Annotated in this window: 58 protein-coding genes and 1 pseudogene (2 of these 59 only partly in view); 56 read left to right on the top strand and 3 right to left on the bottom strand. The window is 30.3% G+C overall.

Annotated features, from left to right (window positions below; translation table 11 throughout):
* The 3 genes from ACQ3F0_RS04855 to ACQ3F0_RS04845 all read left to right on the top strand — a co-directional run.
* Positions 1–507 carry the 3' portion of a corrinoid protein gene (locus ACQ3F0_RS04855; RefSeq protein ID WP_428863986.1) on the top strand. It extends 126 nt beyond the left edge of the window, so only the last 507 of its 633 coding nucleotides appear in the window; its start codon lies beyond the left edge, outside the window; its stop codon occupies positions 505–507.
* Between the two features lie 130 nt (positions 508–637).
* Positions 638–1651 (top strand): CobW family GTP-binding protein, encoded by a 1014-nt coding sequence (locus tag ACQ3F0_RS04850; RefSeq protein WP_428863985.1) that lies wholly within the window; start codon positions 638–640, stop codon positions 1649–1651.
* Between the two features lie 443 nt (positions 1652–2094).
* Complete coding sequence (locus ACQ3F0_RS04845) at positions 2095–3075, top strand: type I phosphomannose isomerase catalytic subunit (protein WP_428863984.1); 981 nt, start codon at positions 2095–2097, stop codon at positions 3073–3075.
* Positions 3076–3102: 27 nt separating this feature from the next.
* Here the strand turns inward: ACQ3F0_RS04845 and ACQ3F0_RS04840 are convergent, their stop codons facing one another.
* The gene (locus ACQ3F0_RS04840; protein ID WP_428863983.1) at positions 3103–4221 is read right to left on the bottom strand and encodes a glycosyltransferase family 4 protein; all 1119 of its coding nucleotides are present in this window, start codon (positions 4219–4221) and stop codon (positions 3103–3105) included.
* 139 nt (positions 4222–4360) lie between these two features.
* Between ACQ3F0_RS04840 and ACQ3F0_RS04835 the strand changes: the two genes are divergently transcribed.
* The 3 genes from ACQ3F0_RS04835 (at position 4361) to yabG (ending at position 7184) form a co-directional block, all read left to right on the top strand.
* Positions 4361–5365 carry a CotS family spore coat protein gene (locus ACQ3F0_RS04835; protein ID WP_428863982.1) on the top strand — a complete coding sequence of 335 codons (1005 nt, stop codon included), beginning with the start codon at positions 4361–4363 and terminating at the stop codon, positions 5363–5365.
* Between the two features lie 148 nt (positions 5366–5513).
* A complete protein-coding gene (locus ACQ3F0_RS04830; protein ID WP_428863981.1) occupies positions 5514–6419 on the top strand; it encodes a DUF975 family protein in 906 nt (301 codons plus the stop codon).
* A gap of 54 nt (positions 6420–6473) precedes the next feature.
* Positions 6474–7184 carry a sporulation peptidase YabG gene (gene yabG / locus ACQ3F0_RS04825; protein WP_428863980.1) on the top strand — a complete coding sequence of 237 codons (711 nt, stop codon included), beginning with the start codon at positions 6474–6476 and terminating at the stop codon, positions 7182–7184.
* An 85-nt stretch (positions 7185–7269) separates the two neighbouring features.
* On the opposite strand, the gene ACQ3F0_RS04820 is transcribed toward yabG, so the two are convergent.
* The gene (locus tag ACQ3F0_RS04820; protein ID WP_428863979.1) at positions 7270–8871 is read right to left on the bottom strand and encodes a recombinase family protein; all 1602 of its coding nucleotides are present in this window, start codon (positions 8869–8871) and stop codon (positions 7270–7272) included.
* 153 nt (positions 8872–9024) lie between these two features.
* Here ACQ3F0_RS04820 and ACQ3F0_RS04815 point away from each other — a divergent pair, with 153 nt between their 5' ends.
* The 29 genes and pseudogenes from ACQ3F0_RS04815 to rho all read left to right on the top strand — a co-directional run bounded on the left by ACQ3F0_RS04815 (position 9025) and on the right by rho (position 40383).
* Positions 9025–9183 (top strand): hypothetical protein, encoded by a 159-nt coding sequence (locus tag ACQ3F0_RS04815; protein ID WP_428863978.1) that lies wholly within the window; start codon positions 9025–9027, stop codon positions 9181–9183.
* Between the two features lie 265 nt (positions 9184–9448).
* Positions 9449–10297 (top strand): 3-hydroxybutyryl-CoA dehydrogenase, encoded by an 849-nt coding sequence (locus tag ACQ3F0_RS04810; RefSeq protein ID WP_428863976.1) that lies wholly within the window; start codon positions 9449–9451, stop codon positions 10295–10297.
* Positions 10298–10442: 145 nt separating this feature from the next.
* Positions 10443–11384 (top strand): 3-hydroxyacyl-CoA dehydrogenase family protein, encoded by a 942-nt coding sequence (locus tag ACQ3F0_RS04805; protein WP_428863974.1) that lies wholly within the window; start codon positions 10443–10445, stop codon positions 11382–11384.
* 465 nt (positions 11385–11849) lie between these two features.
* Positions 11850–13559, top strand: a complete 1710-nt coding sequence (locus tag ACQ3F0_RS04800; protein ID WP_428863972.1) for a sigma 54-interacting transcriptional regulator — start codon at positions 11850–11852, stop codon at positions 13557–13559.
* A 264-nt stretch (positions 13560–13823) separates the two neighbouring features.
* On the top strand, positions 13824–15002 hold the full coding sequence (locus ACQ3F0_RS04795) for an acetyl-CoA C-acetyltransferase (protein ID WP_428863971.1): 1179 nt from the start codon (positions 13824–13826) through the stop codon (positions 15000–15002).
* A 14-nt stretch (positions 15003–15016) separates the two neighbouring features.
* On the top strand, positions 15017–16570 hold the full coding sequence (locus ACQ3F0_RS04790; RefSeq protein ID WP_428863970.1) for an acyl CoA:acetate/3-ketoacid CoA transferase: 1554 nt from the start codon (positions 15017–15019) through the stop codon (positions 16568–16570).
* A 70-nt stretch (positions 16571–16640) separates the two neighbouring features.
* Positions 16641–17420, top strand: a complete 780-nt coding sequence (locus ACQ3F0_RS04785) for an enoyl-CoA hydratase-related protein (protein ID WP_428863969.1) — start codon at positions 16641–16643, stop codon at positions 17418–17420.
* Positions 17421–17449: 29 nt separating this feature from the next.
* On the top strand, positions 17450–18589 hold the full coding sequence (locus tag ACQ3F0_RS04780) for an acyl-CoA dehydrogenase (protein ID WP_428863968.1): 1140 nt from the start codon (positions 17450–17452) through the stop codon (positions 18587–18589).
* A gap of 13 nt (positions 18590–18602) precedes the next feature.
* Entirely contained in the window at positions 18603–19391 is a 789-nt protein-coding gene (locus tag ACQ3F0_RS04775; protein ID WP_428863967.1) for an electron transfer flavoprotein subunit beta, read from the top strand.
* Positions 19392–19402: 11 nt separating this feature from the next.
* Positions 19403–20593, top strand: coding sequence for an FAD-binding protein (locus ACQ3F0_RS04770; protein ID WP_428863965.1), 1191 nt, complete (start codon positions 19403–19405; stop codon positions 20591–20593).
* A 364-nt stretch (positions 20594–20957) separates the two neighbouring features.
* The gene (locus ACQ3F0_RS04765; RefSeq protein ID WP_428864369.1) at positions 20958–22412 is read left to right on the top strand and encodes a 4-hydroxyphenylacetate 3-hydroxylase family protein; all 1455 of its coding nucleotides are present in this window, start codon (positions 20958–20960) and stop codon (positions 22410–22412) included.
* Between the two features lie 5 nt (positions 22413–22417).
* The gene (locus ACQ3F0_RS04760) at positions 22418–22702 is read left to right on the top strand and encodes a NifU family protein (RefSeq protein ID WP_428863963.1); all 285 of its coding nucleotides are present in this window, start codon (positions 22418–22420) and stop codon (positions 22700–22702) included.
* Positions 22703–22704: 2 nt separating this feature from the next.
* Entirely contained in the window at positions 22705–22965 is a 261-nt protein-coding gene (locus ACQ3F0_RS04755; protein WP_428863962.1) for a hypothetical protein, read from the top strand.
* A gap of 442 nt (positions 22966–23407) precedes the next feature.
* Positions 23408–23620, top strand: a pseudogene (locus tag ACQ3F0_RS04750) (sporulation peptidase YabG); the annotation flags it as partial.
* A 240-nt stretch (positions 23621–23860) separates the two neighbouring features.
* Positions 23861–24097 carry a Veg family protein gene (locus tag ACQ3F0_RS04745; RefSeq protein WP_428863960.1) on the top strand — a complete coding sequence of 79 codons (237 nt, stop codon included), beginning with the start codon at positions 23861–23863 and terminating at the stop codon, positions 24095–24097.
* Between the two features lie 297 nt (positions 24098–24394).
* The gene (locus ACQ3F0_RS04740) at positions 24395–25957 is read left to right on the top strand and encodes a DUF3794 and LysM peptidoglycan-binding domain-containing protein (RefSeq protein WP_428863958.1); all 1563 of its coding nucleotides are present in this window, start codon (positions 24395–24397) and stop codon (positions 25955–25957) included.
* Positions 25958–26146: 189 nt separating this feature from the next.
* Positions 26147–26989: a 4-(cytidine 5'-diphospho)-2-C-methyl-D-erythritol kinase gene (gene ispE / locus ACQ3F0_RS04735; RefSeq protein ID WP_428863956.1), complete on the top strand. Its 843-nt coding sequence runs from the start codon at positions 26147–26149 to the stop codon at positions 26987–26989.
* 389 nt (positions 26990–27378) lie between these two features.
* A complete protein-coding gene (locus ACQ3F0_RS04730; RefSeq protein WP_428863954.1) occupies positions 27379–27573 on the top strand; it encodes a CLC_0170 family protein in 195 nt (64 codons plus the stop codon).
* Positions 27574–27697: 124 nt separating this feature from the next.
* Positions 27698–29158: a spore germination protein gene (locus tag ACQ3F0_RS04725; RefSeq protein ID WP_428863952.1), complete on the top strand. Its 1461-nt coding sequence runs from the start codon at positions 27698–27700 to the stop codon at positions 29156–29158.
* 19 nt (positions 29159–29177) lie between these two features.
* Positions 29178–30278, top strand: a complete 1101-nt coding sequence (locus tag ACQ3F0_RS04720; RefSeq protein WP_428863950.1) for a GerAB/ArcD/ProY family transporter — start codon at positions 29178–29180, stop codon at positions 30276–30278.
* Complete coding sequence (locus ACQ3F0_RS04715) at positions 30268–31446, top strand: Ger(x)C family spore germination protein (protein ID WP_428863948.1); 1179 nt, start codon at positions 30268–30270, stop codon at positions 31444–31446. The genes ACQ3F0_RS04720 and ACQ3F0_RS04715 overlap by 11 nt, the downstream gene beginning before the upstream one ends.
* A gap of 158 nt (positions 31447–31604) precedes the next feature.
* Entirely contained in the window at positions 31605–32327 is a 723-nt protein-coding gene (spoIIR, locus tag ACQ3F0_RS04710; RefSeq protein WP_428863946.1) for a stage II sporulation protein R, read from the top strand.
* 53 nt (positions 32328–32380) lie between these two features.
* A complete protein-coding gene (ypeB, locus tag ACQ3F0_RS04705) occupies positions 32381–33748 on the top strand; it encodes a germination protein YpeB (protein ID WP_428863944.1) in 1368 nt (455 codons plus the stop codon).
* 286 nt (positions 33749–34034) lie between these two features.
* The gene (locus ACQ3F0_RS04700) at positions 34035–35066 is read left to right on the top strand and encodes a D-alanine--D-alanine ligase family protein (protein ID WP_428863942.1); all 1032 of its coding nucleotides are present in this window, start codon (positions 34035–34037) and stop codon (positions 35064–35066) included.
* A 36-nt stretch (positions 35067–35102) separates the two neighbouring features.
* Positions 35103–36086 (top strand): tRNA 4-thiouridine(8) synthase ThiI, encoded by a 984-nt coding sequence (locus ACQ3F0_RS04695; protein ID WP_428863940.1) that lies wholly within the window; start codon positions 35103–35105, stop codon positions 36084–36086.
* A 14-nt stretch (positions 36087–36100) separates the two neighbouring features.
* Positions 36101–36520 (top strand): YwiB family protein, encoded by a 420-nt coding sequence (locus tag ACQ3F0_RS04690; RefSeq protein ID WP_428863939.1) that lies wholly within the window; start codon positions 36101–36103, stop codon positions 36518–36520.
* A 113-nt stretch (positions 36521–36633) separates the two neighbouring features.
* Complete coding sequence (locus tag ACQ3F0_RS04685; RefSeq protein ID WP_428863938.1) at positions 36634–36927, top strand: ribose-5-phosphate isomerase; 294 nt, start codon at positions 36634–36636, stop codon at positions 36925–36927.
* Positions 36928–37109: 182 nt separating this feature from the next.
* Positions 37110–38714 (top strand): CTP synthase, encoded by a 1605-nt coding sequence (gene pyrG, locus ACQ3F0_RS04680; protein WP_428863936.1) that lies wholly within the window; start codon positions 37110–37112, stop codon positions 38712–38714.
* 214 nt (positions 38715–38928) lie between these two features.
* The gene (gene rho / locus ACQ3F0_RS04675) at positions 38929–40383 is read left to right on the top strand and encodes a transcription termination factor Rho (protein WP_428863934.1); all 1455 of its coding nucleotides are present in this window, start codon (positions 38929–38931) and stop codon (positions 40381–40383) included.
* A 24-nt stretch (positions 40384–40407) separates the two neighbouring features.
* Here the strand turns inward: rho and rpmE are convergent, their stop codons facing one another.
* Positions 40408–40623, bottom strand: a complete 216-nt coding sequence (rpmE, locus tag ACQ3F0_RS04670) for a 50S ribosomal protein L31 (protein ID WP_428863932.1) — start codon at positions 40621–40623, stop codon at positions 40408–40410.
* 198 nt (positions 40624–40821) lie between these two features.
* On the opposite strand from rpmE, the gene ACQ3F0_RS04665 reads away from it, so the two are divergent.
* The 21 genes from ACQ3F0_RS04665 to murA form a co-directional block, all read left to right on the top strand.
* Positions 40822–41406, top strand: coding sequence for a thymidine kinase (locus ACQ3F0_RS04665; RefSeq protein WP_428863930.1), 585 nt, complete (start codon positions 40822–40824; stop codon positions 41404–41406).
* 2 nt (positions 41407–41408) lie between these two features.
* On the top strand, positions 41409–42353 hold the full coding sequence (locus ACQ3F0_RS04660) for a DUF1385 domain-containing protein (RefSeq protein ID WP_428863928.1): 945 nt from the start codon (positions 41409–41411) through the stop codon (positions 42351–42353).
* Between the two features lie 66 nt (positions 42354–42419).
* A complete protein-coding gene (gene prmC, locus ACQ3F0_RS04655; RefSeq protein ID WP_428863926.1) occupies positions 42420–43277 on the top strand; it encodes a peptide chain release factor N(5)-glutamine methyltransferase in 858 nt (285 codons plus the stop codon).
* A 95-nt stretch (positions 43278–43372) separates the two neighbouring features.
* Entirely contained in the window at positions 43373–44446 is a 1074-nt protein-coding gene (gene prfA / locus ACQ3F0_RS04650) for a peptide chain release factor 1 (protein WP_428863923.1), read from the top strand.
* A gap of 103 nt (positions 44447–44549) precedes the next feature.
* On the top strand, positions 44550–45275 hold the full coding sequence (locus tag ACQ3F0_RS04645) for a ZIP family metal transporter (protein ID WP_428863922.1): 726 nt from the start codon (positions 44550–44552) through the stop codon (positions 45273–45275).
* 41 nt (positions 45276–45316) lie between these two features.
* Positions 45317–46366, top strand: a complete 1050-nt coding sequence (locus ACQ3F0_RS04640; RefSeq protein WP_428863920.1) for an L-threonylcarbamoyladenylate synthase — start codon at positions 45317–45319, stop codon at positions 46364–46366.
* A 37-nt stretch (positions 46367–46403) separates the two neighbouring features.
* A complete protein-coding gene (locus tag ACQ3F0_RS04635) occupies positions 46404–46865 on the top strand; it encodes a low molecular weight protein arginine phosphatase (protein WP_428863918.1) in 462 nt (153 codons plus the stop codon).
* A 20-nt stretch (positions 46866–46885) separates the two neighbouring features.
* Positions 46886–47335 carry a ribose 5-phosphate isomerase B gene (gene rpiB, locus ACQ3F0_RS04630; protein WP_428863916.1) on the top strand — a complete coding sequence of 150 codons (450 nt, stop codon included), beginning with the start codon at positions 46886–46888 and terminating at the stop codon, positions 47333–47335.
* A gap of 42 nt (positions 47336–47377) precedes the next feature.
* Complete coding sequence (upp, locus tag ACQ3F0_RS04625; RefSeq protein ID WP_428863914.1) at positions 47378–48007, top strand: uracil phosphoribosyltransferase; 630 nt, start codon at positions 47378–47380, stop codon at positions 48005–48007.
* Positions 48008–48179: 172 nt separating this feature from the next.
* Entirely contained in the window at positions 48180–48668 is a 489-nt protein-coding gene (locus ACQ3F0_RS04620) for a deoxycytidylate deaminase (protein WP_428863912.1), read from the top strand.
* A gap of 369 nt (positions 48669–49037) precedes the next feature.
* Positions 49038–49406, top strand: coding sequence for an ATP synthase subunit I (locus tag ACQ3F0_RS04615; protein WP_428863911.1), 369 nt, complete (start codon positions 49038–49040; stop codon positions 49404–49406).
* A 17-nt stretch (positions 49407–49423) separates the two neighbouring features.
* Positions 49424–50104: a F0F1 ATP synthase subunit A gene (locus ACQ3F0_RS04610; protein ID WP_428863909.1), complete on the top strand. Its 681-nt coding sequence runs from the start codon at positions 49424–49426 to the stop codon at positions 50102–50104.
* A 111-nt stretch (positions 50105–50215) separates the two neighbouring features.
* Complete coding sequence (atpE, locus tag ACQ3F0_RS04605; protein WP_428863907.1) at positions 50216–50452, top strand: ATP synthase F0 subunit C; 237 nt, start codon at positions 50216–50218, stop codon at positions 50450–50452.
* 41 nt (positions 50453–50493) lie between these two features.
* Positions 50494–50979: a F0F1 ATP synthase subunit B gene (locus tag ACQ3F0_RS04600; protein WP_428863905.1), complete on the top strand. Its 486-nt coding sequence runs from the start codon at positions 50494–50496 to the stop codon at positions 50977–50979.
* Between the two features lie 2 nt (positions 50980–50981).
* On the top strand, positions 50982–51521 hold the full coding sequence (locus tag ACQ3F0_RS04595) for a F0F1 ATP synthase subunit delta (protein ID WP_428863903.1): 540 nt from the start codon (positions 50982–50984) through the stop codon (positions 51519–51521).
* Between the two features lie 20 nt (positions 51522–51541).
* On the top strand, positions 51542–53056 hold the full coding sequence (gene atpA / locus ACQ3F0_RS04590; protein WP_428863902.1) for a F0F1 ATP synthase subunit alpha: 1515 nt from the start codon (positions 51542–51544) through the stop codon (positions 53054–53056).
* Between the two features lie 19 nt (positions 53057–53075).
* Positions 53076–53936 (top strand): ATP synthase F1 subunit gamma, encoded by an 861-nt coding sequence (gene atpG / locus ACQ3F0_RS04585; RefSeq protein ID WP_428863900.1) that lies wholly within the window; start codon positions 53076–53078, stop codon positions 53934–53936.
* Positions 53937–53947: 11 nt separating this feature from the next.
* Positions 53948–55336 carry a F0F1 ATP synthase subunit beta gene (gene atpD, locus ACQ3F0_RS04580; RefSeq protein WP_428863898.1) on the top strand — a complete coding sequence of 463 codons (1389 nt, stop codon included), beginning with the start codon at positions 53948–53950 and terminating at the stop codon, positions 55334–55336.
* A gap of 37 nt (positions 55337–55373) precedes the next feature.
* Entirely contained in the window at positions 55374–55787 is a 414-nt protein-coding gene (gene atpC, locus ACQ3F0_RS04575; RefSeq protein WP_428863896.1) for an ATP synthase F1 subunit epsilon, read from the top strand.
* Positions 55788–55928: 141 nt separating this feature from the next.
* The gene (locus ACQ3F0_RS04570) at positions 55929–56624 is read left to right on the top strand and encodes a YwmB family TATA-box binding protein (protein WP_428863894.1); all 696 of its coding nucleotides are present in this window, start codon (positions 55929–55931) and stop codon (positions 56622–56624) included.
* A gap of 25 nt (positions 56625–56649) precedes the next feature.
* Positions 56650–57671, top strand: the 5' portion of a protein-coding gene (gene murA / locus ACQ3F0_RS04565; protein ID WP_428863892.1) for a UDP-N-acetylglucosamine 1-carboxyvinyltransferase. It continues 226 nt past the right edge of the window; 1022 of the gene's 1248 nt are visible here — the first part of the coding sequence; its start codon is at positions 56650–56652; its stop codon lies beyond the right edge, outside the window.

The raw sequence follows: 57671 nt of genomic DNA, 5'->3' as shown, positions 1-57671 counted from the left end.
TCTGCAATGAGTATCGTTGGAGAAAAGTTTAAGAAAAATGAAGTATATGTACCAGAAGTTTTAATTGCTGCAAGAGCTATGAATGCTGGACTTAAAATTTTAGAACCAATTTTAGCCGAAGATGGTGTTGAGCCATTAGGGAAATTCGTAATTGGAACAGTAAAAGGTGATCTTCATGACATTGGTAAAAACTTAGTTGCTATGATGGTTAAAGGTGCTGGATTTGAGGTTATTGATTTAGGTGTTGATGTAGCGCCAGAAAAATTCGTAGATGCTGTAGTTGAAAGCGGAGCAGACATTGTTGGTTTATCAGCATTGTTAACTACTACAATGGGTAGAATGCCAGAAGTAATTGCTGAGTTAGAAAAAAGAGGAATAAGAGATAAGGTTAAAGTAATGGTTGGTGGAGCGCCAATTACAGATAACTTTGCTAAGGAAATTGGAGCAGATTATTATACTCCAGATGCTGCTACATGTGCAGATGTTGCTAAATCAATTGTAGCATAATTCAGAGAATTAAATTTTAATTTGTAATATATAGTGAGGCAATCCATAGTTTAATGGCATTGCTTCTCTTTTTATTAATATTTTTCTAATAATTATTTAAGTTAAATAAATTTTGTTTAAGGAGAAAGATATGGTGAAAAAAAGAATAAAACTATATTTTATAACAGGATTTTTAGGTGCAGGGAAAACTACCTTCTTAAATCTACTATTAAAGCAATTCCAAGATGACAAAATAGGAATAGTAATGAATGAGTTTGGAAGTGAAAGTGTAGACGGAGATAGAGTTGGTAGTGAAAGTGATGAATTAGTTGAAATTAACAATGGTGCAATATTTTGCTCTTGTCTTAAAGGAGCTTTTATTGATGCACTAGGTAAAATGGGAGAATATCCTTTAGATCATGTTTTTGTGGAATCTTCAGGTATTGGAGATCCTTCAAATACTAAAACAATTTTAGAACTTATTACAAAAAATTATGGTGACTTATATGAATATAAAGGTACTATAGCTCTTGTAGATAGCACTAATTTTTTAGAATTAGTTCAAGTTTTGCCTGCAGTTGAAAGACAAGTAAAGTATAGTGATTTTATTGTATTAAACAAGGTTGATTTAGTTGATGCTGATAGGCTTGAAAAAATTATAAATAAAATCAAGAATATAAATGCAAACGTAAGTATACACAAAACAAGTTTTTGTGAATTAACTGATGAATTTTGGAATAGCATAAAAGAAGCCGAAGAGAAAAAAGATGTAAAAATAAGCTTTGAGCATGAAGTCCAGAATAAAGGACTTGTGACATTGAGTTTGGCTCCTATGCCATCGACAAATACACCTTTGAATCAATTAAAGACATTTAAAGTAGAAACAAATATGGCAATAGATAAGTTACATCTTGAAAGATTTATTGAAGAATTAAAAGAAAAATTCTTTAGAATAAAAGGAGACATTTTTGATGGTAAAGCTTGGTATCAGGTGGATTTAGCATCTTCTTATATAACTATGAAGAAAACTGAAAGAAAGCACGAAAAATCAGAGCTTATTCTCATTGCAACTTATGAAACAACTGATTTAGATAGAGAAGAAATTGAACAATTGATAAAAGAAGCATGGGAAAAAAATGTTCAGGTAAATTTGGAAGTACAATAAGAAGTGCAAAAATTAGAATAAATCTAAAATGAATATTTAGTTTAATAGATTATAAGGATTTAGCAAAATATATATGCTAAATTCTTTTTATTGTTTAATAGTATATTGTTTTTGCTATTATATGGTTAAACCACAGAAAGTAAGTTGAACTAAAATCGACCACAATATTTACCACAGATTGATGCATTCTGACGCTATATATTGTGGTCGAAGTTCAACTAGATTACTTTTTGTGGAATAACCATTATATATGTTATAAAATATATATAGATGGTTAATTCACAAAATACTTAAATACATATTTATATAAGTGGTATTTTATTAGACTATATGGGAACAAATTAGACCCTAAGGGGTGAAAATGATTTACTATCAAGGAAAAAATATTTATATGTTTTTATTATTTAGCGATAGGACACGATTATATAATTAGGAGGTAAATTATGTATCCATTAAAATTTGATAATTATTATGTGGAAAAAGTTTGGGGAGGAAGGGATTTAGAAGCTTTTAGAAGCAATCTACCGGAAGGATATATTGGAGAAAGTTGGGATGTTGCTTGTCACAAAAATGGAATGAGTATAGTTGAGAATGGGTTTTTAAAAGGTAAATCTCTTAAAGAATTAATAGATGAATTTGGGAGTGATTTAGTTGGAATTAAAATTTCAAAAGAATGGTTTCCTTTATTGATAAAATTTTTAAACACAAGCGATAAGCTTTCTGTTCAAGTTCATCCAGATGATGAATATGGTAGAAGAGTAGAAAATGATATGGGAAAAACGGAAGTATGGCATGTTGTAGATGCAAAAGAAGGCGCAACATTAATCGTTGGATTGAAAGATAAATGCACTAAAGAAGAGCTAAGATCAGCAGTGAAATCAGGAAATTTGGAAGAGTATATGAATGTTGTTGAAGTAAGAAAAGGTGATACGTATTTTATAAAAAGTGGATTAATACATACCATTGGACCAGGAATAGTAATTGCAGAAATTCAACAAAATAGTGATACTACTTATAGATTTTACGATTATAACAGAGGTAGAGAAATTCATGTAGAGAAGGCTTTAGATGTTATAGATTTAAGTTTAAAAGGTCAGAAATCTGATGGATTAACAATTCAAAGAGAAGGGTATACAAAGACATTTATATCTTTATGCAAAGAATTTTCTTTAGAAAAGTATAATATTACTGATGCTTGTATTGAGTCTTCAGATTTAGAAAGGTTTTATATTTTTACTTGTGTTGAAGGTGAAGGTGATATTTCTTCTAAAGATGGAGTTGAAAAAATCAATATGGGAGATAGTATTTTAATTCCTGCTACTTTAGGTGAATATAAATTAAAGGGTAATATGAAATTACTTAAGAGCTATGTGCCTGATGTTGAGAAAGTTAAAAAAGAAATTTTAGATGAGATAGTAAAATAGGGCAACTCAATTTTGAGTTGCTCCTTTTTAGGTACATAAAGATTTATACGCATCTAAAGTTTTTTGAGCTGTTTTCTTCCAAGTATACTCCTTGCACTTCTCAAATCCTCTTTTAACCAATTTATTTCGGAGTTCATTATTATTTAAAACTTCTTTTATAGCAAGAAATAATTCATCGGTATTGTATGGATTAATATAGTGAGCAGCATCTCCAATGATTTCGGGTATAGAAGTGACATTGGAAGATACTATAGGGATTCCACATGACATAGCTTCTAACGGTGGGAGACCAAAACCTTCATAGAAGGAAGGGTAAACAAGAACTTTAGCTGCGTTGTAAAATATAGGCATATGTTTAACAGGGATATATCCTGTAAAAATAACTTTATCAGATAAATGAAGTTTTTCAACACGTTGCTTATATATACTATAGGACTTGCCTTTATGTCCTACAATTAAAAGTTTTGTATTAGAATTTGGACATTGAGCAATATACATGCTATATGCATTGATTAACCCTAATATGTTTTTTCTAGGACTAAAGCCTCCTACGTAAAGGATATAATTTCCTAATATAGAGTATTCATTTTTTAAGATGCTTTTGCATTTCTTTGTATCTAATCTTTTATATATATGTTCATTTGCTAAATGAGTTACAAATATTTTTTCCTTTGGAAAGTTGAATTCTTTTATAATGTCATTTTTTGAGAATTGGGACACTGTAATTATTCCATTGGTTTTTTCTAATATTCGAGGCATTTCTTTTCTATAAATATTCATATAGCAATCACTTACGGTTTCAGGCATTCTACTTGGGATAATATCATGAAGAGTTATTATATTTTTGCAATCTTCTTTAAATGGAGAACCGATGCCATTTTGAGGGGTATGAAAAATACTCACATCATTATTTATATATATAGGATTATTCACATCTTCCCAAAAAATATTTTTAGAGTATTGGTTAATGTACTTATATTTTAAATTACTATTTTTATAACACTTAGCAATGGTATCTTTGGGCGAATAGATTATAAATTCTTCTTTATTAAATTTTGATAGAGAATAAATAAGCTCATAAGTATAAGTTCCGATTCCAGTACCTCTATACCAATAAGCAGCACGGCCATCTATTCCAATTTTCATTTTTTTTCCCTTCGAATAATAAACTTTAATACAGTATATTACGTGAGTAAATAAAATGTGCTAAATCAGTTGATCGGATATATTTAGTTATTCTAAAAATCAAATTAGATACATATAGTTTTATAGGGAGGTGATAAAGATGATGAGAGAATTTGAAATAGAAAGACAATTTGATATCCATATCGAGAGTATTAAACCTAAAAAAGGAGTATATCTTTTAAAAACAAATAAAGGAAAGAAATGTTTAAAACGAATTAATTATGGAGTTCAAAAACTTTATTTTGTCTACGCAGCAAAAGAACATCTAATAAATAATGGTTTTAGAAATATTGATAGATATGAAGTGAATACTGAAGAGGAACCTTTTGCAGTTGTAAACGAGGATATTTACACGTTATCTGAATGGATAGAAGGGAGAGAGTGTGATTTTCATAATGATGAGGACTTAGTTATTGCTACTGAAAACTTAGCACTTATGCATATTGCCTCTAAAGGATATGATCCTCCTGAAAATAGTAAATTGAAAACAGATTTAGGTAGATGGCCACATCTTATGCAAAAGAGAGTTAGATCTTTAGATAAAATGAAAAATATGTGTAGGAAGAGGCATAGAAAAACGGACTTTGATTTTGAATACATGAAAAATATGGAATTTTACAAAGGGTATGGTATTAGAGCAATGAAGGTATTGGATAGTTCAAATTATATTGAACTATGTGATTTTACTGAAAAAGAAAAGAGTTTCTGTCATCATGATTACACTTATCATAATATAATAATAGGCGATGATAGTGATGTAAATGTAATTGATTTTGATTATTGTAAAAGAGAGTTAAGGATTTATGATATCTCTAATTATTTGATCAAAGTATTAAAAAGAAGAGATTGGGATATAAAATATTGTAATTTAATTATTGATACTTACAATAAAATTACTCCACTTAAACAGGAAGAGTATAGAGTTCTGTTTGCATTTTTATTATTCCCTCAAAGATTTTGGAGGTTGTCTAACCGATATTATTATAACGAAATTAATTGGGGAACAAAGACTTTATATAAGAAACTTAAGGCATTAGACGATGAAAAAGAAAAATATAGTAATTTCATTGAGGAATTTAAAAAAACTTATGAACAAAACGAATAGAAAAAAACCATGTAAGAAGAAAATTTCTTGCATGGTTTTATTGTGTAATAAACATTAAGGTTTAATAAAATCAATGTTGTTATATTTATTTAACTAATGTAGAATTATAATTAATTATCCCAAAATGTTGGAAGGGGGAAGGGTATAAGTGTTGGAAAATATGCAATTCGATAAATCAAAAATAATGAAAATCAAAGAGATTAAAAGACAGGCTTTGGATTCTCTTAGTGGTCGATGGGGAACTGCTATTTTAGTATGTTTTATATATTTTATACTTTTAAGCTCTATATCAATTACTATTGGAGGATTTACAAGTATCAATATTTTAAGAGATTTTACACTATTGAGTTCCTATAATGATATCAATCAATATGCAAATCAAACTAGTACATCACAATTAATTTTAAATCTCAATCAACTTATTAATTTGGTTATAGCTGGACCGTTGATATATGGTTTATCAGGATTTTTCTTGAACATAATTAGAAAGAATAATATTAGAATAGAAAATTTATTTAGTGGATTTAAAAGGTTTGGTAAATCATTTTTATTAAATTTAGTAATAAGTATTTTTACTGTATTATGGTGGCTTGCAATAATGTTACCTGTTATTATAATTTCCGTTATAATTATTACTATTATAATTATGACTACTGGTTTTAATGAGGGTATGAACTCAGTTGGAAATTTTGAATCATCTTTTGGAATATTTATTAGCTTTGGAATTATAATATTTTTAGTATCAATAATAGCTTTTATTATTTGTACTATTATAATTTTTAGATACAAATTAGCTTACTATATTTATGTTGATAACAATGATTACGATATAATGGATTGTATTAAACAAAGTAAAATAATGATGAAAGGTTTCAAAATAAAACTTTTTTTGTTATATTTAAGTTTTATAGGATGGTGGATATTATCGTGTATATCTTTAGGAATAGGTTTTTTATGGTTAACACCATATATACAAACATCCACTGCAATATTTTATGAAAATTTAAAAGATGCTTACTTTGGTGAAGAAGAAAAACTTAAAACTAATCAGTAACCTATCCCTACTATAAATCATAGTATATATTATGACTTTTTAGGAGAGGATTTATTGGATATTGGAGATATAGTTGTAAGACGATCTTATGGAAAAGATATAACCTTTAAAATTATAGATACAAAGGAAGATGGAAAAAAAACAATTTATATTTTAAAGGGAATAAATCTCAGGATAATAGCTGATTCCCCTGAAACTGATTTAGAACTTGCTACTAAAGAATGTATGAAAAATAATGATGAAGTGTTCGATAGCAAAATTAATAAAAACATAAAGAAAATATTGATGAATAGAAGTACAAGTGCATCTGCTCCAAAGCAAATGAGGAGTGCTAAAAGTATAAAGAATATAAAAACAGAAAATAATATGTTGTTTGGAAGACCAGGTAAAATACTTCATATAGATGGAGATGCTGAATACTTAGAAGTTTGTTTGAAAACTTATAGCCAGTTAAATATTGAAGCTGTTGGTAAAGTTATTTCTGAGAAAAAGCAACCAGAACAAGTATTAGAACTTGTAAAAGAATTTAGGCCTGATATTGTTGTTCTTACAGGGCATGATTCTATCGTAAAAAACGCAACAGATTATATGAATATTGATAATTACACTAACTCTAAGTTCTTTGTACAAGCTGTCTCTATTTTAAGAAGCTATGAAACAGGATATGATAATTTAGTTATTTTTGCTGGAGCATGTCAATCTTGTTATGAAGCTATATTAGATGCTGGTGCTAATATTTTGAAATTGCGATATTTTAATAAATGAAATTTCATAACATAAATTATAATGTGGTTAAACCACAAAAAGTAAGTTCAACTAAATTACTTTTTGTGGAATAACCATAATGTAATTAGCAAATAGGGAAAATAGTAACTTCTCCAGTTGTTCCGTTCCAAGTTATTTTGCTTATTAATGCTTCTATTAATTCTTTTTGCTCTGTAATTGTGAAAAAGTCAATTATGGAACAAAGGTTTGTTAGTGTTTCAGTAAATGATAAGCTAGGTTCATTATTATTTATTTGTAGGATTTCTTTTTTTAATTGAATAATTTCATCTTTTCTACTCTTAATTTTACTTGTAATCAATTGAGATAAATCATTTTCAATAGCTAGCGTATCTAATAAGTTTTGGATTTCTTTTTCTTTATTTTCAATATTTTTTTTTAATACTTCTACTTTGCTAAGATGAATATTTTTTCTTCTAAGTTTTATATTATCTGTTATTAAATTATTTAATAATTTCTTTTTATCAAAGGCGTTTTCTTGTAAAAAGATTTTAATCTTAGCGTCTAATTCATCTACTTTCACATTTTTATTATTACAAAGAAATCCTTTTGAAGATTTTCTTAAAGGACACACATAATAGTAATTTTTTCCCCCTGTCTTTTTGCTTATATGACCATGTGCTATTTGCATTGGACTTTTACATTCAGCACATTTAAGAATACCTGTTAGAAGTGCATTATGAGTTTTGCCTTGATTAGGGAATGCTTTCTTATTCTTTGCTAGTATATGCTGGACGTCTAGCCAGTCATCTGAATTAATAACACCTTTTTGGATACTTACTGCGGCAATCCATTTTGATATATCACGAGAAACTCTTACTATGTTACCAGAGTTATTTGTGATTGATTTTTGTTTATTGTAGGTTAATATTCCGCTGATACCGTCGGGAACACCACATGTAGTAATGCCTTTATTTTGAAGAAAATTCAATACATTGTTAGTTGATTTAACATAAACAGGATTTGAGAGGATTATTTTTAGATTTGTTTTTGAAAACTTAGAACCTCTTTTAGTCTTAACATTATTTTGGAGCATAAAAGTTTCTACTTTGGTAAGTGATTTTAGTTCTAGGTATTTTTCATATATTAGTTTTACGGTTTCTAATTCTTTTGGAACTTGTTTCAGCTTTGACATTTTTCTAATATTCATATTTTCATCATAAAATGTTATTGGTTTTGAGGTATAACCGAGAGGGGGAGTGCCCCCCAGCCACCTTCCTGTTTTCGATAGTTCTAACATGTTATCTTTAATTCTTTCTGCTATAGTTTCTCTTTCTAGTTGAGCAAATACTGATGCAATGTAAATCATTGCACGTCCCATAGGACAGCTTGTATCAAATTGTTCTTTTATACTTATAAAATCGATGTTATATTTTTGGAGCACTTCTAATGTGGATGAAAAATTTGCAACATTCCTACTTATTCTATCTAATCTATAGCATATAAGTATATTGAATTTTTTGGACTTCGCATCTTCTAGTAGTTTTTGAAATTGAGGTCTATTCATATTTCCGCCAGAAAAACCCTCATCTTCGTAAATAAAAAGTTCTGCTATATTCTTATCATTCAATCTGTTATTAATATAATTTTTGCATAATTGAATTTGATTATCTATAGATTCGCCTTTGCATGTAAATTTACTTTTCCTACTATAAATTGCTACATTCATTTTATTACCTCATTTGCAGTTTTGTTTTTGTTTATACATATAAAAATACAAATAATATGATTTTGATCTTAATATATTTATAATAGCTAAATGTAAAAATATAACATAAAATTTTAAGGAAAAAGCATAATTAATTTGTTGGGGGAAGGAAAGATGGATTTAAAAATTAAAGTTAATATGCCTGAGGACAAAGAAAGATTTAAAACATTAGCTAGTAAAACATTATCAAAAATTCTTGTTAAAAAACTAAAGCCTATAGAAGTTGAAAAATTTATCGAGGTGCTAAAGGAAGATATCTTTAAAGAAGATTGATTGTAAAAAAAATATACATGTTAAAGAATTAAACATTAATTTAGTATAGAAATGATATGGATAAAATATAACTCATTATAAATATATATAAGTTTGATAATTAATTAATTAACAAAAATGGTTTTAAGTTAAAATTGCACAAAACTAATGTTTTGGCATGATAGTTGCTTGAAATAGTTGTGTGTTGTTTGTGTTAAGAATTTATTAAAGACAATGTATAAATATATAAAATAATTTAATGTATTAAGTTTAAGGAGGATTTAAAATGAAAATATTTGTTTTAGGTGCAGGAACTATGGGTTCTGGAATTGCACAAGTAATGGCTCAAGCGGGGTTTGAAGTAATTTTAAGAGATATCAAACAAGATTTTGTTGATAAAGGATTATCAATGATTAACAAAAATTTGAGTAGAAGTGTTACAAAGGGTAGAATGACTGAAGAAGAAAAAGAAATGGTACTAACAAGATTGACTGGAACAACTGATATTCAAATGGCTGCTGATGTTGATGTAGTTGTTGAAGCAGCTGTAGAGAATATGGAAATAAAGAAAAAAATATTTGCTGAGTTAGATGAAGTATGTAATAAAGAAGTTATACTTGCTACTAATACATCTTCACTTTCAATAACAGAGGTTGCAAGTGCAACAATGAGACCGGATAAAGTTATTGGAATGCACTTTTTCAATCCAGTGCCTGCTATGAAATTAGTAGAAGTTATCAAAGGAATAGCGACTTCAGAAGAAACTAAAGAAGCGATATTTAGTATGGTAGAAAAATTAGGAAAAACTGCAGTTCAAGTAGAAGAAGCTCCAGGATTTGTAGTTAACAGAATACTTATTCCAATGATGAATGAAGCTATAGGTATATTGGCAGATGGTGTTGCAACAGCAGAAGATATTGATACAGCTATGAAATTAGGAGCTGGTCACGGTATGGGACCTTTAGCTACAGCTGATTTAGTTGGTAATGATGTAAATTTAGCAATTATGGAAACTTTATATAGAGAATTTGGTGATCCTAAATATAGACCTCATCCATTATTAAGAAAAATGGTTAGAGGAGGTCTTTTAGGCAGAAAAACTGGAAAAGGATTCTTTGATTATACAAAAAAGTAGATTTTAAAAAATAATTCTAAAGTATAATATTATAGAGCTGGCGACTATCTTGCGGTGGACTCAAAATACATAAGAATAATATAAATGAACTAAAAGATTAATAGGAGGTGAAATCTGATTTTATTTTATTAAAATCAGAGTGAATATGGAATTTAAAAAAATAATGGTACTTGGTGCTGGAACTATGGGACACGGAATAGCTCAACTTTCAGCAGAAGCTGGATTATACGTAAAAATGTATGATATATCTAGAGAAAACTTGGAAAAAGGATTAGCAAGTATTAAGAATAACTTAGCTTCAGTAGTAGCACAAGGTAAAAAGACTGAGAAAGAAGCTGAAGAAGTAATTTCAAGAATTAGTTTAGCAGATTCATTAGAAGATGGCGTTCAAGATATTCAATTAGTAATCGAATGTATTGCTGAAAATGTTGGAATTAAACAAAAGGTTTATAAGCAGTTAGATGAAATATGTGATCCAAGTATCATACTTGCTTCTAATACATCTGGAATTAGTCCTACTGCTATAGCTGAATTTGTTCAGCATCCTGAAAGAGTTGTTGTAGCTCATTTCTTCTACCCAGCAGAACTTCTTCCATTAGTAGAAGTTGTACCTGGTGAGAAAACTTCTGATCAAGTCGTGGATAATACTGTTGATTGGGTTAAAGCTATTAAAAAAGAGCCTGTTAGAATGAAAAAAGAATGTCTTGGTTTTATTGCTAACAGAATGCAATACGCTCTTTTAAGAGAAGCAGTTTATATTGTAGAACAAGGATGGGCTGAAATGGAGGAAGTTGATAAAGCTGTTGAATTTAGTTTTGGACGTAGACTGCCATATACTGGACCATTAAAGACTGCTGATGTTGGTGGCTTAGATATATTCTATAATATTTCTTCATACCTTTTCAAAGATCTTTGTACAGATCCAGTACCATCTCCTATTATGAGAGATATTGTAGAAGCTGGACATTATGGAACTAAAAATGGAGAAGGATTCTATAAGTGGGACGAGAAATCAACAAAAGAAATAGAAGCTAAAAGAAGAGAATTATTAGTTCATTTGATGGATGAAGATAAAAAAAATAAATAAAAAATTGCTTTGTAAAATAAAGAAAGAACGACTTTTAGCCGTTCTTTCTTTATTTTATTGGGAAAAATTAATTTTTGATTGAAATAAAATAAGAAGGGAATTTGTTGTAAGTTTTAAGTTGTAAGCTAAGGTTGATTTTCTTTCAGAAAATCTTTAACTAAGCCTTTGTTAGCCTCACTAACGGGACTAAGGATCTTTTGATAATGCAAAAGGAAGTCATTTAATCTTTTAACTCTTCACTCTTAACTACAAAATGCGAAGCGCTTTTCTTCGCAATTTATAAAAGTAGTGTACATAAAGTTTACAAATATCTGAATTTGTATTAGAATTACTCTATACAGTATAAATTATTTAAATTTTCACAATCTTTTAGTATATGTTTGAATTTGCTATGTCGTATAGCTTTTGAAATCTGATTTATTAAAAAAGTACAAAAGATGATTTGCAAAATAATGGAGGGTAAAAATGAGTTGTTTTGAAAATAATATCAAAGTTGTTATGGATGCTATTGAAGAAGCTGTTATAGAATTTGATGATAAATCTACTATTATTAATTTTAACAATAGAGCTAAAGAATTATTTGATATCTCTTTAAATGAAAAAGTAACAGATGATATTAAAAAATTAATTCACAGTTGTAAAATTTCAAAAGTTATAGCTTTAGGTGATGCAAGAAAAACAGATATAAAATATCATGAGATGAGATTAAGTACAAATATTGTACCAGTCATTAATAATAATAAAGTAACAGGTGTATATGCAATTTTTTTTGATAAAACTAAATATGATAATATGGCAGAAAAAATAGAACGTGAAAAAATATATATAGAAGTTTTAAATGCAATGATGAATGCAGTTAATGAATGGTTTGTTGTTGTAGATGCAAAAGCTAGGATAACAATGATGAGCAAGGCGTATAAAGAATTTCTGAATGTAAGTGAAGTAGAAGGAAAGCACGTAGCAGAAGTAATTGAAAATACAAAAATGCATAAAGTTTTGGAGACTGGAGAAGTTGAAGTAGGTGAAATTCATAGAGTTAAAGGAAATAAAATGGTTTCTATGAGAATTCCTATTAAAAAAAATGGAGAAATTGTTGGTGCTGTTGGAAAGGTAATGTTTAAAGATATCAGTAATTTTCATATTTTAAGTAAAAAGCTTGCAAACTTGGAGAGAGAAATAGAATTCTATAAGAATCAATTAGTAAATGAGAGAAGGGCAGAATATTCAGTAGATGATATAAAAGGAAGTTCGATGAAGCTCGAGAGAGTGAAAAATATGGTGAGTAAAGTTGCAAAAACAAATTCTAATATACTTATTTTTGGTGAAAGTGGGACGGGTAAAGAACTTTTTGCCCACTCTATTCATAATGCTAGTATTAGAGCTTCAGGACCCTTTATTAAGGTGAATTGTGCTGCTATTCCAGCTCAATTATTAGAATCAGAATTGTTTGGTTACGAAGAAGGTGCTTTCACTGGAGCAAAAAAAGGCGGAAAGAAAGGTAAATTTGAACTTGCAAATAAGGGGACTATTTTATTAGACGAAATAGGTGATATGCCCATGGAAATGCAAGTCAAGTTATTAAGAGTGATTCAGGAAAAAGAGATTGAACGAGTGGGTGGTAATACACCTAAAAATATTGATGTAAGGATAGTTTCATCAACTAATAAGAATTTGGAAGAAAGTATACAATTAGGTGAGTTCAGAGAAGATTTATATTATAGACTTAATGTCATGAATATAACAATTCCTCCATTAAGAGAACGGAGAGAGGATATTATCGATTTAACTGATTATTTGATAAAGAAGGTTTCAGATAAAATGGGAATATATGTGGAGGGTATTACCAACGAAGCATTAGAAAAATTGCAAAACTATAATTGGCCAGGAAACATAAGAGAATTGGAAAATGTGATTGAAAGAGCACTCAATTTATTAGATACAGAATTATCGATAACAACAAGACAATTACCTGAAAGAATTACAAAGGAAAAGAAAAAGTATTATAAAAAAGGAAATACAAATTTGAAAAGCATAATTGAATCAGTGGAAACAGAGTTAATTCAAGAGGTTTTAAACGAAAATGATGGGAATAAAAATAAAACAGCACTTCAATTAGGTATTAGTAGAGTTGGGTTGTATAAAAAAATTGAAAAATATAATTTGGAGTGTAAATAAAATATACATGTATAAAATATTTACTAATAAAAGACCTTTATAATGTCAAAATGTTATTTATTGATTAGCTTGCTGTGATATAAGATCATAGTAAGTTAATTTTTTTTAGTTAAAATCAATGGTTATTAAACTCATTAATTCTTTTAAATTTATATGATATAAAGATGGCATGATATTTGCTTAAGTATTAAAACAAGAGAAGAAAAGCAAATTCTAAAATCTTGTAGTTGGATGTTAGGATTAAAATAATAGGAGGTACTAATAATGAAAGAGGTTGTTATTGTAAGTGCAGTGAGAACAGCAATGGGTAGTTTTGGGGGGAGTTTAAAAAACACTTCAGCTGTTGAATTAGGAACTTTAGTTGTTAAGGAAGCAGTGAAGAGAGCGGATATAAATCCAGCAATAGTTGATGAGGTGGTTATGGGTCATGTTTTACAAGCAGGAACAGGTCAAAATACTGCTAGACAATGTGTTGTAAACGCTGGATTACCAATAGAAGTACCAGGCTTTACAATTAATAAAGTTTGTGGTTCAGGTTTAAGAGCAGTAAGTTTAGCTTTCCAAATGATTAGATCTGGAGAAATGGATGTAGTAGTTGCTGGTGGTATGGAAAATATGTCTCAAGCTCCATATTGTTTAAATAAAGCTAGATGGGGTCAAAGAATGGGCGACGGTCAATTATATGATAGCATGATTCATGAAGGATTATGGGATACATTCAATGATTACCACATGGGAGTTACTGCTGAAAACATTGCAGAACAATGGAATTTAACAAGAGAAATGCAAGATGAGTTTTCTCTTCAATCTCAATTAAAAGCAGAGGCAGCAATTAAAGGCGGAAGATTTAAAGATGAAATCGTTCCAGTTGTAATTCCACAAAGAAAAGGTGAGCCAAAAATATTTGATACAGATGAATTTCCAAAGTTTGGTTCAACTGCTGAAGGTTTAGCAAAATTAAGACCAGCTTTCAAAAAAGGTGGAACAGTAACAGCTGGTAATGCATCAGGAATAAATGATGGAGCTGCAGCATTTGTAGTTATGAGTGCAGAAAAAGCAGAAGCTTTAGGACTTAAGCCATTAGTTAAAATAGCTTCATTTGGTTCGAAAGGATTAGATCCATCAATTATGGGGTATGGACCAGTTGCTTCAACTAAAACAGCATTAGAAAGAGCGGGAATGACTGTTGAAGATTTAGATTTAATCGAAGCTAACGAAGCATTTGCTGCTCAAAGTTTAGCTGTAGCAAGAGATTTAGAGTTTGATATGGAGAAGGTTAATGTAAATGGTGGAGCAATTGCATTAGGACATCCAATTGGAGCATCAGGTGGTAGAATATTAGTTACATTAATACATGAAATGATTAAAAGAGATTCAAAAACTGGTCTTGCAACATTATGTATCGGTGGCGGTCAAGGTACTGCTATTGTTGTTACAAGATAGAAGGAGGATAACAAATGAGTTCAAAACTTAGAACAGTTGAAGAGGCTATATCTTTAATTAAAGATAAGGATACAGTAATTACTGGAGGATTTGTTGGTTGTGGTCATCCGGAAGAAATAACTTTAGGGATTGAAAAAAGTTATCTAGAAAAAGGTAAACCACAAGGATTGAACTTAGTATATGCGGCAGGTCAAGGTGACCATGATTATAGAGGGGTAAACCACTTTGGTGTTGAAGGCTTAGTTAGAAAAGTAGTAGGAGGACACTGGGCAGCTGCACCAAAGCTTCAGAAACTAGCTATGGACAATAAAATAGAAGCTTATAATCTTCCACAAGGAGTTCTTTCTCACTTGTTTAGAGATATAGCTGCAGGAAAGCCTGCTACAATAACTCATGTTGGCCTTAAAACCTTTGTAGATCCAAGACAATGTGGCGGAAAATTAAATGATATTACTAAAGAAGATTTAGTTGAATTGATAGAAATAAAGGGAAAAGAGTATCTTATGTACCCCACTTTCCCTATTGACGTAGCAATAATTAGAGGAACTTATGCTGATGAAGATGGCAATGTTACAATGAATAAAGAAGCTGTTACATTAGATGGACTTTCTATGGCTCAAGCAGCTAAAAATTCTGGTGGTATTGTAATAGTACAAGTTGAGAAAGTAGTTGCAAATGGAAGTTTGAGAATGAAAGATGTTAAAATACCTGGAGTTTTAGTGGATGCAGTAGTTGAATCAAATCCAGAAAATCATATGCAAACTTTTTGTGAACAGTATAATCCGTCATATACAGGCGAAACTAAAGTTCCATTAGGATCTATAGAAAAATTGCCTTTGAATGAAAGGAAGATTATTGCTAGAAGAGCTGCAATGGAGCTTACACCAAAGGCAGTAACTAACTTAGGAATTGGTATGCCGGAGGGAGTATCGATGGTAGCCAATGAAGAAGGTGTAGGAGATCAAATGATCCTTACTACAGAGGCTGGTCCAATTGGAGGGGTTCCTGCAGGTGGTTTAAGTTTTGGTGCATCTATTAATGCAGATTGTGTAGTAGATCAAAGTGCACAATTTGATTTCTATGATGGAGGCGGATTAGATATTACTTTCTTAGGACTTGCGCAATGCGATGCTAATGGAAATGTAAATGTAAGTAAATTTGGACCTAAAATACCTGGGTGTGGAGGTTTTATAAACATTAGTCAAAATACTAAGAAGGTTGTTTATTGCGGAACATTTACTGCAGGTGGTCTTAAAATTGATGTTGAAGATAAGAAACTTGTAATTAAGAATGAAGGTAGAGCAAAGAAATTTGTAAAGGATGTTGAGCAGATAACTTTCAGTGGTGAATATGCTATAGAAACTGGTCAAGATGTAACTTATGTTACAGAAAGAGCTGTGTTTAAATTAACAAATGATGGAATGGTATTAAAAGAAATTGCTCCAGGTGTAGATCTTGAAAAAGATGTATTAGCATACATGAACTTTAAACCAATAATTCCAGAAGATTTAAAGTTAATGGATGAAAGAATTTTTGACGAAGAACCAATGGGATTAGAAATAAAATAAAAAACACAATTAAAGTCGAATTGGCATAAAAATTGCTAAAATAATTTGTGATTGAATGGGGGTATAATCTGTGGAATTTAAAAATTTAATATTAGAAAAGCAAGGGAATATTTGTTTCCTAACAATCAATAGACCAAAATCTCTTAATTGTCTTAATACGGAGACTTATATAGAGATTGGTAAAGCTATTGAGGTAATAGAAAATGATGATGATATTTTTGTTACGATTTTAAAAGGAGAAGGTAAAGCTTTTGTTGCTGGGGCTGATATTACTGAAATGAAAGATAAAGACCCAATACAAGCTAGAAAATTCTCTAGACTAAGCCATGATGTAGAAAGAAAAATGGAAACTATGGAAAAGCCTTTGATTGCCGCTGTACATGGATATGTACTAGGTGGAGGTTGTGAGCTTGCATTAAGTTGTGATTTTATCATTTCAGCTGCAAAAACAAAATTTGGACAACCAGAAGTATCTCTAGGAATTACTCCAGGAGCAGGTGGAACTCAAAGACTTGCAAGAGTCGTAGGAAGAAATAGAGCTAAAGAAATATGTTTAGCAGGAGATTTATTTGGTTCAGATGAAGCATACAGAATAGGTCTTGTAAATAAAGTTGTTGAAGATGATAAGCTTATTGAAGAGGCAGTGAAAATTGCAGAGAAAATAGCATCTAGATCTCAGACTGCAGTAAGATACACTAAGAATGCAATAAACAGAGGAATTGAAACTGATATTGATACAGGTATTGCAATTGAAATTGACTTATTTGGACTTTGTTTTGCAACAAATGATCAAAAAGAAGGAATGACTGCTTTTGTAGAAAAAAGAAAACCAGATTTTAAAAATAAATAAAAAATTCAAAAATAAGGAGTGAAGAACTAATGAACTTTAATCTTACTAAAGAGCAAGAAATGGTAAGACAATTAATGAGGGAATTTGCAACAAATGAAGTTGAACCAATAGCTGCAGAGGTTGATGCAGAAGAAAGATTCCCAAGAGAAACAGTTGAAAAATTAGCTAAATTTGATATGATGGGTATACCTTATCCAAAAGAATATGGTGGAGCAGGTGGAGACCAAGTATCTTATGTTATAGCAATTGAAGAACTTTCAAAAGCTTGTGCAACTACTGGGTGTATACATGCTACACATACTTCACTTGGTACATTCCCAATATTTAATTATGGTACAGAAGAGCAAAAGGCAAAATATCTTCCAAAACTATGTTCTGGTGAATACTTAGGTGCTTTCTGTCTTACTGAACCAAATGCAGGGACTGATGCTGCAATGCAACAAACAACAGCAGTATTAGAAGGGGATCATTATGTTTTAAATGGTTCAAAAATGTTTATAACTAATGGTGGAGAAGCTGATACTTATATAGTTATGGCTATGACTGATACTTCAAAAGGAACAAGAGGTATTTCTGCATTCATCGTTGAAAAAACATTCCCAGGTTTCAGAGCTGGTAAACACGAAGAAAAACTTGGTATTAGAGGATCTGCTACTACTGAGATTATATTTGAAAACTGCATCGTTCCTAAAGAAAACATATTAGGAAAAGAAGGTCAAGGATTCAAAATAGCAATGAAAACTCTTGATGGTGGTAGAATTGGTATTGCAGCTCAAGCTCTTGGTATTGCTCAAGGTGCATTAGATAAAGCTGTTCAATACATCAAAGAAAGAAAACAATTTGGTAGACCAATAGCAAAGTTCCAAGGATTACAATGGATAGTTGCAGATATGGAATTAAAAATTCAAGCTGCTAGACACTTAGTTTATCATGCGGCATTTAATAAAGAAAATGATTTACCTTACAATAAAGAAGCTGCTATGGCGAAATTATATGCTTCAGAAGTTGCTATGGAAGTAACAACTAAAGCAGTACAATTACATGGTGGATATGGATACACTAGAGAATATCCTGTTGAAAGAATGATGAGAGATGCTAAGATAACTGAAATCTACGAAGGAACTTCTCAAGTTCAAAGAATGGTTATAGCAGGTCATGTACTAAAGTAATGGAGGGATGAAAATGAAAGTAGTAGTTTGTATTAAACAAGTACCAGATACTAATGAAGTAAAAATCGATCCAAAAACTGGAACTTTGATAAGAGAAGGAGTTCCAAGTATTATCAATCATGATGATAAAAATGCTCTTGAAGGAGCTTTACAATTAAAAGACCAACAAAAAGACGTTGAGGTTGTTGTAGTAACTATGGGACCCCCGCAAGCAAAAGTTGCTTTAATTGAAGCTTTGGCAATGGGTGCTGATAGAGGAATATTAGTTTCAGATAGAGCATTTGCTGGTGCTGACACTCTTGCTACATCAAGAGCATTAGCAGCTACAATCAAAAAGATTGGCGATGTTGATATAATCTTCTGTGGACGTCAAGCAATCGATGGAGATACTGCTCAAGTTGGACCACAAATAGCTGAACATTTAAATTATGTTCAAGTTACTTATGTTCAAGACTACGGAATTGATGGTGATACACTTACAGTAACAAAAGCTTTAGAAGATGGTTATTCAGTAGTAGAAGTTAAGACACCATGTGTATTAACAGCTATTAAAGAATTAAACCAACCTAGATACATGAGTGTTAAAGGTATATTCGAAGCATATAACGAAAAAACAATTGATGTTTGGAATGCTGCTCAAATCGAAGTTGATTTAGATAAAGTTGGATTAAAAGGTTCTCCTACTAGTGTTTTCAAAACATTCACACCAGCTCCAAAAGGAAAAGGAATTATGCTTGAAGGTTGCGATAGAAACACAGTATTAGATCTTATTAATAGACTAAAAGATAAAAAAGCACTATAAGGAGGTAAACCATGGGTGTAAATGTAATTTTAGATAAATGTATTGGTTGTGGACTATGTGTTAAAGCTTGTGCTTTTAATGCAATAGATATGATAGATAAAAAAGCTGTAATTAATGATAAATGTACTGTATGTGGAGCTTGTGAGCCTGCATGTAAGTTTAACGCTATTGAAGTAAAAAGAGAAGAAGTTAAAAAAATGGATTTATCAGCATACCGAGGTGTTTGGGTAGTTGCTGAGCAAAAAGATGGTGTATTAAATAGCACTGTTCTTGAATTAGTAAGCGAAGGAAGAAAACTTGCTGATACATTAGATGTAGAATTAAGTGCAGTAGTATTAGGTCATAATGTTGATCATGTTACTAAAGAACTTATTGGATATGGTGCAGACAAAGTAATCATTGCAGATAGTCCATTATTAAAAGATTATACAACTGATGGATATACAAAAGTATTATTTGATTTAGTAAATGAAAGAAAACCAGAAATAATCCTAGTAGGAGCTACTATTATCGGTAGAGATTTAGGTCCAAGAATTTCTTGTAGACTTGAAACTGGCTTAACAGCTGACTGTACTAAATTAGCTATAGATGTTGAAACAAGAAATATTCAACAAACAAGACCTGCTTTTGGTGGAAACATCATGGCGACAATCTTAACTAAAAATACTAGACCACAAATTTCTACTGTAAGACCTGGCGTTATGCAAAAAGGTGAATTTGATTCTACAAGAGAAGGCTCAGTTGAAAAAGTAGAAGTAGCTCTTGAGTCTACTGATATCAGAATAATAATCAAAGAAATCGTAAAATCTGCTAAGAAGGCTGTAAATCTTGGAGAAGCTGATATCATTGTTTCAGGTGGTAGAGGACTTGGAAACGCTGAAGGTTTCAAATTAGTTCAAGAACTTGCTGATGTAATGGGCGGAGTTGTAGGTGCTTCTCGTGCTGCTGTAGATTCAGGATGGATTGGACATGATCACCAAATAGGTCAAACAGGAACAACAGTAAGACCAACAATTTATATTGCTTGTGGTATTTCAGGGGCGATACAGCATTTAGCTGGTATGCAAACTAGTGATATCATTATAGCGATAAATAAGAATGCGGAAGCTCCAATATTTGATGTAGCTGACTACGGAATAGCTGGAGACGTATATCAAGTACTTCCTATGTTAATAGAAGAAGTTAAAAGAATTAAGGAATAAAAAAGTTTGTCCGCTGTCGATTTTCAAACAATTGACAGCGACTTTTTTCAAAACTTGTACTATAATGAAGTGGGATATGAAAATATAAAAAACTACAATAAGTACAAATAACTATAAAATAGTAATTTATTAGGAAGCACTAATGATGCAAAAGTGCAAAAAAAAATGCATTACCACATCAGTATTAGCCAAAGAAATAAAAGATATTAGAAAATAATGCTGAAGATTTTATTTTGATTGAAAATATTTTAAAGTCGAAAGTTGGAAATATATTAATTAAATAAATATATATCCCATTATCAAAACTATTGGGTTTTGTATGTTTAAAATGTATTTGAAATTAACTAATTTTGAAAGGATTGATATTATTATGATGACTAAAGAGCAATATATTGAAAGTCTTAGAAAACTTAATTTAAATGTATATATGTTTGGAGAAAAAGTTGAAAATCCAGTTGATCACCCTATCATTGCACCATCAATGAATTCAGTTGCAATGACATATGAGTGTGCAAGTAACCCAGAATACGAAGACTTAATGACAGCTACTTCATGTCTTACTGGTGAGAAAATCAACAGATTTACTCATTTCCACCAAGGAACTGAAGATCTAGTTAAAAAAGTGAAAATGCAAAGAATGCTTGGACAAAAAACAGCAGGATGTTTCCAAAGATGTGTTGGTATGGATGCTGCAAATGCTGTATTCAGTACAACTTATGATGTAGATCAAGCTCATGGTACAAACTATCACGAGAATTTCAGAAACTTCTGGAAATATATTGAGAAAAATGATTTAACTGTAGATGGAGCTATGACAGATCCGAAAGGTGATAGAAGTTTAGCGCCAAGTAAACAAGAAGATCCAGATTTATTTGTTCACGTAGTAGAAAGAAGAGAAGATGGTATTGTAGTAAGAGGAGCAAAAGCTCATCAAACAGGTATGGTAAACTCACACGAAGTACTTGTAATGCCTACAATAGCTATGAAACCAGATGATAAGGATTATGCAGTATCTTTTGCTGTTCCTACAGATGCAGAAGGTATAATCTTAATCTATGGTCGTCAATCATGTGATACAAGAAAGTTAGAAGAAGGAGCAGACATCGATTTAGGAAACAAGAAATTTGGTGGACAAGAAGTTCTAGTTGTGTTTGATGACGTATTTGTACCAAATGAAAGAATCTTCTTAAATGGAGAAACTGAATTTGCTGGAACATTAGTTGAAAGATTTGCTGGATACCATAGACAAAGTTATGGTGGATGTAAAGTAGGTGTTGGTGACGTTCTTATTGGAGCTACTGCTTTGTCAGCCGATTATAATGGAGTATCAAGAGCTTCTCACGTAAAAGACAAGCTTATCGAAATGGTGCATTTAAATGAAACTTTATATGCTTGTGGTATTGCATGTTCTGCAGAAGGAACTAAAATGCCAGCAGGTAACTATATGATTGATTTATTACTTGCTAATGTATGTAAACAAAACGTAACAAGATTCCCGTATGATATTGCACGTCTTGCAGAAGACGTAGCTGGTGGATTAATGGTTACAATGCCATCTGAAAAAGATCTTAAATCACCAGTAGTAGGAAAATATGTTGAAAAATATCTTGCAGGTGCTGGTAAAACACCTATTGAAAACAAGCTAAGAGTGTTAAGACTTATTGAAAACTTAACTTTAGGAACTGCTGCTGTAGGATATAAGACTGAGTCTATGCATGGTGCAGGTTCTCCACAAGCTCAAAGAATAGTAATTGGAAGACAAGGTAACTTTGCATATAAGAAAAATCTTGCTAAAGCTGTTGCAGGAATAAAAGAGTAAGATATATGGAAGAGAAAATTCTAAGAGTTATAGATGAGCAAATTCGTCCTATACTTGCAGGTCATGGTGGAGATATAAAATTAGTTTCTTTTACTGATAACAAAGTAGTTGTGAAGCTTTTGGGTAATTGTAGTAGTTGCTATGCGGCAGATGAGACTTTTAGAAATCATATTCAAAATGTTATTTTAGAAGAAGTTGAAGGAGTTAAAGAGGTAATCCTTGACAGAAGTATTGATGAAGAACTTCTAAATATAGCGCGAGATATTCTTCGAAAGAAGAAAGGTAAATAGTTATGAAAATAGGCATAAAATACTGCGGGGGTTGCAACAATCGATATGATAGGGCAGCGTTTGTTAACAAATTAAGGAATGTTGTTGAAGGAATGGAGTATGTTCAACCAGAAGAGGTTTATGATTATTTGCTGGTTGTATGTGGATGTCCTAGTTGCTGTGCTTCTATAGATAATATAGCTGTTAAAGGCAGTATAATCTATATTAAGAGTGCTGAAGACTTTGATGACGTATACAATAAATTAACAGGACTACAAGCCTGATTTGCTACAATATAAGACTATTATTATAAGAACTATTCGAATATTAAGTTATTCGGGTAGTTCTTTTTGATATGTTTTAAAACGATGTCGATTGAAGATGAGTAGTTTGCAGTTGAAAAAATGCGAACTAAAAAAGTGACAAGTGATAAGTTGCAAGTGACAAGTTAATGATGATTTTCTTGCAGAAAATCTTTAATTAAGCCTTTATAATCTTTGATGATTGAACAATGTGATTTTGTTGACGCAAAAGTAATCTTTTTATCTTTTGTTTAATTAAAAGCTTTCGCTTCCGAAAGGTATCCACAACTTGTCACTTATCACTTGTAATTTGTAACTATAAATTTCGAACTTGTTCACAATTTATAGTTATTGCGTTCACTAATTAAAATTAACAGTAGCTTAAAACAGAGCTTTACTTTTTTATCGTAATTTAGGAAGGTTAGCAGGTGCTAATTTTGCCAGTTCCCCAAATCGCATTCTAATTCATTGTCTTGATCCAGTGTTTTTGAGTGAAAAAATAGCGTATACAAACATTGAAAAGGTTGTTTCGGTGAAAGATGTTATTAAAGATACTGTAACAGGAATTGACGGTATAGGAGGTTTACAAACTAGAGGTAAATATAGAGAAGGATATCCGAAATCTAAATTTGCTTAAAAATTAGTAATATAAACTAAAGATTTATGAATAAAAGTTCCAATTATGAAAATAATAAAATATATAAGGAGTAAATTGGAGGAAATCATAAATAAAACTAGTATAAACAATTTATTTCTAGGGTTGTTAACAGAAAATTAACATTGACAAAGTGGATAAATTAATGATAAAATAATTAGTTTATTTGACATAAATATCTACTTGTAGTATAATAGTTGATGTAGAAAGAGGGTGTTTTATTTGAAAAGAGGCAATGTATTAGCTACTATTAAGAATGAGATCGACAATCATATTGGTGAGGAAGTTACTTTAAGAGCTAACAATGGTAGACGAAAGGTTATTGTTAGTAATGGAGTTATTGAAAAAACTTACCCAAGTATTTTTGTTGTAAGATTAGGCAGCGACACCCAAAGGACAGTGACATATAGTTATTCAGATGTATTAACAAAAACAGTTCAAATAGAATTTGCTGGTTAAAAGTAATGCTAACATAGTATTGCTTTTATTTTTTTAAAAAGAGACATAGGGGTAAACCTTATGTCTCTTTTGTTTTTTGAAATAATGATGATATTAAATATATGATTTCTAAGGTTTGGTTAAAGATTTTCTGGAAGAAAATCATCTTTTGCTGTCAACTATAAATATGGAAGCGCTTTTCTTCACAATTTATAATTATTGTTCCAAAATAAATCTACGAATTCTTAAAAAATAATCATAAATCGAAGTATCGATATATATATATTAGATAGTAGGTATAATAGGGAGGTCGAAGACATGACTATGGAATTAATTAAAGAGAATATACAATGTGAGCAAAAATTAGGTGAAGATATACAAAATACAGTAGTTAAAGAGGAATATGTAATTCCAGATACTGAACCTGATGTTAATAAAATATTATCTTTAGATGCCAAACCATATATTACAACTAAAGAAATTATGCAGAATAAAGTTTTTGTACAAGGCACGATAAAATATGATGTATTGTATATGGCAAAAGTTGACGATAGATTTCAGGTGTGTAGTGTATCTTATACTAATGAGTTTTCTAGTTATTTTGACATTAATGGAGCAGAAGGTAGCATGGAGTGTATCTGTGAATGTACAATAGAACATATGGAATGCAAAATTATCAATGAAAGAAAAATAGGAATTGATGGTATCTTGATGCTAAAATCTGTTGTAAATAACAGTTCAGAATTTGAAGTAGTTAAAGATATTGAAGATAATGAAGATATTCAATTGTTAAAAAAATCTGTATTAGTTGATAATATCGCTGCTAAAGTTGAAGGGGAACTAGTTGCTAAGTGTAGTTTGCAAATTCCGATGGATAAGCCTGAGATAGGAAGAGTTTTGAAATGTGAAGTAATAGTTCACAAAGAAGATATAAAAGTCTACGATGATAAAATTGAAGTTGAATGTTTCGCATTGTTTAAGGTTTTATATAGATCATCAGATGATACTGAGATATGTTATATTCAAGATGATATATTAGTTACAAAAGAATTGCTTTGTGAAGGGGTAGATTCATTTATGGAGCAAAGGACGGAATTGGAATTAGAAGGCGTTGAGTATGACATAAAAGAGGATGACTTAGGTGAGTATAGGATAATTGATATTGAAGCTTTAATAAAGTCGTTTAGTAAGGTTATGAGTAAAAAAGAAATTGATACAATAGAGGATGCATATTCACCAAGTTTAATACTTGAAATGCAAAAGGAAAATCATAATATAAATGTAATTCTTGGTAATAAGTTTATGGAGACTATTGTAAAAGAAAATATTGAAGTAGATTTATCTGGAGGAAGACCTTCTCAAATTTTAATGTCTGATGGAGATATTTGTATAACGGATAAAAAGATAGTTGAAGGAAAAGTAATTGTCGAAGGTTTGGTATCAGCTAAAGTATTGTATTGTAAAGAAACTGGGTCTAGTGATGTTGAATTTGCTTATGAAGAAATTCCATTTAATTGTGGTATTGATATGGTAGGTGCCAAAATTGACATGCAATGTAATGTAAAAGCATATATAGAGAATTTAGAGGCAGTTGTAGAAGCGAACACAATAGGAGTAAAGGCTTTAGTTAAAGTATATGCATCAGTTTATTATGAAGATTCAAAAGAATTTATAGTTGGGGTAAATCCTGTTGAAGGTGAACCTGTTAGTAAAAAAGCTAGTTTGACAATATATGTAGTTCAAGCAGGGGATTCTTTATGGAAGATTGCGAAAAGATATTTTACAACTATTGATGCTTTAGCAAAAGTTAATGAAATTAGTGAAGATGAGAAATTGTCAGCAGGTGAAAAATTAATTATTCCTGGTAGAGCGGTAATATAAAATAAAGCTTTTCGGCATATGTCGAAAAGCTTATTTTTCGTGTTATAATATATTTATGTAATGGATAATGCGTGATAAAATATAAATTATGAAAGTGATTATGTGATTTATATTTACAGAGTTAACATAATGAAAAATATCTTATAATTGAGCTTATAATATAAAATGGAATTGAAGTGAGGGTTACTTATGAAAATAAAAGCTTATGCTAAAATAAATCTATCTTTAGATGTGGTTGGCAAAAGAGAAGATGGATATCATTTACTGAGGATGATAATGCAAAGCATTGATTTACATGATGAGATAATAATAGAAGAAATAGACAGGGGCATAGTAATTGATTCAGACAAAGCATATATTCCAAAGGATAAGAGAAATTTAGCTTATAAAGCTGCAGAAATTTTTATAAATAAATATAACATAAAAAAAGGTGTTAAAATATTTATTAACAAAAACATACCTGTTGCAGCAGGCATGGCAGGAGGAAGTACAGACGCGGCTGCTGTTTTAAAAGCTATGGCTGAAATGTTTGAAGTGGATACTACTGAATCACAGTTAATGGAATTAGGCTTGCAAATAGGAGCAGACATCCCTTTTTGTATAAAAGGTGGAACAGCCTTATGTGAAGGCATTGGAGAGGTTATTACGCCTCTAAAGCCATTTAAAGACCATATTATTGTTGTAGTGAAGCCGAACTTTGGTCTTTCTACCAAGGAGGTTTACAAATCTCTAGATATAAATAAAATTCACAGACATCCAAAAACTGATGAGTTAATCCAAGCTATTGAGAAGAATGACTTACGTTTTATTAGCAATAATTTAAGAAATGTTATGGAAAATGTTTCATTTAGGAAATATAATCTTTTAAGAAATATAAAAAGCAAAATTGTTTCTATTGGTGCACTTGGCTCTCTTATGAGTGGTAGTGGGCCAACAATATTTGGGATATTTGATGATGAGAAAAAGGCTCAACAGTGTTTTGAGTATTTTAATAATAAGTATAGTCAGGTATATTTGAGTAAGACAATATAAATATTATGCACAATAATTATAAATTGCGAACAAGTTAGAAATTTATAGTGACAAGTTACAAGTGATAAGTGACAAGTTGTAGATACCTTTCGCAAGCGAAAGCTTTTAATTAAATAAAAAATAAAAAAAATCCTTTTGCGTAGCAAAAGCTCATTGCTCCATCATCGAAGATGATAAAAGCTTAGTTAAAGATTTTCTGCAAGAAAATCATCCTTAACTTGTCACTTGTAACTTATCACTGATCTGTTTCGCATTGTATTTCAAGTTCGTAATTTTAAGATTATAAAAAATATACATAAAAAAACCAAAAGCTTTCTAAGCCTTTGGTCTTTTTTATGTATATTTTATCTTTTTGAGCAAAAAATAAAGAAATGAAATGAGGTGAAAATATGAGGGTGTTAGATTTATTTGGTAAATATTTTGTGTTAATGATGGCAATTCAGGGAGCGATTGTGGGTTTTTATGATAGTGAGAAAATGAAAAAAATGAATTGGGATAAAGATTCTAAGTTAGCTAAAAAAATAGGAATTGGAGCAATTTTTATTTCTGTAATTTTATATGTTTTGAGAATTATAATTATTTAAGGGTCGGCTTAAGAAGTAATTTTATTTTTCATTAAAAAGTATGCAACTATTAAGTCTTTTTTAATGAAATATAGTAGAAGTTATTCTTAAATCACCCCTAAGTGTACATAAAGGATGTGATTTTTTGAAGGAATGGGTTAGAAAAGAGATTTCTACAAGTGTAGATAATAATATCAGTTATATGAAAGAAATATTAAAAGATAATTCAGATATAGTTTATAGAGAATTTATCGTTCAAAAATGGAAAGCTGCCTTTGTTTATATAGATGGTATGGGAGATAAGTTATTATTAGATGAATTTGTTCTATTTCCTTTAATGAAAAACAATATTATTTTTAATAGTCCTGAAGAAATCAAAGATAGAATCTTATCTGTATCAGACTTAAGAGAGGTTGATGATTTATCTAAAGGAATAGATGCAATGTTATCTGGTGATACACTAATGATAATTGAGGAATTGAATATTGCATATGTTATTGCTACGAGATTATGGCCAGCAAGAGGTGTAAGTGAGCCATCAGGGGAAACTGTAGTAAGAGGTTCTAGAGAAGGGTTCACAGAAACTGTTAGATTTAATACTGCTCTTGTAAGAAGAAGGATAAGAGATACTCGGCTTAGAATGATTCCTAGTTCTATAGGTGAAAGATCTAAGACAGATGTAGTAGTTACATATATATCAGACTTAGTTAATGAGGAAGTTCTTCAAGAATTGAATAAGAGAATGGAAAAGATAAATATAGATGCTGTTTTAGATAGCGGTTATATTGAACAGTTGATTGAAGATGATATTTATTCACCTTTTCCTCAAGTTCAAAGCACAGAGAGGCCTGATGTAGTAGCTGCTGCGTTGTTTGAAGGAAGAACTGCGATTTTAGTTGATAATTCACCTTTTGCTTTAATTATACCGGCTACACTTAACAACATCATTCAATCCCCTGATGATTATTATCAAAGATGGGTACATTCCACTTTTGTTCGTTTATTCAGGTATTTTGCTTTGTTTTTTTCTTTAATTTTACCTGCTTTGTACATAGCTGTTACATCTTATCATACAGGAATTATTCCTACAAAATTGGCATATTCTATTGCTGCCTCTAGAGAAGGGGTACCTTTTCCAGCTTTTGTAGAAGTGTTGATTATGGAAATAAGTTTGGGGTTGTTAATAGAAGCCATTGTAAGACTGCCTAGACCTATCGGTGCTACTATTGGTATTGTTGGAGGTCTTATTATAGGGCAAGCGGCGGTTTCGGCAGGAATTGTAAGTCCTATTATGATAATAATTGTGGCTATAACAACCATAACAGAATTTGTTGCATCTAATTATGCTGTTACATCAGCTTTGAGAATGGTTAGACTTGGATTGATAGCGGGTGCGGCGGTTATTGGATTATACGGGATAGTTATAGGGGTGATTTTATTAATGATACACCTAATTAGACTAAAAAGTTTTGGGGTTCCTTATCTTGCCCCAGGAGTTAAATCTCATTTCGATGATCAAAAGGATTTTATTTTAAGAGCACCGTTAAAATATTTGAAAAAGAGACCTATATATATGAATTCGCGAGATAGAATTAGACAGAAATAGTTTTTAAGGAGAATGGACTATGAGAGGAAGCAATAATGTTACTAAATTTGATTTATTTGCAACTATTGTTGTTACTGTTATTGGTACCGGTATTTTTTCATTACCATCCCAACTATCTGAAATAGTGGGTAGTGAAGGATGGATAGTGGTACTTTTAACAGGAATAATTATAGGTGTTATTGTTATAGTGCAATGTAAAGCATTGGAAGTTAATAAATATGATCGAATAGATTTATTGTTAGAAAATAATTTTGGTAAAGTAGTTGGAAAATTCATATCATTTTTTATTGTGGTTGCAGGATTAGTAATTGTGTCATTAGAATTAAGAGTATTTACTGAAGTTTTAAAAATGTATTTGTTAGAAAAAACTCCTGCAGAGTTAATAATAATTATAATGTTGTTAACTGGTACTTTTCTCATAAGAGGTGAGTTAGAAAGTGTGATAATGTTTAATGAAATTGCTTTTTATTTGATGTTTGTACCTATAATTTTAGCTATTCCTTTTATTATTAATGGGGCTGATTTCACAAATAATTTACCTATATTTGACCATAAGCCCATAGAATATTTCGAAGCATTTAAAACGCAGTTTTTCAGTTTTATTGGGTTCGGTATAATATTTATGGTGCACCCATTTTTAAAAGAAAAAAGAGAACTTCCTAAAGTAGCATTAAAGAGTGTGGGCTTTATAACAATTTTTTATGCTTTGATAGTTATGATATCTTTAGCTGTATTTCCTGAGGAATATAATAAAAATTTGTTATGGCCTACTATATCTATGGTTTCTATAGTGGATATACCAGGAGCATTTATTGAAAGATGGGAAGGAATTGCTATGATATTTTGGATATTCTTCTATTTCACTACTTTTATAAATATTTATTATTTCACTTCTGATATTGTGAAAAACACATTGAATTTAAGAACTGTGAAGATAACTTCGTTGATTATTATTCCGGTTATATATATTTTTTCTCTATATCCTAGTAATTTAACGGAGCTTTATTCAATTGAAAAGCTAGTGATGCCTTTTATAGATACAATAGTTATCGGGGTTATACCTATAACCGTATTGATGTTAAATTTTATAAAAAAAGGGAGTGGAAGCAATGAGAGTTAAGAAATTCATTCCTTTGATTCTATTGCCTTTAGTTTTTACAGGGTGTTGGGATAAAGTGGAAATAGATAGGAAGAGTTTTATATCTACTATTGCTATTGATGTATGTGAGAATATTGATAAAGAAGATGAGATGAAAAAAATTAAACCAGACGATGAATTCCAAGACAAAGGTATAGATAAATTAAGTATAACCTTTGGATTCCCAGATATAAGTGAATTAGGTATAGAAAAAGGAAGTTCTGCAAAAGAAAAGTTTATAACGACTAAAGCTTATTCCATTCAGGACGGTATAAGAGATATGGCTTCAAGAACTAGTAGAAGTATTTATACATCGCATACAAAACTATTAATTTTAAGTAAAGATATTTTAATGTATCCAGAAACGGTAAAAGAAGTTATGGATTATTTCGATAGAAACCCTAGGATTAATAAAAAGATGCAAGTAGTAGTTACTAATGGTAAAGCGGAAAGTTATGTATCTTATGAACCATTAATGGAAAAGAATATTGAAAGTTATATTAGTGGATTATCTGAAAATAGCAGTAGAAATTCAAGTATTTTACCTATGACTCTAAATGAACTGTTGATATTATTACATCAAAATGGTAATGCTATTATACCTAGTATAGATTACAATAAAAAAAGTGATGAAATATTTTTGTCGGGTGTTACATTAATAAAAGATTTTAAAGCTATTGGAAGCTTAGATCCTATTGAAACTTCAGGGTTAGAAATTCTTAGAGGAAAGATAAAGGGTGGTAATAGAGTTGTTTTTATGGAAGGACACCCAGTAGATTTTCAAATAGATGATATAGAACGAGAAGTTAAATTAATTGAAATTAATGAAGACGGATTACAAGTTAAAGTTAATATAAAATTAGAGGGGCAGGTAAAAAATTATCAACTTGATAAAAGTGCGTTTGATAAAGGATGTATCAAGAAGATAGAAGAAAGTTTTGATAAGTCAATTGAGAAAGAATGCGAGAAGGTGGCTAGAATCACTCAGGAAAAATATTCTATTGACCCTATTGGTATTAGAGAAATGGTTAAAAAGTATCATCCTAAAAAATGGGTAAATATAGAAGAAAAATGGGATGATGTATATAAAAATTCCATAATTGATGTTACTGTACAGACAAGTGTTAGAAGAATTGGAGTAACTAAATAATGTTTTGAAAAAATTATTTTGAGTTGTGAAGTGTAAGTGATAACTTATAACTTATACTTTACAACTAAATTTATAAACCAAATTTTTCAAATCTAGTATATTAATTTAAAAGTTTGTCCAAACTTTAGATAAGCAAATTTATTTAGGGGGTTGGAAATATGAAAAAATTACTAGTATTCTTTTTGTTGGTTGCAATTATGATGGGTTCATTTACATACATTAATAAACATGGAGAAAAATCTCAGGAAAGTATTGCGGACAAGCTAATAAGGTTTCATGTAATTGCTAATAGTGATACTACTTCAGATCAAGCAGTAAAGTTAAAAGTAAGAGATGAAGTGCTGAATTATATAGCTCCAAAGTTAAAGAATTCTAAAAGCATAGAAGAATCTAGGGAAATACTTAAAGATAATACTAAAGAGATTGAAAATATTAGTAAGCTAGTTATAAATGAAAATGGTTATAATTACGATATTAAAGTTTCTCTTAGTGAAGAAAATTTTCCTGTAAAAAGTTATGGGAATATAACACTACCTCAAGGCAAATATGAAGCCTATAGAATAATAATTGGTTCTGGAAAAGGTCACAATTGGTGGTGTGTTATGTTTCCTCCATTATGCTTCACAGATGTAACTAGGGGAGAAGTGGCTTATAAAGAAATGGAAACAAATATGAAGAGTGTTTTAACTAATGAAGAATACGCACTTATAAACAATTCTGCAAATAAAAGTGGTGAAGAAGAGGATGCCAGTAATATTGATACTAGTAAAATAAATGGAAAGAAAGTTGTTTTTAAATTCAAAGTATTTGATTTTATTGATAATGTGAAGAATAAAGTTGGTGGATTTTTTAAGAGTATATTTAATGATAATAATGAATAATATACTTCTCTTTGCAGATATTAATAGTATATGCACAAGGGGAGGAATTAATTATGAAAATGACTAAGAAAAGGATAATGTATACAATAGCTGTGGCCTTTATTGTTGTATTTTCAACAACATTTGCGATACTTATGACACTTGAAAGAATGGACTATAGAAATTATCTTCAAGCTCAATATAGTAAAAATATGTACCAGTTAATAGATTCTGTAAGTAACATTAAAGTTGATTTGAGTAAATCTGCTATAGTAGGGTCGCGAGAACAAAGTATAGTAGTTTTTCAAGACATATTTAGGTTTGCGACTATTGCCAATGATAAAATTCATTCCATACCAGTTCCGCAAGAGAACATAGATGCAACTAGTAAATTTTTATCTCAAGTAGGCGACTTTTCATATAGTCTATCAAAAATAGCATCTCAAGGGAATGATTTATCAGATGAAGATTATAAGAATATTGAAAAACTGCGGAATGAGGCGGATTATCTGTTGATTCAGTTGAATGAGGTGCAAGCGGATATTAACGAAGGAAAGGTTAAGTGGGGTGAAATAAGAAAGAAAGCAGGTCTAGCCTTTGCAAAAGACAATAAAACGTTAGTAACCGATAAATTTAAAGATATTCAAAAACAAGTTGCGCAATATCCTGCTCTAATTTATGATGGACCTTTTTCGGATAATGTTATGGAAATAGAACCAAAGATACTTGAAGTAGAGAAAATTGATATTAAGAAAGCAAAAGAGATAGTTACTGAATTTTATGGTAAGGATAAAGTTAGTAATATAGAAGAGGTGTCTGGAGAAGGAACTACTAGAGTACCTTCTTATAGATTTAGAGTCTTATTAAAAGATAGAGAAGATGATCAAAAAATAGCAATTGAAATTAGTAAAAATGGAGGAAATATAGTATATTTGTTAGACAACAGAACAGTAGAAAAGCCTAAAATAGATTTAGAAAAAGCTACTGAAGTTGGTAGTGAATTTCTTCAAAATATAGGTTTTGAAAATATGGAGTCAACTTATGCTTTAAATTATAAAAATATTGCAGTGATTAGTTATGTTTATAATCAAGAAGATATAGCTATTTATCCCGATCAAGTAAAATTAAAGATAGCATTAGATGATGGAAAGGTTATTGGAGTTGAATCAGAAAAATATTTAGTATCTCATGTGGATAATAGGGAACTTCCTCAAGTTAAAATAACTCAAGCGCAAGCTAGGGAACGAGTTGGTAAAAAACTAGAAGTGAATTCGGTAAAATTATCATTAATTCCTACAGAAATCAATAAAGAAGAATTATGTTACGAGTTTAGTGGTACATATGAGGAGGAAGAATTCATTGTATATATAAATGCTGAAACAGGATATGAACAAAGAATATTACAGATTCTTAATACACCAAATGGACAGTTAACTATTTAAAGATTTTAAATATTCCGAATGGAAATTCGGAATATTTTTGTAATGAGATTAATTATATGTTAGCATAAATAATTTCTTGTTCACATATTTATTTTCATAGTATATAATTCTAAGTGAACGCTTTTGTATAAAGTTATGTTTTAATGGATACAGATTAAAATTATTTAGCAAAAGAAATAAAAGATTGAAAAAATTAGTTGTAAGTTTTAAGTTGTAAATTACAACTTAAAACTATTATAAATTGCTTCGAGATTTATAATCATTGAGAATGAAAAGAGGTATAGGAATGAAGAAAAAGATAGCAATTTTATTTGGTGGGCAATCAACTGAACATGAAGTATCGAGAGTATCAGCTACATCAGTTTTAAGGAATATTGATTTAAAAAAATATGAAGTTTATCCCATAGGTATCACTAAAGATGGAAAATGGTTTGAATATAAAGGCAGTTATGATAATATTGAAAATGGGCAATGGGAAAAAGATGAATTTTATAAAGTTCCAGAGGGGCACAAAATTTTATTCAACAAAGAAGTAGATGTTGTTTTGCCTATTTTGCATGGATTATATGGAGAAGATGGGACTATTCAAGGTTTATGTAAGTTGCTTGATATTCCGTGCGGAGGCCCAGGGGTATTATCTTCAGCATTGTGCATGGACAAGGTTTACACTAAGTATGTATTGGAAAATTTTGGTGTAAAACAAGCGGATTATGTGGTGGTAAAAAAACATGAATATAGTGAAGAAAAAGAACAAATCCTTAAAAGAATTGAAGATAAATTAGGATATGCTGTTTTTATTAAACCTTCAAATAGCGGTTCATCTGTAGGAATAAGCAAGGCTCATAATAGAGAAGAACTTGTACAAGGTTTAGAAGAAGCACTTAAATTTGATAGAAAGGTATTAGTTGAAGAAGCTATAAATGCTAGAGAAATAGAAGTGGCGGTATTGGGAAATGATAAACCGAAAGCAGCAATACCTGGGGAGATAATTCCTGCAAATGAGTTTTATGATTTTGAAGCTAAATATTCAAATGTAGAATCAAAACTAATGATTCCGGCATCTTTAAATGATGAAAAGTTAGAAATGATTAAAAATGAAGCTATCAAGATATATCAAATATTAGATTGTGCGGGTTTATCAAGGGTTGATTTTTTGGTTGATAGAAATAGTGGAGAGTTCTACTTGAATGAAATAAATACATTGCCTGGATTCACACAAATAAGTATGTATCCGAAAATGTGGGAAGCTTCAGGTAAGAAATATTCTGAGTTAATTGATAATTTGATAGAATTAGCTATCGAAAGGAATAATGGATAAATATATTTTAATTGCAAAAGAAAAGAGGAGAAATTAATGGCGAGGGCTTTAGCTTTATTATCAGGAGGATTAGACAGTGTACTTGCTGCTAAATTAATTAAGGAACAAGGTATTGAAGTTATAGGTATATGTTTTAAATCATATTTTTTTGGAGAAGAAAATGCAGTAAGAATGGTTAAGCAAATAGATATACCACTTGAGGTGGTGGATTTTTCTAAAGAGCATTTAGAAATGGTTAAAAAACCTAAACATGGACATGGTAAAAATATGAATCCGTGTATAGATTGTCATGCAATGATGATGAGATATGCAGGTGAATTATTAGAAAAATTTAATGCTGATTTTATTATTACAGGTGAAGTTTTGAATCAGAGGCCTATGTCTCAAAATAAAACAAGTTTAAGTATGGTTTTAAAAGAATCTGGTATAGCATCAAAAATTTTAAGACCTTTATGCGCAAAAGTACTTTTACCTACTGAAATGGAAGAGAGTGGTATTGTTAATAGGGAAATGTTATTGGGTATCTCAGGAAGAGGTAGAAAAGAACAAATAGCACTTGCTGATAAATGGGGTATAGTAGATTACCCATCACCAGCAGGAGGATGCAAATTGACGGAACCTAATTATTCAGTACGATTAAGAGATTTATTAGATTATAATGAATTTCCAGAAGAAAGAGAGTTGGAATTATTAAAATATGGAAGACATTTTAGAATGTCTCCAATAGCAAAGATAATTTCGACTAGAACGGCGGATGAAGCAGAAGGCATCAAAGATTATTTAAGTGAAAAAGATTTAGTTTTTTTAGTTTCGGAATTCAAAGGTTCAATGGTGTTTATTGTTGGAGAACCAAATGAAGAGGAAATTGAATATGCCGCAAAAATAGCGGGGAGATACTCGAAGGGTAAGGATGAAGAAACTTTAGAAGTAATGTATGGCAATTATAAAAAGCCATTTAATAAATGTGTTAAAGTAAATAAAATTAGTGAATGTGAGTTAAATAAATATATGATAAAGTAGAAAGGTTTTTATTTATGAAGAAAGAAGCAGTGATTAAAGTTTTAAGTTTGCAAGTAGGTAATGAAGAAGATGCAATAGAAGTAGTGACTCAAGGTAATTTCTACAAAAAAGAAAATAGTTATTATGCGGTATACGAGGAAACTGAATTGTCTGGTATGGAAGGAACTACAACTACTTTAAAGATTAAGGATGATGAGTTTTCGCTTATTAGAAGAGGGACAACAAATACAAAAATGGAATTTATAAATAAAGATGATAGTATTTCAATGTATAATACACCTTACGGGACATTGGAGTTAGTAATATCTACAAAAGAGCTAGATATTGATATAGATGATAAAGGTGGAGATGTATTTATTGATTATTACCTTACTGTGGATGGTCAAAAAGCAGCTAATACAAAATTAAAAGTAAACATAAAAGCGAATAATTAATAAAGATGATGTGGAACTCAATTATGGGTATCGCATCATTTTTAATTATAAAACAGTTTAATAGTTTTGTTTAAAAAATAAAATTATGGAAACTATTTTAATGAGGTGGTTTTTTGTTTATCCGAGAAAATTATGAAATAATTATTAGTGTTATTTGTGAATTAAAAGGTATAAGACGAGAAGAAGTACTAGAAATATTAAATGATAGAGAATATAGGTATTTATTATTTTTGTTATTGGAAAAACATAAATGTAGCGATATTGGAGTATTGAAAAATGACTTTTGCAGAATTAATGATAGAAAAATAAAATACAGTATAAAGAAAGGTAAGGAAAAAATTCTTATTAATAGAAATTTCAGAGAAAAATATTTTTTAGTAGAAAATAAAATCAAAAAATTAATATAAAACAAAAAAATATATAGATTTTCTGGATGATATATGTTAAGATTAATGATATGTTTATTTAGAACAATACTACCCCCATTCTATAGGGTAATTTCTATTATAATACTCAATTATTAAAATGTCAAGCATTATTAAGAGGATTTATTACAAAATATCTCTAATATAAAATAGGAGGAAAAAATTTGAGTACAAAATTTGTATTTGTTACAGGCGGAGTTGTTTCTTCATTGGGAAAAGGTATTACAGCTGCTTCTTTAGGAAGATTGTTAAAAAATAGAGGTTTGAAGGTATCTATTCAAAAATTTGATCCATATTTAAATGTGGACCCAGGAACTATGAGTCCATATCAACATGGTGAGGTTTTCGTTACTGATGATGGAGCGGAAACTGATTTGGATTTAGGCCATTATGAAAGATTTATCGATGAAAATCTGGGCAAATTTAGTAATGTAACAACGGGTAAAATTTATTGGTCTGTATTATCAAAGGAAAGAAGAGGAGATTATCTTGGCGGTACAGTTCAGGTTATTCCTCATATTACTAATGAATTAAAGGAAAGAGTATATCGAGTTTCAAAAGAAAAAGATGTTGATGTTGTTATAACCGAAATTGGTGGTACGACTGGTGATATCGAGTCTTTACCTTTCTTAGAAGCGATTAGGCAGATAAAATATGACGTGGGTAGGGAAAATGTTTGTTTTATCCATGTTACATTGGTTCCGTATTTAAGAAAAGCAGGTGAATTAAAAACAAAACCGACTCAACACTCAGTTAAAGAATTAAGGGGTATTGGAATTCAACCTGATGTCATCATTTGTAGAAGTGAGAAACCACTTACTCATTCTATTAAAAGAAAAATTGGTCTTTTCTGTAATGTAGATGAAAAAGCTGTCATCCAAAATCTTGATGCTGAGAATTTATATGAAGTTCCTCTAATGATGCATGAAGAAGGATTAGATACTTATGTATGTGAAAAGCTTAATTTAGAATATAATGATATTGATAACTCTGAATGGATTAATCTTGTTAATAAAGTTAAAAATCTTAGTGGAAAAACAACAATAGGGTTAGTAGGAAAATACGTTGAACTTCATGATGCTTATTTATCAGTAGTTGAGGCATTGAGTCACGGTGGATATGCTAATGATGCAGATGTGAAAATTAAATGGATTAATGCAGAGGAAATAGATTCTCAAAACTACACACAATATTTAAATGATGTTGATGGAATCTTAGTTCCAGGTGGTTTTGGTGACAGAGGTGTTGAAGGTAAGCTATTGGCGGTTAAATATGCTAGAGAGAAAAAGATTCCTTTCTTTGGAATATGTTTAGGTATGCAATGTTCAGTAATTGAGTATGCAAGAAACATTTTATCCTATGAAGGTGCAAATAGTTCGGAAATACATCCAGAAACAAAATATCCAGTTATTGATTTAATGCCAGATCAAAAGGATGTAGATGAAAAAGGGGGTACTATGAGATTAGGAATATATCCTTGCAAGCTAAAAAAAGGCTCTAATGCTGAAAAAGCTTATGGTGAAGAAATTATCTATGAAAGGCATAGACATAGATATGAATATAATAATCAATATAGAACTCAATTACTTCAAGCTGGTTTAGAGATTACAGGAATCAGCCCAGATGAAAGATTAGTAGAAATTGTTGAAGTGACTAATCATCCATGGTATGTAGCTACTCAATTCCATCCAGAATTTAAATCAAGACCAAATAGGCCACATCCATTATTTAGAGATTTTATAAAAGCCTCTTTAGAAAATTCAAAATAAATTATATAAACTTTCATAGATTTTCTATGAAAGTTTATTATTTTATAGTATCATAATAGGAGAATAGGCAATAATTATAAAAAAGCATATCTTTAGAAAATTCCGAAATGCTCTTTATTGGTTCTTTAGAATACCCAGAATAATAGAAAATTTACATATATGTATTGTGGTTGTGAATATAATTGTTACCTAATTGTGGAGGTGTAAAAAATTAATGAATGATAATCTTGATGGCAAGACCGTAGCTCAATTAAGAGAAGTTGCGAAGAATTTGGGTTTGAAGAATATTTCTAAATTCAAAAAATCTGAATTAATAGATAAAATAAAAGAGAGTAAATCTTTTTCCATTGAAAAAGATGGTATAATATTGCGTGAAAGAATCAAAGAAAAAACTGTAACTGAAGAAAAATCTGTTAAAGTTGTTGAAAACAACAATAATAAGGCTAGTACTTTTAAAATAGAAAATAGAAATGACAGTAGTAATAAAAATAATCAGAATAAAAATGATAATGATAAAAGTAAGAATTTGCGACAAATTATAGATACTTCTAATTCTGCTAGAGGAGTTTTAGAAATAAACGAAAGTAATAACTTTGGTTTTTTAAGGGGTTCAAATTATTTGACAACTCCAGATGATATTTATGTTTCACCATCTCAAATCAGGAAATTTAATTTAAAAACTGGAGATGAAGTAATTGGAAAAGTTAGAGTTCCAAAAGATGGAGAAAAATTCAAAGCACTACTTTATGTTCAAAAAGTAAATGGAGAATCGCCAGAAAAAGCCATAGGAAGACCTAGATTTGAACATTTAACTCCAGTTTACCCAACAGAGAGATTAAGACTTGAAACTCATAAAAACAAATTATCTACAAGACTTATGGATATTATGAGTCCTATTGGAAAAGGTCAGAGAGGACTTATAGTAGCTCCCCCAAAAGCAGGAAAAACTACTATTATGAAAGAAATTGCTAATAGTGTTACTGCAAATAATCCCGAAATAAAACTTATTGTTTTGCTTATAGATGAAAGACCAGAAGAAGTTACAGACATGCAAAGGTCTATTAATGGTGAAGTAATATATTCAACTTTTGATGAAGAACCTACACATCACACTAAAGTAGCATCGATGGTGTTGGAAAGAGCTAAAAGAATGGTGGAACAAGGACAGGAAGTGGTTGTACTATTAGATAGTATAACGAGATTGTCAAGGGCTTATAATTTAACAATTACTCCTACAGGTAGAACATTATCAGGAGGATTAGATCCAGGTGCACTATTAATGCCAAAAAAATTCTTTGGTGCAGCTAGAAATATAGAAGAAGGTGGCAGTTTAACAATATTAGCAACTGCATTAATAGAAACAGGTAGTAGAATGGACGATATGATATTTGAAGAATTTAAAGGTACTGGTAATATGGAAGTACATTTAGATAGAAAACTTGGCGAGAGAAGAATTTTCCCTGCTATTGATATCTATAAATCAGGAACTAGAAAAGAAGAATTATTGTTGGATGAAGATGAAAAAAGTGCTGCAATTGCAATAAGAAGAAATATGTATAAGGCAGGAAATACTGCGGAAATATTAGAAAAACTAATTACATTGTTAACAAATACGAAAAAGAATAATGAATTTTTATCAATAATTAACAAACAAAAATGGGAAAGATAAAATCTTTCCCATTTTTTATAATTTCTATGCTTCTTCGTTTTTTAAGTTGTATTTTTTCATGAATCTCTCTACTCTTCCACCTGTGTCTATCATCTTTTGCTTTCCAGTGTAGAACGGATGGCATTGAGAACAAATTTCAACTTTAATCTCTTTAACTGTTGATCCAGTTGTAAAAGTGTTACCACATACACATTTAACTAAAGTATCATGATGGTATTCTGGATGTAATCCTTCTTTCATTTCTTTCACCTCGCTCATAATTATTCTATTTAACCGAATAATTCAAACACATTATCAACTTCATAAATTATATCATAGACTTTTGTGGAAAGTCAACAGATTTAAGTAGTATTTGATATTATTTTAAACTATGCTTTAATAAGTTTCTCAATTCTGTTACAATATAATTGTTCAATTTTTTTTGGAGGTATATTGTATATGTATGGACCTAAAGATCATGGTTGGATTGAAGTAGTAGTCGGACCTATGTATAGCGGAAAATCAGAAGAATTAATAAGAAGAATTACAAGGGCGAAAATAGCAAAACAAAAGGTTCAAGTTTTTAAACCTGAAATAGATAATAGATATAGTAAGAATAATGTTGTTTCGCATAATGGAGATAAGATTGGAGCAATGGCTGTTAATAGTAGCAGTGAATTGTTAGAAAAAGTACAAAATGATACTGAAGTTATTGCTGTAGATGAAGTTCAATTTTTTGATGAAGGTATAGTTGAAGTATTGAAACAATTAGCTGACAATAATAGAAGAGTTATATGTGCGGGACTAGATATGGATTTTAGAGGAGAACCTTTCGGACCTATAGCTCATATTATGGCTTGTGCAGAATTTGTGGATAAAATTCAAGCTATTTGTATAGTTTGTGGAAATCCAGCTACCAGAACACAAAGGCTTATAAATGGAAAGCCGGCAAATTATTCAGATGCTATAGTTTTGATAGGAGCTACAGAATCCTATGAAGCAAGGTGTAGAAAGTGTCACATTGTACCTAGAGATGAGGTGTAATAATGAAAAAAAGAGCGAATGTCGGTGGCCAAGCGGTTATTGAAGGGGTTATGATGAGAGGGTCTAAAGGGCTTGCAACAGCAGTTAGAAAATCTGATGGAGAAATTGAAGTTAAATTTGAAGATACAAAGCCTTTGACAAAGAAAAACAAAATTTTCTCTTTGCCTGTTATTAGAGGATTTATTAGCTTGGTAGACTCCTTAATTATAGGAATTAAGTCATTAAACTACTCTGCTTCTTTTTTTGAAGAAGAAGGGGAACCTTCAAAGTTTGATAAGTGGTTAGAAAATTTATTTAAAGAAAAGACTAACGATATAATTATGGGGTTTTCTTTAGTTCTATCATTGGGATTTTCAGTTTTACTTTTTTTCTTATTGCCAACTTACGCAGCGAATATTTTTAAGAGATTAGATATTAATAATACTATAATTCTTAATATAATTGAAGGTGTTATTAGGGTGACGATTTTTATTGTTTACATACTTCTAATCGGAAAAATGAATGATATAAATAGGGTATTTCAATATCATGGAGCTGAACATAAATCAATATTTTGCTATGAAAATGAAGAAGATCTAACTCCAGAAAATGCTAAGAAATATAAAAGATTTCACCCAAGGTGTGGAACAAATTTTATGTTTTTGGTTATGATCGTGAGTATAATTGTTTTTTCTTTAACTGGGTGGGATTCAGTTATTCAAAGAACAATATCTAGAATTGTTTTGTTGCCTGTGATTTCAGGGATTACTTATGAGATTATTAAATGGATGGGTAAGAGCGAGAGTGATATAGCTAAAGTTTTGGCATATCCGGGATTATCTCTGCAGAAGCTTACCACAAGAGAACCAGATGAGTCTCAGCTTGAAGTTGCTATTAAGGCTTTAAAGGTAGCGGAAGGATTAGAAGAAGTTCCAAAGCCAGAAGAAGTCAAATTAGAAATAGTATAGAAGTAAGAATATTACGATATAAGTTCGTAGTATTCTTTTTATAGTTTATAATAAGGGGTGTAAAAGTTGAAAATAAGTGAATTGCTTATAAAAAGCAATGAAATACTTAAAAGTGCTAATATTGATAGTTATATAATTGATGGTCAATTGATATTATCTAAAGTCATTAAAAAAGATAGGATATTTATTATAACTAATAGAGAGCATGAGTTAGATGGAAAAACGGTACAGGAGTTTTTTCGGTTAATTGAAAAAAGGAAAAATAAGATGCCGGTTAAGTATATATTGAATAATTGCGAATTTATGGGATTTAATTTTTATGTAAAAGATGGAGTTTTAATTCCTCGACCAGATACTGAAATTCTAGTAGAAAAAACTTTGGAAGAGATAGTTAAGTATAATTATAGAACTGTATGTGATTTATGTTGTGGAACAGGCGCGATAGGGTTATCCTTGGCTAAAATGATTCGAGATATCAAAGTGGACTTATATGATATTAGTGATATAGCGCTACAAGTTACTACAGAGAATATTTCAAGATTAGATTTAAAAAATAAAGCCAGTGTATACAAAAGTGATTTACTTAAAAAAGCAAAGTCAACGAATGTAAAATTTGATGTAATTGTATCTAATCCCCCTTATATAAAAGATGAAGTAATTAATACACTTATGGATGATGTTAAAAATTTTGAACCTCATATTGCGCTTAATGGTGGAAAAGATGGATTGGATTTTTATAGAAGAATAACATTGCAAGCTAAAGAAAATCTTAATAATAATGGTTTACTTTCATATGAAATTGGGCATGATCAAAAATATGAAGTGATAAGTATTCTTAAAGAAAATGGATTCACAAGTATTAGAACTTTTCAAGATTTGGCGGGAAAAGATAGAGTTGTTGTGGGTAGGTTAAAAGAGCCATAGCTATTTATATTTTAAAGAAATAAATCTAAAGTTTTTGTGATTTAATATTAATATGATATAATAATTAAATGTGAAAATATGAATACGGAGTGATTTTGATGTTAGATAAACTGGAGTTTATAGAAAATAAATATGATGAATTGTCTATGAAAATCAGCGATCCATCAGTTATGGCTAAACAAGCTGAATGGAGAAAGTTATGTAAAGAACATGCTGAATTAGAGATTATTGTAAATAAGTATAGAGAATATAAAACTGTTGTGACAGAATTAGAAGACAATAAAGAAATGTTAAAAGAAGAAACAGATAAAGAATTAAAAGAAATGATTCAAGAAGAGATTAAAGAGTTACAAAGCAATAAGGAAGTTATAGAAGAAGAGGTTAAAATTTTAATGCTTCCTAAAGATCCAAATGATGATAAAAATGTATTTATTGAGATAAGAGGTGGCGCTGGAGGAGATGAAGCAGCGTTATTTGCAGCTAATTTATTTAGAATGTATAACCGTTATGCTGAGAGACATGGTTGGAAATCTGAAATAATGAGTGCAAATGAAACGGATATTGGCGGATTTAAAGAAGTTGTATTTATGTTAAAAGGAGATGCAGCTTATAGCAAATTTAAGTATGAAAGTGGAGTACACAGAGTTCAAAGAGTTCCTGATACAGAATCAAGTGGTAGAATTCATACTTCTACAGTTACTGTAGCTGTATTGCCTGAAGTTGATGATGTAGAAATACATGTTGATCCTAATGATATTAGAGTGGATGTATTTAGAGCGTCTGGTAATGGAGGACAGTGTGTAAACACTACTGACTCAGCGGTTAGATTGACTCACATACCTTCAGGGATAGTTGTTTCATGTCAAGATGAAAAATCACAGTTGAAGAATAAAGATAAAGCTATGAAGGTATTGAAAGCTAGGTTATTTGAACAGGCAGAAGCTGAGAGACTTGCTGGAATAGCTGCTGATAGAAGAAGTCAGGTAGGAACAGGAGATAGAAGTGAAAGAATAAGGACTTACAATTATCCTCAAGGAAGAGTTACTGAGCATAGAATTGGTTTAACTCTTTACAAGCTAGATAATTTCCTTGATGGTGATATGGATGAAGTTTTAGATGCACTTATTTCTACTGAGCAAGCTGAAAAAATGAAAGAACTAGGTAATTAATAAAACAAAGGCGATTGCCTTTGTTTTTGTTTTTTTGTCAAATTAATTCCTCTTCTAATTCTTGTAATTGATTAATATTATTAATTAGAGTGAGGTGAGTTAGTTGAGTGAAATTTCAAATACTGTAATATATGCAAGTTTATTTTCTTTAGCTGGTACAATGATAGGTTCAATATTTGGGATATTGATTTCAAAACCTTCAAAAAAGATGATAGCAAATTTCAATTGTTTTGCAGCAGGTATAATGATGGAAGTGGTTTTTATTGAATTACTACCATCTTCATTAGAAAGAATAAGAATTGATGTTTTTCTTATTTATATGGGTATTGGCATTGCATTTATGTATTTTTTAGGTAAGCTTTATGAAGAAATTTCTTTAAATAAAGATGTATTTCTGAAAACAGCTATTTTAACATCTATTGGAATAATGCTGCATAATCTTCCAGAAGGAATTATTATGGGAATTGGATTTTTGCATAGTAGTGGTTTAGGAGCAACAATGAGCTTAGTAATTGCAGTACATGATATACCGGAAGGTATTGTAGTATCATCAACATTAGTAGCTTCAAGAATACGTACATATAAAGTTTTGCTTTATTCATTCTTAACTGCTATGCCTACAGTTATTGGATGTTATATTGGGGTTAAAATGTTTTGGATTTCTCCATTAATTATTGGTATATTTTTAGCAATAGTTTCAGGGATAATGTTTTATATTGCATTGTTCCAATTAATCAATAGAAGTACAAAAGCTACAAATTTTAATACTATATTTAAAAGTGTTGTATTTGGAATAATATTAGGTCTTGTAATTACGATACTCTTATAATAAAATACTAAGTAATGGTTAAAAAAATGGAGTTGTTATAAGTGGAAACGAAGATAGTAAAAATAGACGAATCTAAAATAGATAATGAGGTTATCATTGAAGCTGGAAGTGTTTTTAGAAAGGGTGGATTAGTGGTATTTCCTACAGAAACGGTTTATGGATTAGGTGCTAATGCATTGGATGAAGATGCCGTTAAAAAAATCTTTATAGCGAAAGGAAGACCCCAGGATAATCCTTTAATAATACATGTAGCTAGTACAAATGTAGAAAGTTTAGTGGATGATATACCTATAATAGCAAAAAAAATGATGAAAGAACTTTGGCCTGGTCCATTAACTATAATTTTAAAAAAATCACAAAAAGTTCCTTATACTACAAGTGCAGGTCTAGAAACGGTCGGAATTAGAATGCCTTCGAATACTATTGCTAGAAAACTTATAGAAGAAGCCAATGTGCCTATAGCAGCTCCTTCGGCAAATTTGTCAGGAAAACCAAGTCCTACTACATTAGAGAGTTGTGTTGAAGATTTAAATGGAAGGGTTAATTTCATAATTGGTGGAGATATTTCGGAAGTAGGATTAGAGTCTACTATAGTTGATTGTACGGTAGATCCTCCATGCATATTAAGGCCCGGAGCAATAACTCTAGAAAGATTACAAAAAATTGATTCAAGGGTTTATATTGACCCCGCTCTTATAAATAAACCAAAAGAAAATATTAAACCCAAAGCGCCAGGAATGAAGTATAGGCATTATGCGCCAAAAGCACCTTTGAAAATTGTAAAAGGTGAATTAGAAGAAACAGTCTCATATATAAATGAGTGTACAAGTTTGAATGTCCAGAGAGGTATGAGAGTTGGAATTATTGCGTGTGAAGAAACTAAATATGAATATACTTCTGGCATTATTAAATCACTTGGCAAGAGAGCTAACTTGAATGAGATAAGTCAAAATTTATTTAGTGTATTAAGAAGTTTTAACAATGAAAATGTTGACTTAATATTTGCAGAAAGTTATGAAGAAGAAGGAATAGGAATTGCAATTATGAATAGACTAAAAAAAGCAGCTGGATATGATATCATAGAATTGTAGGATATACTTATAAATTTATTGGAGAGAGGATTTATATATGAATCTATTATTCGTTTGTACGGGAAATACATGTAGAAGTGTTATGGCTGAAGGGATTTTTAGCGTTCTAGCAAGGAATAAAAAAGCTAATATAAGAGTTTCTTCTGCAGGGATTTCTGCTATTTCTGGTAGTTTAGCAACTGAAAACGCTGCAATGATACTAAAGTCTAGATTAGGGATAGATGTTTATGAAAGAGAAGCAGTTCAATTAACCAGAGAGCATATGGTGGAAAACACTTTGATATTAACAATGACGGATTATATAGCTGGAGTTTTGAAGAATAATTTTCCTCAACACATAGAAAAAATATATTCTTTTAAAGAATATATTGGTGAAAAAGGAGATGTAGTTGATCCCTACGGAGGAAATATTTTTATATATGAAAAAACTTTTGATATTTTAACAGAAAAGATGGATTTAATTATTAAAAAACTATATGAAAAAGAAGATAATTTATAATAAACATAGGAGGTACATAAATGAAAATAGCTTTAGGTAGTGATCATGGTGGTTATAGTTTAAAATTAGAAGTTATGAAACATTTAGAAAGTAAAGGGATTGAATTTAAGGATTTTGGGACATATACTGAAGAATCATGCGATTATCCTGATTATGCTGAAAATGTTGCTTTAGAAGTTGCTAGTAAGAACTATGATTTTGGTATTTTAATTTGCGGTACTGGAATTGGAATTAGTATTTCAGCAAATAAAGTTCCAGGAATAAGAGCAGCTCTTTGTCATAATACATTTAGTGCTCACGCAACAAGAGAACACAATAATGCTAATATTCTTGCAATGGGAGAGAGAATAGTTGGCCCGGGGTTAGCTTTAGATATTGTTGATACATTTTTGAATTCTAAGTTTGAAGGTGGAAGACATGAGCGTAGGGTTAATAAAATATCAGAAATTGAAAAAAAACACTGCAAATAATGACTTTTATAGTCGTTAAATAAATTTTCAGGAGGTACTTAAATGAGTAGAGTTACACAAATTGCACATCCATTAATATTACATAAACTTGCTTTTATAAGAAGTGTAGATACGGGTTCTAAAGATTTCAGAGAGCTTGTAGAAGAGGTAGCTATGTTAATGGCATATGAAGTTACTAGAGATTTGCCATTAGAAGATGTAGAGATTGAAACACCTATTTGTAAAACAAAATGTAAAATGCTTGCAGGTAAAAAATTAGCTATTGTTCCAATATTAAGAGCAGGACTTGGTATGGTTGATGGAGTTTTAAAACTAATACCAGCAGCTAAAGTTGGACATATTGGAATGTACAGAAATGAAGAAACGCTAAAGCCGGTTGAATATTTCTGTAAAATGCCTCAAGATATAGATGAAAGAGAAATTATAGTTACAGATCCAATGTTAGCTACAGGTGGTTCTGCAATTGATGCTATTGAAGCTTTGAAGAAAAGAGGAGCTAAAAATATTAGACTTATGTGTTTAGTTGCAGCACCAGAGGGTATAAAAGCTGTAATGAATTCACATCCTGATGTTGATATTTATGTGGCTGATATTGATGAAAAATTAAATGAGAATGGATATATTGTTCCTGGCTTAGGAGATGCAGGAGATAGATTATTCGGAACAAAATAGTTAATAAAGTTCTACTGTGCTCAGTAGAACTTTTGTTTTCATTATTTATATCTTCCTCAGGGTAAGATATAAACCATGTGTAAGTTACAATTACAAGCTTTTACGTAGTGAAAGGTGTTCTAAACTTACAACTTAAAACTGTTAACTTATTACTAAGAGAAGGGGGATTTTCATGGCGAGAAGAGATAAGCATAACTACTATTTAGATATAGCAGAAACTGTACTGGAAAGAGGTACATGTTTAAGAAGAAATTATGGTTCCATAATTGTAAAAAATGATGAAATAATTTCTACTGGATATACAGGAGCACCAAGAGGAAGGAAAAACTGTTCAGATATAGGATATTGTCGTAGGCAACAATTAAATGTACCAAGGGGAACTCAATATGAGTTATGCCGATCAGTTCATTCAGAAGCTAATGCTATAATTAGTGCTTCTAGAAAAGATATGATTGGTGCTACGTTATACCTTGTAGGAAAAGATGAAATAACTAAAGATTTTGTTGAAAATGCTAATTCGTGTACTATGTGTAAGAGAATGGTGATAAATTCGGGACTAGAGTCAGTTATAATTAGAGATACAAAAAATGATTATAGAGTAATAAAAGTTCAAGAGTGGATAGATGAAGATGATTCGTTATCTCAAAATATAGGATATTAATTCATAATAGTAAATTACTATTATGAATTTTTTTTATATAATAGATAACGCTAACAACGTATAAACATTTATATTATAAAAATAAAAATTTATAAACAAACGTTTACATAAAAAGTTGTAGATTTTTACTGCTAGTTTTTTTTGAATTATGGAGTATATTAAATCATTACGTAGTAAAACATAGATAAGATGGTATAAATTTAAAAAAAACAATTAATTTATATAAATATTAGAAAATTTGATTAATTATCAAAATTTGTTTATTTTAAATCTTATAACAATTAATATATAATTAATAATGTTGTTAAATGCTATAGGGATGGCAAGTTTAACGTAAACAATAATATGTTTTTATCTTGTGGAGGATATATGCAAAGGAATAGTGATGTTAACAACTTATTCAGAAATTTAGCTAAATATGATTTTATAATCGGATTATTTATGGTTTTTATTATGTATTTTGCACATCCTAAGTATATAGTTCCTTTAATTACAGGATTATTTGTGGCAAGTATTAATTTTGGATTAAATATTTGGATAACCAACTATGCAATGAAATCTAATAATATTAATAATGTACCTACTATTATGATTAGTTATTATTTAAGGGTGATAATAATAGTAGTGATAGCTATTTTATTCTATTTTATCGATAATTATTATTTGTTACTATTTTGTGTTGGATTTAGTTTGCATTTTGTATCACTGATTATAAATGTTCTATTTAACAAGAATTAGATTGAAGAGGTGGTTTTGTGGAGGGAGTATCATCAGGTTTTAATTTAAATTTATTTGGTTATAATATAGGAATTGCAGAAGGAATTCTTGTTCAGTGGGGTATAATAATTCTTTTTTTTATATTTAGTAAGGTAGTAGTGAAGAGATTAAAAGAAATTCCAGATAATAAACAGAGTTTCATTGAAATGATTGTGGATTACATAAATAATTTAGTAGTTGATAATATGGGAAATAAGAGGAAAGGATTTGCTCCATTTATAGGTGCTTTAGTTATTTTTTTATTGTTGATGAATATTTCTGGATTAGTTGGTATTGCACCACCAACTAAAGATTTAAGCATTACTTTAGGTATGGGTTCAATAATTTTCATAATTATACAAGCTTATACAATAAAGTCAAATGGAGTTAAAGAATATTTTGTTGGGTATACTAAGCCTATTTTTGTATTATTACCAATAAATATTATGGAGAGAATCATGTTACCTATCTCTTTAAGCCTCAGGCTTTTTGGAAACATTGCTGCTGCTACTATTATCGTTGAAATGGTATATGAAGCGCTTGGACATATAGGTTGGGTTGCTCAGCTAGGTATACCAATCCCTTTACATTTTTACTTTGATATATTTGATGGAGCAATACAGATGCTTATTTTTGTAATGTTATCTATGATTAACATTAAAATTATTGCGGAACACTAAAGTTATTAACAATTCACAATTTACAATTTACAATGCACAATTAAGAATGATTTTCTTAAACTGTGAATTGAAAAGTGTGCATTGTGTATTAAATAAAAGGAGGTATATGTAATGAGTATAGCAGTAGGTTTATTAGCAATTGGTGCAGGGATGGCCGCACTTTCTTGTATTGGTGGAGGAATCGGTACGGGAAATGCAACATCTAAAGCGGTTGAAAGCATAGCAAGACAACCCGAAGCGGCAAATGATATTATAAAGGCACTGGTAATAGGGGGAGCATTATCAGAAGCAACAGCTATTTATGGTTTCTTAATAGGTATTCTACTAGTGCTTAAAATTGCAGTGTAGTTTTATAAATATGATACAGAAATCTGAAAGGAGGCTTTGCTATGGAAATGAATCCTAACCCTCAAACAATTATAATGGCTATGATTAATTTTGTTATTTTCTTTTTTATTTATAAGCATTTTTTTCATGATAAGGTTAATAAAATTCTAACTGAGAGAAATAACAAGATCAAAGCTGATATAGATGAAGCAAAAGCCAACAGAGATGAATCTGATAAGTTATTGATAGAGAATAGAAAGCTTTTGATTCGCTCTAAAAATGAAAGTAAGCAATTGGTAGACGAATATAAAAGTAAAGCAGAAAAAATTTATGAAGAGATTGTTGATGAAGCGCATTTAGAGGCTAAAAGAACTATAGAAAGAACAAATTTAGAAATAAAACGAGAGAAACAAAAAGCTGAAGAAGAAATAAAAGAAAAGGCAATAGACTTAGCTATAACATTGTCAGCTAAAGCTTTAGAAAGAACAATTAATGAAGAAGAGCATAGAAGAATTATTAATGAATTCATTTCCAAGGTAGGTATCTAATTATGTATGAATATCTTGATAGAAGGTACGCTCTCGCTTTATATGAGGTTGCTGAAAAAGAAGATAAAGTTGAAGAATATCTTGAAGATTTAAAAGCCATTATAAAACTTACTAAGGATAATACAGAGGTCTTAGAAATTATTAAACATCCGCAGATTCCAACACCTAAGAAAATACAAATTTTTAGGAATATATTTGAAGGTCGAATAGATGATAAGCTTTTGAATTTTATAATTGTGCTTTTGAAAAAAGATAGACTATTATTCATTGAAGAAAAGTATAGAGAAATGGTCAAAATATACTTGGAAAAGCATAATACTATTGTTGCTTACGTTAAGACTGTTGTTAGACTCGACAGTAATCAAAGAAAAATGCTTATTGAAAAACTTGAGAAGAAATATAATAAAATGGTTATTTTAAGAGAAGAAATCGATAAAACTTTAATAGCTGGAGTATTATTGAGAGTTGGAGATGATGTTATAGATAATACAATCAAATTGAAGTTTCAGGATATTAGAGAAAAAATAGTTGACCTTTATTAGAGGAGAAAAGAGGTGTTCTCATGAATATTAATCCAGAAGAAATTACCTCAATTATAAAACGTGAAATTGAGGGATACAAAAATAAAATGGGAACAGTAGACTCAGGAACCATTATTCAAATAGGGGATGGAGTAGCAAGAGTTTATGGACTAGAAGATTGTATGGAAGGGGAGCTGTTAATATTCCCTAATGGGGTCTATGGGCTTGCACTAAACCTTGAACATGATAATGTAGCATGTGTTCTACTAGGTTCTGAAAAAGGTATTAGAGAAGGCGATGTTGTAAAAAGTACTGGTAAGATAATAGAGGTTCCTGTTGGAGAAGAATTAATTGGTAGAGTAGTTAATTCGCTAGGAAAAGAAATTGATGGGAAAGGTCCTATAAAGACAAAAAAAACAAGTCCTGTTGAAATGCATGCCCCTGGGGTAATTGAAAGAAAATCTGTGGATGAGCCGCTGCAAACTGGTATTAAGGCTATAGATTCTATGATTCCAATAGGAAAAGGACAGAGGGAATTAATTATAGGAGATAGACAAACAGGGAAAACCGCTATAGCTATAGATACTATTTTAAATCAAAAGGGTAAAGATGTTATTTGTGTATATGTTGCAATTGGGCAAAAACAGTCAACTGTGGCTCAGATGGTAAATATGTTTAGAGAAAAAGGAGCAATGGATTATACAATTGTAGTATGTTCGACAGCTTCGGATTCGGCACCACTGCAATATATAGCTCCTTTTGCTGGTTGTAGCATGGCAGAGTATTTTATGTGGAAAGGTAAAGATGTTCTAATAGTTTATGATGATTTATCAAAGCATGCTGTTTCTTATAGAACTATGTCATTGTTATTAAGGAGACCACCAGGAAGAGAAGCATATCCTGGGGATGTATTTTATTTACACTCTAGATTGCTAGAAAGAGCAGCAAAACTTTCAGATGATTTAGGTGGAGGGTCTATTACTGCGTTACCAATAATAGAAACTCTTGCGGGAGATGTAACTGCATATATTCCAACTAATGTTATTTCTATAACTGACGGTCAGATTTTTCTGGAAACTGAATTGTTCAATGCAGGTCAAAGACCAGCTGTTAATGCAGGTATTTCTGTATCACGTGTTGGAGGTAAAGCGCAAACTAAAGCAATGAAACAGGTAGCTGGTACATTAAGACTTGAATTGGCACAATACAGAGAATTAGCCGCTTTTGCTCAATTAGGATCCGATCTTGATAGAGAAGCAAAAGCAAGATTAGAAAAAGGAAAAAGGTTAGTTGAAATCTTGAAACAAGATGGGTCTAAACCAATTTCAGTTGAAAAACAGATAATGATTTTATATGCAGGTGTAAATGATTATCTAAAAGATATAAAGGTTTTTGATATTGAACAATTTGAGAAAGACTTTTTAGAATTCGTGGATACACATCATAGGGAAATTCTAAGACAAATAAAATTAGAGAAAGTATTGACAGAGGAAATAAAGGGTAAGTTAGATAATGTTATAAGTGAATTTAAGAAAATTTTCTTGGCTACAGAATAATTTTTAGTGGAGGGTTATTATGCCGGAAACAAGCTTAGTTGCATTGAAAAGAAGAATAAAATCTATAAGAAATACTCAGAAAATTACTAAAGCAATGGGGTTAGTGGCTACTTCCAAGCTAAGAAAAGTATCGGAAAAATTGCTTATTAATAATCAATTTTATAGAAGCTTTAGCCATACAATTGATCAGATAATAACATATAGTGGAGAGTTAGACAGTAAGTATTTTAGACGTTCGGATTGTAAGAAAACTTTGTATATTACTTTTAATTCAGATTTAGGACTCTGCGGCTCATTTAATTTAAATATTTTCGACAAATTAATGGAAAGTATAGGAGAAGAAAAAGAAAATAGTTTAATAATGACTATAGGCCAAAAGGGTAGAAATTTATTAAAAAAAATGAAACTTGAAAGTGTTGCTGAGTTTGTAGATATTTCAGATGTTCCTAATGAAGAGGACGCAAATATGATTGCTTCAAAGGTTTTTGAGATGTTTGATAAGGGTGAAGTGGGAGAAGTATTTTGTATTTATACAAAATACTTCACTCCTGCAAAGCAAGAAGTTATTTTCAAAAAATTGCTTCCAATTGAAAAAGAAAAAGAACCAAAGGATAAAATAAAAACAACATTTGAATTTGAACCATCAAAGCAAGAGTTACTTATGGATACTTCTCAATTTTATATAAAGCATTGTATTTATAATTTCTTTTTAAATAGCAGAGCTAGCGAACAGGGAGCTAGAATGGTTGCTATGGAAGCGGCTAATAAAAATGGAAATGATATGATAGATAAATTACAATTAAAATATAATAGAATTAGACAAAGTGTTATTACCGAGGAGATATCTGAAATTGTCGGTGGTGCAGAAGCACAGAAATAGGAGGTGTCATCTTGTCTGAAAACATTGGTAAGGTTGTGCAAGTTATTGGGCCGGTTATCGATATTAGATTTGATTCAGATAATCTTCCTGATATTCTAAATGAAATTAAGATAGATATGGAAGATAGAATTTTGGTTACTGAAGTAGAACAACATATTGGTGATGATGTTGTTAGAACAATAGCAATGGAAGCTACAGAAGGACTTAGACGAGGTATGAAGGCTGTAGATACGGGAAAACCAATATCTGTTCCTGTTGGAGATGAAACTTTGGGAAGGTTATTTAATGTTTTAGGAAAGACAATAGATAAAGATACGGAATTTAAAGCTAATGAGTTTTATCCAATACATAGACCAGCACCATCATTTACAGAACAAGCTGTTGAGCCTGCAATGTTTGAAACAGGCATAAAAGTTATAGATTTAATTGCACCTTATAGAAAAGGTGGAAAAATAGGTCTTTTTGGTGGAGCAGGTGTTGGGAAGACAGTATTAATTCAAGAATTAATTAATAATATCGCAAAAGAACAAGGTGGATTATCCGTTTTTACTGGGGTAGGTGAAAGAACTAGAGAAGGAAATGATCTTTATTATGAGATGAAAGAATCTGGTGTCATTAAGAATACTGCATTAGTATTCGGTCAAATGAATGAACCGCCTGGAGCAAGAATGAGAGTAGCATTAACAGGTCTTACTATGGCTGAATATTTTAGAGATAAAGGGCAGGATGTACTTTTGTTTATAGATAATATTTTTAGATTTACACAAGCGGGTTCTGAAGTATCTGCTTTATTAGGTAGAATTCCTTCTGCTGTTGGATATCAACCAACATTAGCAACGGAAATGGGTGCTTTGCAAGAACGTATAACTTCTACAACTAATGGATCAATAACTTCAGTTCAAGCTGTTTACGTTCCAGCAGATGATTTGACAGATCCTGCTCCAGCAACCACATTTTCACATTTGGATGCTACTACTGTTTTATCTAGAAGTATAGCAGAGTTAGGACTTTATCCTGCTGTAGATCCTTTAGAATCAACTTCAACAATTTTAGATCAGAATATAGTTGGTGAGGAACATTATTCAGTGGCTATTAAAGTAAAGCATATTCTTGAAAGATATAAGGAGTTACAAGATATAATTGCCATTCTTGGTGTAGATGAACTTTCAGAAGAAGATAAATTACTAGTTTCAAGAGCTAGAAAAGTGCAAAGGTTTTTATCTCAACCATTTAAAGTAGGAGAACAATTTACTGGAATGAAAGGAAAATTTGTTTCTGTTAAAGATACTGTACGTGGATTTAAAGAGATTTTAGAAGGTAAACATGATAGTGTTCCTGAATCAGCCTTTCTTTTTGCGGGAACAATAGAAGATGTTTTGGGAAAAGTAAAAGAGGCATAGTATCGATAGCAAAACTACATATTTAAAGGTGATGCAGATGGAAAAAATATTTGAACTTAAAATATTAACCCCTTTTAGGGAATTTTATTTTGGAAAAGCTAGTAAACTGAATACTCAGACACAAGTAGGTAAAATAGGTATATTATACCGTAGATTGCCATTAATTGCTGAATTAAGACCTGCCATAACTGAGTTTATAAAAGAAAATGGTGAAAAAGTAAGGTTCTTTTCGTCAGAAGGAATATTGAAAGTGGTTAATGACAAGGTATATATGTATTGTGATACTTGTCAGTATGCTGAAGAAATCGACATAAGTAGAGCTAAACAATCTAAGTTAGATGCAGAGGAAAGATTAAAAAAAGCTACAGAATATGATAATATTAAGCTTTTGAATTTAATAATACAAAGAGCGGAAAAGAGAATAGAATTAATGGAAAAAAAGCATGAATAACTTTTAGGTTATTTATGCTTTTTTTACTAATCACATATTAACAACTTAATCAATATATTAATAATATACTTAGGTAAAGAAATGAGGGTATATTTTATTTATTTTTTGTCCATAATCAAGATAGATAGGGGATGGATAAAAATGGATAAAAAAAAGGTTGTTTTTGTTTGCCTGTTTATAGTAATTGTTTTAACTAATTATAAAGTATCTTTTGCTGAACGCAAGGTTCATTTGTTTGATAGTATATTAGCTGAAACTAATACAAAGGTAATCGAGTATGGAATTGATGAGAAATTTCAAACTACTAATGGGAATATTTCTATAGATAATTTAATAAATTTATTTGATGATAAATTATTTAATTATAGCACTAAGATAATTGACACAGAAGATGTTTATCGAATGGAGTTCAATTCAAAAAATGGAACAGGATTTATAAGTGTTGTTCCATATGAAAGTAAATACTTGTATCATATCTCTATATTAATCTATGACGATAATATTAAAATAGATGATATTGAGAATGATTTAAAAGGATTTACTAGGAATTATAATATTGAGAATGCTATTTATTATATTTATGCAAAAGCTAAGTTGGATAAAGATATTGATATAGAAGAATACAACAATAAAATTATCGACTTATTAAAAAATTATGGAAGTACTAATGTGAAAACTGTTTCTATAAATAATGGATTTAGTACAATTGCAAATACTCATCAATTCAATGGGAAAAAAAGTAATGGTAAATTTATTGATTTTAATTTTGCAACTTGCAATTATGAATCAGGTAATTATTTAATTATGGGTACTCCAGAGATAATTAAAACTTATTAAAGCAATTTATGAATGGAGGAAAAATATGGATAAGTTCATTTTGAAAGGTGGCCGTAAACTGAGTGGAGAAGTAGAAATTAGTTCCGCTAAAAATGCTGTGCTTCCAATTATAGCAGCTTGTATTTTGTGTGGTACAAAATGTATGATAGAAAATGCTCCAATGCTAAAAGATGTGTTTGTAATTAATGAAGTTCTTAGAACTATAAATACTGGAATTCAAATTGATAATAATAATATGATAATTGATACTTCAAATATAAAAAATACTGAACCAGATGGAGATTTAGTTAGACAAATGAGAGCCTCGTTTTTAATAATGGGACCTATGATAGCTCGATATGGCAGGGTTAAAATTTCTTTACCAGGTGGTTGTAATATTGGAACAAGACCAATTGATTTACACTTAAAAGGATTTAATGCTTTAGGTGCTGAAATACGTGTAGGGCATGGATACGTGGAAGCTTATGCTAATAAATTAATTGGGAATAAAATATATTTAGATTTTCCGTCAGTAGGTGCCACAGAAAATATAATGATGGCAGCGGTTTTAGCAGACGGAGAGACAATTCTAGAAAATGCAGCAGGAGAACCTGAAATTCAAGATTTAGCTAGATTTTTAAATAAAATGGGTGCACATATTATTGGTGCAGGAACTGATACAATAAGAATAATAGGTGTTAAGGATTTAAAAGGGATTCAACATAAACCTATCCCAGATAGGATTGAAGCTGGCACTTTTATGACAGCAGCAGCAATTACGAGAAGTAAAATAAAAATTAAAGGTATTATTGATTCTCATTTGAAACCTATTACTGCAAAATTATCAGAAATAGGATGTTATATAAAAAAAGATAAAGATATTTTAATTATAGATGGTAGAGGAGTATCTAAAGCAGTTGATATTAAAACTCTTCCTTACCCAGGTTTTCCAACTGATATGCAAGCTCAAATGATGGCGCTTATGAGCACGGTAAAAGGGACTAGTCTTATAACTGAGACAATATTTGAAAATAGGTTTATGCATGTTTCGGAATTGAAAAGAATGGG

It is taken from the genome of Clostridium sediminicola, assembly GCF_050402865.1.
GTDB classification, from domain to species: Bacteria; Bacillota; Clostridia; order Clostridiales; family Clostridiaceae; genus Clostridium_AF; species Clostridium_AF sediminicola.
Note: the sequence above shows the minus strand (reverse complement) of the source record. Positions and strands in the feature narration are given on the sequence as shown.

Bases quoted from the DNA above. Each gene is read 5' to 3' on its own strand.
- spoIIR (WP_428863946.1), top strand. From the start codon at position 31,605: ATGAAAAAATTACTAGTATTCTTTTTGTTGGTTGCAATTATGATGGGT.
- ACQ3F0_RS04635 (WP_428863918.1), top strand. From the start codon at position 46,404: ATGAATCTATTATTCGTTTGTACGGGAAATACATGTAGAAGTGTTATG.
- rho (WP_428863934.1), top strand. From the start codon at position 38,929: ATGAATGATAATCTTGATGGCAAGACCGTAGCTCAATTAAGAGAAGTT.
- atpA (WP_428863902.1), top strand. From the start codon at position 51,542: ATGAATATTAATCCAGAAGAAATTACCTCAATTATAAAACGTGAAATT.
- ACQ3F0_RS04740 (WP_428863958.1), top strand. From the start codon at position 24,395: ATGACTATGGAATTAATTAAAGAGAATATACAATGTGAGCAAAAATTA.
- ACQ3F0_RS04835 (WP_428863982.1), top strand. From the start codon at position 4,361: ATGATGAGAGAATTTGAAATAGAAAGACAATTTGATATCCATATCGAG.
- ypeB (WP_428863944.1), top strand. From the start codon at position 32,381: ATGAAAATGACTAAGAAAAGGATAATGTATACAATAGCTGTGGCCTTT.
- ACQ3F0_RS04795 (WP_428863971.1), top strand. From the start codon at position 13,824: ATGAAAGAGGTTGTTATTGTAAGTGCAGTGAGAACAGCAATGGGTAGT.
- ACQ3F0_RS04595 (WP_428863903.1), top strand. From the start codon at position 50,982: ATGTATGAATATCTTGATAGAAGGTACGCTCTCGCTTTATATGAGGTT.
- ACQ3F0_RS04600 (WP_428863905.1), top strand. From the start codon at position 50,494: ATGGAAATGAATCCTAACCCTCAAACAATTATAATGGCTATGATTAAT.
- ACQ3F0_RS04780 (WP_428863968.1), top strand. From the start codon at position 17,450: ATGAACTTTAATCTTACTAAAGAGCAAGAAATGGTAAGACAATTAATG.
- ACQ3F0_RS04730 (WP_428863954.1), top strand. From the start codon at position 27,379: ATGAGGGTGTTAGATTTATTTGGTAAATATTTTGTGTTAATGATGGCA.
- upp (WP_428863914.1), top strand. From the start codon at position 47,378: ATGAGTAGAGTTACACAAATTGCACATCCATTAATATTACATAAACTT.
- ACQ3F0_RS04820 (WP_428863979.1), bottom strand. From the start codon at position 8,871: ATGAATGTAGCAATTTATAGTAGGAAAAGTAAATTTACATGCAAAGGC.
- ispE (WP_428863956.1), top strand. From the start codon at position 26,147: ATGAAAATAAAAGCTTATGCTAAAATAAATCTATCTTTAGATGTGGTT.
- atpG (WP_428863900.1), top strand. From the start codon at position 53,076: ATGCCGGAAACAAGCTTAGTTGCATTGAAAAGAAGAATAAAATCTATA.
- ACQ3F0_RS04790 (WP_428863970.1), top strand. From the start codon at position 15,017: ATGAGTTCAAAACTTAGAACAGTTGAAGAGGCTATATCTTTAATTAAA.
- ACQ3F0_RS04775 (WP_428863967.1), top strand. From the start codon at position 18,603: ATGAAAGTAGTAGTTTGTATTAAACAAGTACCAGATACTAATGAAGTA.
- ACQ3F0_RS04715 (WP_428863948.1), top strand. From the start codon at position 30,268: ATGAGAGTTAAGAAATTCATTCCTTTGATTCTATTGCCTTTAGTTTTT.
- ACQ3F0_RS04620 (WP_428863912.1), top strand. From the start codon at position 48,180: ATGGCGAGAAGAGATAAGCATAACTACTATTTAGATATAGCAGAAACT.
- ACQ3F0_RS04660 (WP_428863928.1), top strand. From the start codon at position 41,409: ATGAAAAAAAGAGCGAATGTCGGTGGCCAAGCGGTTATTGAAGGGGTT.
- ACQ3F0_RS04695 (WP_428863940.1), top strand. From the start codon at position 35,103: ATGGCGAGGGCTTTAGCTTTATTATCAGGAGGATTAGACAGTGTACTT.
- ACQ3F0_RS04850 (WP_428863985.1), top strand. From the start codon at position 638: ATGGTGAAAAAAAGAATAAAACTATATTTTATAACAGGATTTTTAGGT.
- ACQ3F0_RS04615 (WP_428863911.1), top strand. From the start codon at position 49,038: ATGCAAAGGAATAGTGATGTTAACAACTTATTCAGAAATTTAGCTAAA.
- atpC (WP_428863896.1), top strand. From the start codon at position 55,374: ATGGAAAAAATATTTGAACTTAAAATATTAACCCCTTTTAGGGAATTT.
- rpmE (WP_428863932.1), bottom strand. From the start codon at position 40,623: ATGAAAGAAGGATTACATCCAGAATACCATCATGATACTTTAGTTAAA.
- ACQ3F0_RS04755 (WP_428863962.1), top strand. From the start codon at position 22,705: ATGAAAATAGGCATAAAATACTGCGGGGGTTGCAACAATCGATATGAT.
- ACQ3F0_RS04840 (WP_428863983.1), bottom strand. From the start codon at position 4,221: ATGAAAATTGGAATAGATGGCCGTGCTGCTTATTGGTATAGAGGTACT.
- ACQ3F0_RS04570 (WP_428863894.1), top strand. From the start codon at position 55,929: ATGGATAAAAAAAAGGTTGTTTTTGTTTGCCTGTTTATAGTAATTGTT.
- ACQ3F0_RS04665 (WP_428863930.1), top strand. From the start codon at position 40,822: ATGTATGGACCTAAAGATCATGGTTGGATTGAAGTAGTAGTCGGACCT.
- rpiB (WP_428863916.1), top strand. From the start codon at position 46,886: ATGAAAATAGCTTTAGGTAGTGATCATGGTGGTTATAGTTTAAAATTA.
- ACQ3F0_RS04805 (WP_428863974.1), top strand. From the start codon at position 10,443: ATGGAATTTAAAAAAATAATGGTACTTGGTGCTGGAACTATGGGACAC.
- ACQ3F0_RS04720 (WP_428863950.1), top strand. From the start codon at position 29,178: ATGAGAGGAAGCAATAATGTTACTAAATTTGATTTATTTGCAACTATT.
- ACQ3F0_RS04690 (WP_428863939.1), top strand. From the start codon at position 36,101: ATGAAGAAAGAAGCAGTGATTAAAGTTTTAAGTTTGCAAGTAGGTAAT.
- ACQ3F0_RS04845 (WP_428863984.1), top strand. From the start codon at position 2,095: ATGTATCCATTAAAATTTGATAATTATTATGTGGAAAAAGTTTGGGGA.
- atpE (WP_428863907.1), top strand. From the start codon at position 50,216: ATGAGTATAGCAGTAGGTTTATTAGCAATTGGTGCAGGGATGGCCGCA.
- ACQ3F0_RS04800 (WP_428863972.1), top strand. From the start codon at position 11,850: ATGAGTTGTTTTGAAAATAATATCAAAGTTGTTATGGATGCTATTGAA.
- ACQ3F0_RS04815 (WP_428863978.1), top strand. From the start codon at position 9,025: ATGGATTTAAAAATTAAAGTTAATATGCCTGAGGACAAAGAAAGATTT.
- ACQ3F0_RS04810 (WP_428863976.1), top strand. From the start codon at position 9,449: ATGAAAATATTTGTTTTAGGTGCAGGAACTATGGGTTCTGGAATTGCA.
- ACQ3F0_RS04760 (WP_428863963.1), top strand. From the start codon at position 22,418: ATGGAAGAGAAAATTCTAAGAGTTATAGATGAGCAAATTCGTCCTATA.
- ACQ3F0_RS04770 (WP_428863965.1), top strand. From the start codon at position 19,403: ATGGGTGTAAATGTAATTTTAGATAAATGTATTGGTTGTGGACTATGT.
- ACQ3F0_RS04700 (WP_428863942.1), top strand. From the start codon at position 34,035: ATGAAGAAAAAGATAGCAATTTTATTTGGTGGGCAATCAACTGAACAT.